Raw genomic sequence first — 57,671 nt, 5'->3', positions numbered from 1 at the left:
TGTTCAGTGATGGTGGGCAGTCGATAAAAATAAATTCATATTGATCAGATATTTTTTCAAGGGCATTGCGTAGTCGTACTTCTCGAGCATAAAGCTCCATCAGTTTAACTTCGGCGGCGGTAACATCACCATTGGCAGCAATTAAATGATATTCACCAGAGGTTTCTTTAGTAACAACTTCTTCAATTGGTTTATCTTCGATTAATAAATCATAAATTGTTGCCACATCGCCGTATTTGTCTACGCCGCTACCCATGGTTGCATTGCCTTGCGGATCGAGATCAATAAGCAACACTTTACGTTTAGTTGCAGCCATTGATGCCGCGAGATTAACTGCTGTGGTGGTTTTACCCACACCACCTTTTTGGTTTGCTATTGCGATGACTTTTGCCACAGTATCTCTGATCCCTAGTCTTTAGAAAGAATAATTAAATGTCTTTGCGCATCTAATTTTGGTACTTCCAAGGTGATTTTTTGCTCGAACTTAACACCTGCTGGTAAAGATTCTAGCTCTTCACTTGGAAATACGCCTTTTAAGGCAATAAACTTACCTGAATGATCAATCAAGTGCGAACACCAGTCAACCATATCTTGTAAAGATGCAAAAGCACGACTCAATACACCATCTAATTTAACACTTGGTTGATAATCTTCAACTCTAGACTGCACCGGGGTTACATTTTTCAGACCTAGCTCATGTTTTACCTGCATTAAAAAACGCACGCGTTTACCTAAACTATCTAATAAAATAAATTGTGTCTCAGGTAATGCAATAGCTAATACGATACCCGGAAGACCAGGACCCGTACCAACATCAATATAATGATGACCGGGTAGGTGAGGTGCAACAACTAAGCTATCCATAATATGCTTAATCATCATATCCTCAGGTAAACGCACTGAGGTTAAATTATAAGCTTTGTTCCATTTATTGAGTAACTCAACATACTGAACCAATTGTTGCTGTTGTTTTTCAGTCAGCGCAATATCAGTTTGCGCTAACAAAGTAGTTAATTGTTGCTGTAACACAGTATTCCTTAATGACTACGCAATTTTACGTAGTAAGCCTTGCTTCTTCAGATAAACTAATAATAGCGAAATAGCAGCAGGCGTGATACCTGAAATACGTGATGCTTGACCGATTGTATCAGGACGCGCCTCAGTTAATTTAGCAACCACTTCATTTGATAGACCCGATACGATCGAGTAATCATAATCTTTAGGCAAAATAGTTAACTCATGACGAAGTTGCTTATTGATCTCTTCTTGCTGACGAGCAATATAACCTGCGTACTTAGTGTGGATCTCAACTTGCTCTAACGCTGTTGCATGATCAAACTCAGATCCTAATCCTTCGATCGCCATTAGATCGTTATAACGGATCTCAGGGCGACGTAATAATTCTTCTAAACTTGCTTCTCGGGTTAATGGTGTTTTAAGTAAGCCATTAACTTGATCAATTACAGCGTGATCTTTATGGATCCAAGTTTCTTTGATCCGTTGAGATTCTTTTGCAATGATATCCATTTTTTCATTAAATGCTTGCCAGCGTTCATCGTTAACTAAACCAAGTTCACGACCTTTTGCTGTTAAACGAATATCAGCGTTGTCTTCACGTAGTAACAAACGGTATTCAGCACGACTAGTAAACATACGGTACGGTTCTTTGGTACCTAGTGTAGTTAAATCGTCGATTAATACACCGACATAAGCTTCATCACGGCGTGGTGTCCAAGGCTCTTTACCTTGCACTTGCAATGCTGCATTCATACCTGCAATTAAGCCTTGTGCACCTGCTTCTTCATAGCCTGTAGTGCCATTGATCTGTCCAGCAAAGAACAAACCATCAATAAATTTGGTCTCTAATGATTTCTTTAAATCGCGTGGATCAAAAAAGTCGTACTCGATAGCATAGCCTGGACGGCAAATATGTGCATTTTCAAAGCCAGTGATTGATTGCACAATCTCTAATTGCACATCAAATGGCAAACTAGTTGAAATACCATTTGGATAAAGCTCATAAGATGTTAGGCCTTCAGGCTCAACAAAAATTTGATGTTTGTCTTTATCTGCAAAGCGAACAATTTTATCTTCAATAGAAGGACAGTAACGTGGACCAATCCCTTCAATAACACCTGAGTACATAGGTGAACGATGTAAATTATTGCGGATCACATCATGAGTTTTTTCATTGGTGTATGTGATGAAGCAAGAAATTTGTTGTGGATGATCTAACTGCTTACCCATAAATGAAAACACCGGTGTTATAGCATCACCAGGTTGTTGTTCCATTTTACTAAAATCAACTGTACGGGCATCAATACGTGGTGGCGTTCCAGTTTTTAAGCGATCAACACGAAATGGTAATTCACGTAAACGATTTGCTAATGCGATTGAAGGTGGATCACCAGCGCGACCACCTTTGAAGTTTTCTAAGCCAATGTGAATTTGGCCACCAAGGAAAGTGCCTACGGTTAATACCACAGAAGGTGCGCTAAAACGCAGTCCCATTTGAGTAACAACACCTGTTACTTTATTATTTTCAACAATCAGATCATCACATGATTGCTGAAAGATCTTCAGGTTATCTTGGTGTTGTAAAATATCTTGAATAGCAGCTTTATATAAAGCGCGATCTGCTTGTGCACGAGTAGCTCTTACTGCAGGTCCCTTTGAAGAATTTAAAGTACGGAATTGAATACCGCCTTTATCAATTGCTTGGGCCATTGCACCACCTAGTGCATCAATTTCTTTAACCAAATGACCTTTGCCAATACCACCAATTGCTGGGTTACATGACATCTGACCAAGGGTATCCATATTGTGAGTCAGCAGTAGGGTATTCATACCCATACGTGCAGCAGCTAACGCAGCTTCTGTACCTGCATGTCCACCACCAACAACAATAACATCAAAATTTTCGTGAAAAATCATTTCGGGATCCTACTTAATCAACCAGCAAACTTTCAAGGGGGAGCGTATTCTACCTATAAATTTACAGAAGATAAATGATTAAACTGTGGCCAAGATCTAAGTAAATGATCTCTAATAATATAAAGGATCTTTTAAAGAGATCTTTTATTACTGTTACTACTACTGAGCATGATTTCTGTTGATAAGGTTTAGTTTACTTATTAAAACATAAAGTTAGATCGGATCTAAAGGTGTTAATATGATCGGATCTAACTGATTATAAGCTCTGATCAAAAAGGCTCTTTATGCACAGGGGGTATTGGATCAGATCTTATCCAATGGATAACATAGTCTTAAAACGCAGTTAGATCATAGCTTATCCACAATCTGATCTAAATACTCAGTAAATTGTGGGTAACTTTAAATTTGGATCTAAACTGTGATCTTAATTAAATACGCTTTATTTGCTCGATCCAGCTTGGTAACCAAGCTAATGCGGTGTCTTCTGGTAGTTCTTCATCAAGAATATTCAACTCTAAGCGCTCTGCTATACAGCGCGCGCCTTTACTTACTAAAAGTTGTTCTAGATTACGGCCAGCGAGGTTATAGGTATCATAACTGGTGTCACCTAAACCAATAACACTAAAGTTTAATCCTTTTAAATCATTAACTTGATTAATATCTTCAACAAAGGATAAAAGGTTCTCAGGGTAATCACCAGCACCATAAGTAGAAGTACACAATAACCAGATAGTATTTTCTTGGTTTATCTGTGAAAAGTTAGGTTGATCATGAACTTCTGTAGTGATCCCTTGAGTAACTAACTGCTCTGCTAGTTGCTCACCTACATACTCAGCAGATCCCATTTGGCTGCCTATAATGATATTAACGGAGTTCATAATTCTATTTGATCACACAACTGCTTAGTTATAGGCTTATGATAACTGAGTTTACTCAGCAGTAAAGCCTTGAATGGAAGTTTGTATAAGTATTTAAGGTACGATTTTTGATGTTTTTTATTTTTAATTCGTAATTTCTTGATATATATGAATAAAATAAAGTATTCCAATATGTAATCTTCTGATCAAGCTGTTGATAAAAAGTGGGAAAGCTGGGTAGTAAAAACATAAGATCTTATTTTTATTTTACTAAGCTATTGATTTTATGTTTTATGAGTGGTGAATTTTCGTTTTATTAAGAGTTTTAAAACGAGTGATCATAATGTGGATAGATCGCCTGTTGATAACGATCGTTTTGGCTATAAATTAATTTATGAAATGCCAAAAAATATTTCAAGTAGGGTGCTAAATTAGTAATTAATGGCAATTAAAGTTGATTTAGTGGGTTTATTGCTCGATTTATACTGTTTGAGCTAATAAATTGAGTACTTTTTATATGCCTCTCAGTTAAAAATGATCAAAAAAGCCCAAATTGTGGATAACAATTTGAGCTTGTGCTGATCAATTTCTAAATTAGTTGCTATTTTTATCACTAATTATGATTTTAATTTTGTATAAATAGCTTTTAAAACTCCGATTAGAATAAATGATCGCTACTTTTTGTGCTATTAAAAGTACTGCTAGCGGTAAAAATATAGGCTTTTGTGGCATCAAATAGTGCATTACCAAGCGTATATCTTTGCACGCCATGTGCAAATAATGAGCTGCTATTACTACTATTATCGCAAAGGAAATCACTTTTTAATGGCTGTGCCATCACGTTAAGTGGCACCTTAAGTGTCGTTGTTATTTGCTTTATTGCTGTTAAATCGGATAATCCAGGGATAAAAATACCATCAACGCCAGCGTCTTGATAAGCCAAAGATCGAGTTATTACATGTTCAAGAGAAGCCATATTTTGGCTGTAGCAATCAGTTCTAGCATTGATAAATAGCTGTGAAAAACCATACTTTTTAAGTGTATTTTTAATCGATTTAAGGATCTCTACTTGGTGTTCTAGGGAGCGTAACTGAGCTGTTTTTTTATCTGAATCCTCAATATTAATACCGACAGCACCTAATTTGGCTACGGCCAAAACATGCTGACAAATAGTGCTTACGTCATTACTGTAACCTGATTCAATATCCACAGAAACAGCAATATTAACAGCATCGATTATTGGTTTTAGCTGACTTATAAACTCCTCAAATGAGCATTGTTCGCCATCTTCTTGACCTCGAGATTGGGCCATCCCCCAACTTGTTGTGGCGATAGCAGCAAAACCAGCATCAGCTAATATACGAGCGCTTAATGGATCCCACGCATTTGGTAATAAAAATAATTGGTCTTGTTTATGTAATTGATGAAAGGTTTGGTATTTATTCATAATGATCTCAAAAGTGAATTTCATTATGACTATAAAAAGATTACGGTGACTACGCTGGCCAAATTCGGCACTGAACGTAAATTTTAGTGTGAGTTATGTTGAAATACAGCGCGAACTACTGTTATTTATAGGGGGTGGTCGTGTGACCCATAATGCTGCGAATGCAGCTCCTCAGGAACGTGTTACGGGCATTTAATACGCCCTTTTTCTTTATGCTCATTACGAGCGAGTTCAACATTAAAATTATCACAGTGATCAGAGATTGCAACACCTTTTGGTGAGCTCAAATCTCTATCCCTCTTCTGGCCCTGCAATTATTCAAGGCGGATCGGATGTCGAGGCATCATGAGCAGTGGCCTCGACGGACGACTCGTCGCCAATCCGCCTTAAAAGTTTATTTTTTTGTGGGGCTAATTATTTATATGTTCATCTCTATGTTTCTTTAAAAGATTTATCTTTTTATGTGATAATCCTGCTTTACCGTAGCGGTATATCAAATAATTAGCTATGTCTTGTTCATGGGTTGACATTATTACTTGTCGATCTCGAAATTCTACTCTTAATAAATCACTGAGAGATGCGATATTGATTTCATCCATACACTGCGTAGGATCATCAATGAAAACAAAAGCTGTTTCTGCATATTTTTTGTTAAGAGCAAGAAATAAGGCCAGTGCTAAGGCGCTGATTTGCCCGCTGCTCATAGAGAGAACAGCATCGTGTTCATTTCCCTTTGCTGTTTTAAACTGCAAAGGAGTATCTTTTTGAGTTCCCTCAGTTCGCTCTAAAAAAATTCCTAATCCAGTCTGCATATTTTGTAATAAGCGTCCACTGTATATGTGGAACAGTAATTCAATCTCACCAAGTGTTTTGTTTATATACGTATTACGAGCTAAATTGAGCTGCTTTTCAGTTTCTTTTAACTTATTCTCTACCTTGCTAATAGCCTCTAACCTTGCTTGGGATTGGTTGAAAGCTATTAGCTTTATTTCATGTGTTTTGCTGATAAGGTTGTTGTACTCGTTATGTAGATAAGCGAGTTTCTTTTTAATTAAATCTTGAGTAATGACCTTAAGCTCTTCAGAGTTACTAAAAGTACTATGATAGAAAGCGAAAGCCTGCTCTGAAAGTAAGTCGCTTTCAGCTTCAAATGACGATTGTATTTGTTGACGCACAATCTCAACTTGTTCTGCTTTTTGCTCTGGAGTTTCTAAGTATTCAGTTGGTAGTGTAATATTTATGTTTTGAACACGCTCTGCGATTTTGATTAGACGCAGTGATTGATGCTCATTCAACTCCAATTCACGAAGTAGCACAGGGTTGAACTCTGTATCTATTTTTACTAGTTGTTGTTCAAGTTTTGGAATTAGTGTTTGTAGGGTTATACTAATTTTTTGCGTATAGCTAGCAACTTTTTGTCCATTTTCATCAAGCTCTCTTTCAATTGTTTTTGTTCGAGTATCTATCGCATCAATGAGCAATTTTTGCTCATTGTAATCAAAACCACACAGAGGACAGTGAGCCTCATCCTGATTAATAGCCGCTTTTAATCGACTTCTTAACTCTAGAGTTTTGTTTTTTGTTTCCTCTATTTTGCCTTGGTAAGCTTGGAATTTTTCTTTAGCCTTAACTAGCTCACAAAAGTCATCGAACTGATCTGTCAATGATTGTTTGAGTGGTGGTAAGTCAATTTCTTTTAGTGCAGTTGCGTTCTTTTTGGCAATGTTTATTGCTTGATTCAATGGTTTTCTTTGTTCACGTAAGTTTTTTAACTTTTGTAGTTTATGAAAATGCGGAGCAAGGTTTATGGCTAAAGCAAACTCTTTTGTCTGTAAGAAAGCTCTTTTCTTCCTGTTTCTTTCTCGCAACTCGATCTCGCTAGAGTGCTCGAGAAGTGTTTTAATAAGATTCACCTGTGCAAGTTGATTCGGGTAATCAGCCACGCGCTCAATTGTTAGAGGTGCCTCTGAATCCCAGATTGGAGTTGGCTCCATAGTAGTCAGTCGGCAATACTCTGCTGCTTCTCCAGGTGCAGATAACTGCTGCTTTAGTTGATTAATTTCTTTATCTAATAAGTCTTTGTTTTTTACTTCTAGGTCGTAAGCTGATTTTCGAGCTTCTTTTAGGTTATTAATATTTTCCCTTCTAGCCTCAAGTTCATCTAAATTGATAAGATGTTCAATTTGCTTGGTTCGAGTTGTATCTCCGCAGCAACCATCTGGAATGACCAATGCTTTGCTATCTTGCTGAAGGTAGTTTAATACGTCGAAGTTTTTTTGAAAGTTACTCCCTAAGTGTTGCTGCCAGAACGCATTCTCATCGTTAATTGCTTTTGCAGATGTCCAGTCATTGAAGCTTACTAGCTGATATAACTTAAAAATAGAGAACTCACTAGGCTTGTTCTTTTTGGACTTCATTTCATTAGCTTCAGCCTTACGCATAATGCTTATTGATTCGCTGCCATTAGTTAGCTCAGCCACAATACAGATATCACCAGTATAACCATTATGCCTATAAAGATTACTTTTAAAGCTATGTTTATTAGGGGTAACTGGTTTTAATCGAGCTGTAATTCTAGGTAGCTTCCCACGGAAAAGTAGCTGTTTAGCATCAAATAGAGATGTTTTACCAAATCCATTTGGTCCATCATAGATGATTAGGTCACTTTCATAATGCTCTTCGAAGGAAGAGAATACTTTGAAGCCATTTATTTTTAGTCGATTAATTCGCCATTTGTTCATCTATTAGTGTCTCCATGACTTTTTTATATTCACTACCTTTATCAAGTTGTAGCTCTATTGATTGGAAGAAGGTTAAAAGTTGCTTCTCGCTTAGCAGCTGATCCGCAATTTTATTTGCGTCTTCTAAAGTTGACTCTTGTATTGGAGCAGCTAAAAAAGGAAGTTTGACAAAAAGACGGCAGGTCAAGCTAAAAGCAGTTTCCTCGCTTGGATTTTCTTTATAGCGTGTAAAAGCTTCAGAGCTGGATATTAATGAGTCTATGTCTTCACCTCTATCAAGGTATTGTTTTAGCTGGTCTAGTTCCTTTGTTGTATAATATAAAACATGTTTTTTGAGGCTATAGGCATTTTCTTCAATATCAAAAATACTATGCTCCTGCTGCGGAAGCTCTGTAAGCTCGTCCAACTTGAATAAGATAACCAAGTCAGTATTCTTAGCAAAAGATGGTTTTGTTAGAAGGCTTTCAGGGGTTTTATCTTGCACTTGAGCATTTAGCTTAGATGGAGAGCATAGCTGATTGACTTCTAGAACAACAAGGAAGCGCTGGAAGCGAGAATCTTTTGCTTCATAAAAATCTAATTCTTCAAATGGAGATTCCAACTGTTGAAATTGACAAGGTGACTTTTCCGCTACTTGTTGAATAATCTGTTTAATCATTTAGTTCCCCTTGAGCATCTTCCGTTGAGATGAATCTTACGTTATGAATTTTTGTGAGTCGGTTCTTGTCTTCATCATCTTCTGAAACATCTATAAACTTTCCCGTTATTTTTGAAGCTTCACTGAGTGGGAAAGGGGGATGCTTCATTTCAACAATTAAATTGTTATATTCGTACAAAATATCCTGAATTATTGAGTTTTCTCGTAATGCTTCAACATTGTTTTGTATTTCTGATAAAGATAGCTTCTCATTGATTTTTTTTAATTGAATAGCTGTTGGTAGATATGTGCCAAATATTTGTTGGTGATAATGAGGAAGATCAGAGGCAACTACTAATTTCCTAATAAGTGCAATTATATCCATATAGTTTTCTACACTGTCATGACTAAATCCTTCAACGGTAACAGAGGCTATATTTGGCTTTTTAGCATAATAGAGCCTCTTCAGCTTTGACAGATCCATATGGGCAATAGCGTTTCGGCAAGCTAATATATCTATAAGTGATATTTGTGATGAAGTTTCATTACTTTCGATAAGAAGATCCGTTCTTTCGAGTAAGTTGCGCTTAAATCTGTTCAAAACCATGCGTTCATCGGTATCATCTAGGACTTCTGATTTTAAACATTCCTCAATCTCAGTAAATAAAATTGGAGTTTTATTAGCTGCGTTAAACTTTATTTCACCCTCATTGTGAATTTTGGAATGAGCTGATATAACTTTTGTATCAAGTAACGTATAGAGCAAGGCAAGCTTATACTGTATTAGTAGTGGAGAGCTGTTTAGTTTAGCTTTTGCTAAATAGTCCGAGGTTACTTTCTCAAGTTTGGCGTTAACTTGGTCCAGCTGAAGGTATTGGTTGCCATCATTATAGCGATAAAACTCAACTTTGTTTTGCGTAGTGTTGGTTGGATTAAATGGAGAAAAGTCATCTAGTTCACGAGCAACATGAAACCAGCGTTTAGTATTTTTATCAATTCCATATGCTGCAATCTCTGCTGCCTGTTGAACTGCTGAATTATATGCAGAGCGTTTACTATCTACTCTAGCTTTTACTTGATGAAGACTTAAAGCCTTATCTTCCTGACTATAAATAACAAAATCATCAAGAGACTCTACCTTTAAGTTGCATGGTCTATAACTTTCATCGTTGAGTAAGTGAATACAATGATAGAGAGCAACTTTTCCTTGATATATAAAACCACTCCATGAAGCTATCGCACTGCTATCTCTTATTTTTTTTGGAACATCCATATATATTATCTTCTTCAAAGAGCAAAATTTAAGTATGTCAATAACATAGCAAACTCACTCAGTCGCTTCTATTATTATTAAACAATTTCCTCTCATTTATTGAACTAAACCACTCTTGAATTCAAGTCCCGTAAAGCTATAAATCGGAACCCCGCAAGCGGGGCCCCCTTGCTTCGCAACCCTGCGGGCGATTTCTAGTTTGACTGGCTTTTCTCTGCGTAGTGAAGGTTATCCAAGAGGTATGCGGTGCTCTGAGTGGCAAGCACTCGACGCTTTTACACCTCCTAGATACAACTGGCTTTTCAAATAAAGCGGGAAGGTAAATAAATTTATATTTATCTGTTTTTATTATATTTTCCCCGTTTCCCAATCTAATCTCCTTTATTGAAATAGACTTGGTAGGGTGGTCATAGCCTCTTTTCGTTTACGATCTATAATAACTTCCTCTTTGGTGGACCAATAGTGGCCCATAACAAAGAGAGTGGTGGGCCATTCAAGACCCATATTATGTAACTAAAGGAAACTATTGAAAGATTAAAAATCTATTAGATTTATGAATAAATTAGATATTTTAACTTTCGTTGGATGTTTGTTTCCTTTAGTTTACCTTGTTATTTACCGATACAAAACGAGCTGAAAATTTTGCCAAGTAGATCGTCAGAGGTAAATTCACCGGTGATCTCGTTTAAGTAGTTTTGTGTTAAACGTAGTTCTTCAGCTAGGATCTCACCGGCAATATGCATCTCTAATTGGTCTTTGCCAGTTTGTAAATGATGAGCTGCGCTATCGAGTGCATCCAAGTGACGACGGCGGGCCATAAAACCGCCTTCGGTAGCTCCCTGAAAACCTATACATGCTTTTAAGTGAGTACGAACTAACTCTATACCATCAGCATTTTTAGCACTTAAGCTGATCACTGGATATTGCTGGTTTTCGCTCATACCTACTTCGTCACCCGATAAATCGGCTTTATTTCTGATCACGGTTACGCCCATACCGGCAGGTAGTTTGGCCATAAACTCTGGCCAAATAGCATGTGGGTCAGTGTCTTTGGTATCAGTGCCATCAAGCATAAACAACACGCGGTCGGCTTGTTTTATTTCATCCCATGCGCGTTCAATGCCTATTTGCTCAACGCGGTCTGGGCTTTCCCGCAGGCCTGCAGTATCTATAATATGTAGCGGCATGCCATCAATGTGAATGTGTTCTCGTAGTACGTCACGGGTGGTGCCGGCAATTTCAGTAACAATAGCGGCTTCACGCCCTGCAAGTGCATTTAGTAAACTAGATTTGCCTGCGTTAGGGCGCCCAGCAATCACCACGCGCATACCTTCACGCATAATGCTGCCTTGTTTTGCTTGATTGGTCACATTGCTTAGCTGGGTGATAATAGCATTTAGATCACCAGAGACTTTACCGTCAGATAAAAAGTCTATTTCCTCATCGGGAAAATCAATGGCCGCTTCAACGTACATACGCAAGTGAATGACTTTTTCAACTAAGGTATCAATGTGCTTAGAGAACTCGCCCTGGAGTGATTGTAAGGCGCTTTTGGCTGCTTGTTCTGAAGTGGCATTAATTAAGTCAGCAATTGCTTCTGCTTGGGTTAAGTCCATTTTGTCGTTCATAAAGGCGCGCTCAGAAAACTCGCCTGGCTTTGCTAATCGCACACCTTCAATTTGGCTAATTTCTTTAAGTAGCATATCCAGTACTACAGGACCGCCATGGCCTTGTAGTTCAAGTACATCTTCGCCAGTGAAGGAGTTTGGCCCGGCAAAATAAATAGCAATACCTTGATCAAGTTGCTCGCCAGCAAGACTGTTAAATGGCACGTAATCGGCGTAACGCACCTTAGGGCAACGACCAATAATCTGTTCGGCGACGATTTTTACTAAACTGCCAGAAACGCGAATAATACCAACGCCACCACGACCAGGTGCGGTTGCTTGTGCTGCAATTGTGTCTTGATTGATCATGCTAATAATTTGCCAACTTAAAGAGTAATGGTATGGGCGTATTGTAACCTATGCAGTTATGACTGGCGAATAGCGGGCAATAAAAAAGGCGACCAATGGTCGCCTTAATTTAAGTAACTGAGCAAATTAGCCCCTGACTTTTATTCCTTGCTTTTCCATACCGCGATAGATGATCAGCATCTGTGCGATAGAGATAAGGTTTGATACTAACCAGTAAAGTACTAGACCAGATGGGAACCAAAGGAAGAACACTGAGAAGATAACCGGCATAAAGGTCATCATCTTTTGTTGCATCGGATCAGTTACCGTCATTGGTTGTAGCTTTTGCGTTATAAACATACTTGCACCAAATAAAATTGGTAATACGTAGTATGGGTCTTTCGCAGATAAGTCAGTTAACCAAAAAATAAATTCAGCATGACGCAGTTCTGTTGATTCTAAGAATACATAAAATAGCGCTAAGAAAATTGGCATTTGCAGCAAAATAGGGAAACAGCCACCCATAGGGTTTACTTTCTCTTTGCGGTACATTTCCATGGTTGCTTGGCCGAATTTTTGACGGTCATCACCAAACTTTTCTTTTAATGCAGCCATTTTAGGCTGTAGGGCACGCATCTTCGCCATTGACGTATATTGCGCTTTGGTAAGTGGGTACATTGCTGATTTAACAATCACAGTAATGGCGATAATTGCCACACCCCAGTTACCTAGTATGCTATGTAGCCATTTTAATAGTATAAATAACGGCTGTGAGATAAACCATAACCAACCGTAATCGACAGTTAAATCTAAGTTCGGATGAATAGCTTCAAGTATATCCGACTCTTTAGGGCCCATATAGTAAGTTGCACCAAGAGTTGCTTGTTGGTTCGCTTGTACATTTATCGGCTCACCTTTAGCACCAATAATTGCTGCGTTGCCTTTAGCAATTAAGCTGTAAAGGGTATTTTGCTGTTCTTGCGAAGGAACCCACGCACTTACAAAGTAGTGCTGAATAAAAGCAATATAACCACCTTGGGTATTAATGCTAAGGTTTTTGTCGGCCATATCAGAAAAGCTATATTTCTCGTACTTTTCCTCAGCAGAACCATAGGCAGCACCTAAGTAGTTTTGGTCAACTAAGCTGCCTTTATCTTGTACTGTGCGTTTTACTTGCGTATACAGCTGTACTTGAATTGGCTCTGCGGTGGTGTTATTTACTGAGTATTCTAAAGCAACATCGTATTGACCTTTTTTGAATACATACGTTTTAGTAAAACTAACACCTTTGCTATCAGTAAATGTAAGTGGTACGCGAAGTTCGTCACCTGTTAAAGCAAATGTTTTTTGCTCAGAGTGATAAACCGGGCGACCTTCTGCAGATGCATCTGGGCCATTTAAGCCTATTAAACCACTCTGAGAGAAGTATTGTTTACCATCAAACTCACCAAGTAACATATAAGGCGTTTCGCTGCCTTTTGTTTCTTCGTATTGCAGTAAGTCAGCTTCAACAATATCACCACCACGGGTGTCAATTTTAACTTTGAATACGTCAGTAGTAATTTCAATAACTGAACGTTTCGCGGTTGTTGCTGCAGTTGGTAATTCACCATCGGTTGATGATGGAACATAATCATCAGAGTCAGGGGAATTAGTTTGTAGTGTTTGTGTGTTGGCACTAGGATCGACTTTTGGTGCGTTGTAGTCTTTATTCCACTCTTGGAACAATAAAAACGATACAAGCATCAGGCCGATGAATAAAAACGTGCGTTGCGATTCCATAACAGCTCTTATTTCTCGTGTTGGTGGTTAATATGGGTTAATTTTTCAGGTACGGGATCATCCCCACCTGAATGTAAAGGATGACATTTTAATATGCGTTTAACCGCTAACCAACTCCCTTTTACAGATCCATGCAAATTAATTGCTTGAATAGCATAACTAGAGCAGGTTGGATTAAAGCGACAATGCGGACCTAACAGCGGACTAATCCACTTTTGATAACCACGAATTAATAACACTAAACAGCGCTTAGGAAAAGCAACAAGTGGTTTTAGTAACCTCATGATGTTCAAGCCTCTGCGTAATATTTAGTGAATGGATACCATGAATTTAAACGCCCAAAATGGAATTTTAAATGCATGATTAAAAGGTGAGCTAAAGATACCTTAATTAACCATGTAATTCTATTGCTATTGGCTCTGTTTATTGGATTTAGCCGATTTGTTGGGGCGTTTTTTAAACGGCGGTGGTTTTGGTGCACCAGGTTTACAGCGTTCGTTAATCTTGCGCCATAATTTAGTGAGTTGTTTAGTTAGCTCTTCATTTGACTGTTCATCAATACCACTTTTAACCATCAGCACAATATCGACATTATCAATAGTGTGTTGGTTTAAACGAAAACTTTCGCGAGCAAGACGTTTAATACGGTTTCGTTGGCAAGCTTTTTTAACCCGTTTTTTAGCGACAGTGAGTCCTAAGCGAGGTTTTGCTTGGTCATTGGGTTTTGCTAATAAGGTAAAAAAAGGAGTTGCGGCCCGAGCGGGTTCATTAAAGATGCGAGAGTAATGCGAGGGAGTTAACAGACGTAACTCCCTGCCAAAGTTAAAGTCTTCCACTTATATATTAAGCAGAAAGAACTTTGCGGCCTTTAGCGCGGCGACGAGCTAATACTTTACGGCCATTTACAGTTGCCATGCGAGCACGGAAACCGTGTGCACGTTTGCGTTTTAAAACGCTAGGTTGAAAAGTTCTTTTCATAACAATTCCATCCGATCGGTTAAAGGTTAAAACATCCTATGCAGGTCGCGATCCTGGCACAGGTGCCATTGCGAGCGCGAGATATTATCGATGAAGTGCCTTAAAGTCAACCATAATCGCATTTATAATAGAGGGGTGATAATAGATCTGTTGGCAGGATCTGCTAGGATCCTTATATTAAAGAAGTTTTCCACAGGCTCTGTATAAAAAGTGCATAAAAGCTTGGGGTAAGTAAAATAGATCACATAATTTGATCGCGATCCAAGCCCTTTTTTGCTATGATCATACTTTGAAGTTAAAAATAATTGCTATTAAAAATCAATGTCTTGCTTGTTTTTTTTAGCCAGATCATATTTTTCAAAAAAATCAATCTTGTACTTGTGGATAAAGTGCATTCATAATACTCGGTCTTGGGTTAATAAATTGCCTAAATAATAGTAATAAATGTATGATTTCCGGCCACTAAAGATGACCGGGAATAAATACTAAGTCTTTGGGAGTTTAACTGTGTATCTGTCGGTTTGGCAAAGTTGTTTATATGTATTGCAAGATGAACTGCCTTCGCAGCAGTTCAGTATGTGGGTAAGACCACTACAAGCAGAAAGTACCGAAGATACCCTGACGATTTATGCACCTAATCGCTTTGTGCTTGATTGGGTAAGAGAAAAGTACTTAAACCGAATTAATGAATTACTTGTTGAGATTTGTAAGGATGAAGCGCCAGAGTTACGCTTTGATGTAGGTAGCAAGCCAATCCACAATGCGCAAGTGATCGCGCCTGCAACAACTGGCTCTGCGACCCCGATGAATCAGCCGGCAGCAAAGCAGCAACCAAAAGCAGCTAAAGCTGTGGTTGAGCCTGCTCCTAAGTCTGGTTACAAATCAAACATTAAAGAAAACTACACCTTTGATAGTTTTGTTGAAGGTAAATCTAACCAGTTAGCAAAAGCTGCTGCGACGCAAGTTGCGGATAATCCTGGTGCAGCTTTTAACCCAGTATTTATATATGGTGGAACGGGTTTAGGTAAAACGCATTTATTACATGCGGTTGGCAATGGCATTATGGCAAATAAGCCAGATGCAAAAATTGTTTATATGCACTCAGAACGCTTTGTGCAAGATATGGTTAAAGCCCTGCAAAATAATGCTATTGAAGAATTTAAGCGTTATTACCGCAGTGTTGATGCTTTAATGATCGATGATATTCAGTTTTTTGCTAACAAAGAACGCTCTCAAGAAGAATTCTTTCATACTTTCAATGCATTACTTGAAGGTAACCAACAAATTATTTTAACCTCAGATCGTTATCCAAAAGAGATTGAAGGAGTTGAAGATCGCCTTAAATCACGTTTTGGTTGGGGTTTAACCATCGCGATTGAGCCGCCAGAGCTTGAAACGCGAGTGGCTATTTTGATGAAAAAAGCCCAGCAGAGTAAAATTAATTTACCTCACGAAGTGGCCTTTTTTATCGCTAAAAAATTACGTTCAAATGTGCGTGAGTTAGAGGGCGCGCTTAATCGTGTGATTGCTAATGCAAACTTTACTGGTCGACCAATTTCGATCGACTTTGTAAAAGAAGCATTACGTGACTTACTCGCTTTGCAGGACAAACTGGTCACGATAGACAATATTCAACGTACGGTTGCTGAATATTATCGTATTCGTGTCTCAGACCTGCTATCTAAGCGCCGCAGCCGCTCTATCGCAAGACCTCGTCAAGTTGCTATGGCACTGTCTAAAGAACTTACCAATCACAGCTTACCTGAGATTGGTGATGCCTTTGGTGGCCGCGACCACACTACAGTATTGCATGCTTGCAGAAAGATTAAATCACTACGTGATGAAAGCCACGAAGTGAAAGAAGATTACCAAAACCTAATAAGAACATTGTCATCTTAGGGCTGACTTTATTATGCAAATAACTATATCAAGAGAACAATTTTTAAAACCTTTGGTGCAAGTATCCGGCGCAATTGAACGCAAGCATACCTTGCCAATTTTATCTAACGTTTTGTTAGAGGTTGAAAATGGCGAGCTTTCAATGACAGGTACAGACCTTGAGATTGAACTTGTTGCAAAGGTTTTTGTTGGCGATGATACCGCTGATACTAAATTGACTTTGCCAGCTAAAAAATTACTCGATATTTGTAAAAGTCTGCCAGACGGTTCAGATTTAACGTTGAGCAGTCAAGATCACCAACTATTACTGACTAGTGGAAAAAGTCGCTTTTCATTAACTACACTCGCTGCGGAAGACTTTCCTAATCTTGAGCAGTGGGACGGTGAAGTTGAATTTCAACTAACGCGCTTAGAACTGCGAAAGTTACTTGAAAGCACTCACTTTTCGATGGCCAATCAAGACGTACGCTATTACTTAAATGGTATGTCGTTTGAAGTAGATAATACTGATATAAAAACAGTGGCTACTGATGGTCACCGTTTAGCAATTGCGCAAAAACAATTAACGCAATCGTTAAACACTCAACGTCAGCTAATAATTCCGCGTAAAGGCGTACAAGAAATTATGCGGCTAATGGTTGCTGATGATGAGTTGGTGACAATTCAATTTGGTGCAAATCATATTCGTATTTTAGATACAGAGTTTACTTTTACTAGTAAATTAGTTGATGGGCGTTTTCCTGATTACCGCCGAGTATTGCCACGTGGTGGTGATAAAGTGATTACCGCAAATCGTGAATGGTTACGCAGTGCGTTTCAACGGGTATCTATTTTATCGAACGAGAAGTTTAGAGGTGTACGGTTAAACTTATCGAACGGACTATTAAAAATTACCGCCAACAACCCAGAGCAAGAGCAAGCTGAGGAAGTGGTTGAAGTGAGCTATCAAGGTGATGACTTAGAAATTGGCTTTAACGTATCGTATGTTTTAGATGTATTAAATACATTAAAAACAGAAGACGTTTTATTTACGCTTGCTGATTCAAATAGTAGTGCATTGATAGAAGGTGCTGGCGATGAAGAAGCCATGTACGTTGTTATGCCAATGCGCTTATAAGGCACTATGAGTTTAAGTCATTTGAGCCTCAATAATTTTCGGAATATTGAGGCACTCACTGTAGAGCCAGTGAATGGTATTAACATAATTTATGGTGAAAATGGCAGTGGCAAAACCAGCCTTCTTGAGGCTATTTATTACCTTTCTCATGGCAAGTCTTTCCGCACCCCAAAACACAAAAGTATCATTACGCACCATAAAGAAAAATTCACCATTCATGGTCGTAAATCACTTTATAACTTATCAATTCCAATCGGTATTAGTAAGACTTTAAGTGGTGAGACCGAATTAAAAATACAGGGTAAGTCTAGTCGTCGAGTGTCTGAACTTGCCCAGTTAATGCCAGTACAAGTGATCACCCCTGAAAGCTATTCGTTGTTTTTTGGAGGTCCAAAAGAACGCCGAAAATTTTTAGATTTAGGATTGTTCCACGTGGAACAAGACTTTTTTTATTTGTGGCAATCTTTCAATAAAGTATTAAAGCAACGTAATGCATTATTGAAAAGTAAGCCTAAGAATTATTTTGATCAAATCAAGTTTTGGGATAAAGAATTTGTTAGACTGGCAGACCAAATAAATAATTTACGAATTGCGTATATAAGTAGGTTTAAGCAGCAATTTTTTGATAAAATGTGTGCAGAATTAACGCTTATACGCGATTTAGAAATAAGTTTTTATGCTGGTTGGAAAGAAAATGAATCTCTAGCCGACGCTCTCGAACAAAGCTTTGAGCGTGATAGTCGCCAAGGTTTTACAAATAAAGGGCCGCATAAAGCTGATTTCAGTTTTAGTGTCGCTGGCAATAGTGTGGAAAACACCTTTTCACGCGGTCAATTGAAACTATTGCTTTATGCGTTAAAAGTAACGCAAAATAGTTTGATTGAGTCAGAGACAGAAAAGCAATCAATATTGCTAATAGATGATCTACCTTCAGAGTTAGGGGAAGATACGAAAGAGAAAGTAGGACAGTTATTGTCGCACTGTAGCTCTCAAATATTTATCTCTACAATTCAATCTGAAAGTATTTCTGCTGTGGTGGAACCCATGCAACGAGAACTACAAATGTTCCACGTGAAACATGGCAACCTAATAACAAGATAAGTGGGATTAACCATGTCTGAGAATTACGATTCGTCGAGTATTAAAGTACTAAAAGGATTAGACGCAGTAAGAAAGCGTCCTGGAATGTATATAGGGGACACCGATGATGGCACAGGCTTACACCACATGGTGTTTGAAGTCGTTGATAACTCTATCGATGAAGCCTTAGCAGGTCATTGTGATGACATCTTTGTCTCAATTCATTTAGATGGTTCAGTCTCTGTTCGAGATAACGGCCGTGGTATTCCAACTTCAATTCATGAAGAAGAAGGCGTGTCAGCTGCTGAAGTAATTATGACAGTACTACATGCTGGTGGTAAGTTTGATGATAACTCATATAAAGTATCAGGCGGCTTACACGGTGTTGGTGTTTCAGTAGTAAATGCGCTTTCAGAAAAATTAAAGCTAACAGTTCGTCGTGAAGGCAAGTTACATGAGCAATTTTACACTATGGGTGTTCCTGATGCGCCACTAGCTGTAATTGGCGAATCAGAAACCACAGGTACTGAACTTCGTTTTTGGCCAAGTGGTGAGACTTTCACAAATTTAGATTTCCATTACGATATTTTAGCTAAGCGCTTACGCGAGTTATCATTCCTGAATTCAGGTGTGAGTATTATTTTAAATGATGAACGCGAAGAAAATAAAACAGACCACTTTAAATATGAAGGGGGTATTCGTGCCTTCGTTGAGTATTTAAACCGTAACAAGACACCTATTCATAAAGGTGTATTCCACTTTACTCATGAACGTGAAGAAGATGGTATTAGCGTTGAAGTATCAATGCAGTGGAATGATGCTTACCAAGAAAACATTTACTGTTTTACAAACAACATTCCACAACGTGATGGTGGTACTCACTTAGCCGGTTTTAGATCTGCGCTAACTCGTACACTTAACAACTATATGGAAAAAGAAGGCTTTAACAAAAAAGCTAAAACAACCAGTAATGCAACAGGCGATGATGCCCGTGAAGGCTTAACTGCAGTTGTTAGTGTTAAAGTTCCTGATCCTAAGTTCTCATCACAAACCAAAGATAAGCTAGTTTCAAGCGAAGTTAAATCAGCTGTAGAACAGGCAATGGCTGAGAAATTCACTGAATTCTTATTAGAAAATCCAGTAGACGCAAAAATAGTTGTTGGTAAAATCATTGATGCTTCTCGTGCTCGTGAAGCGGCGCGTAAAGCCCGTGAAATGACTCGTCGTAAAGGCGCAATGGACTTAGCAGGTTTACCTGGTAAGTTAGCGGATTGCCAAGAAAAAGATCCAGCCCTGTCTGAACTATATATAGTGGAAGGGGACTCTGCTGGCGGATCAGCCAAGCAGGGTCGTAACCGTAAGAATCAAGCGATTCTTCCGCTTAAAGGTAAAATACTAAACGTAGAGAAAGCGCGTTTTGATAAGATGTTATCTTCACAAGAAGTTGCCACGTTAATTACAGCCCTTGGTTGTGGTATTGGCCGCGATGAGTATAACCCTGAAAAATTACGCTATCACCGCATCATTATCATGACCGATGCTGACGTCGATGGTTCGCACATTCGTACGTTACTGTTGACCTTTTTCTACCGTCAAATGCCAGAAATCGTTGAACGTGGTTATATCTATATTGCTCAACCACCACTTTATAAAGTGAAAAAAGGTAAACAAGAGCGCTATATTAAAGATGATCCAGCACTTGTCGAATACCTAACTTCATTAGCATTAAATGGTGCCTCACTTTATACCGGTGCTGATGCATCTGCACTTGAAGGTGAAGCTTTAGAGGCTATCGTTCATGATTATCAAAACACCGTTAAAGTTATTGAGCGCTTAAAACGTAAATACCCGAATACGGTTATGGAACGTTTGATCTATCAAACAGAGCTAAACGAAACTGATTTAGCCGATGAAGCTAAAGTAATCGAGTGGACCAAAACGTTAGTCGATGACTTAGTCGCACGTGATGAAGATGCAACTATCTTCGCTGCTGCAACAGAGCATGATACTGAGCGTAACTTATATTACCCAGTTATCAATATTCGCCAACACGGTGTTGATAAGGCACACGTACTGAGCCATGATTTTATCTCTTCACGTGATTATAAACGCATCGCAGTAACTGGTACTAACATTGCCAATATCTTAAGTGAAGGTGCTTATATTCAACGTGGAGAGAAAACACTAGCTGTTGATAACTTTGTGGATGCATTGGAATGGTTGATCGCAGAATCTAAGCGTGGGCTATATATCCAGCGCTATAAAGGACTAGGTGAGATGAATCCAAGTCAGCTGTGGGAAACTACCATGGATCCTTCAGCGCGTCGCATGTTACAAGTAACCATTGAAGATGCTGTTGGTGCCGACCAATTATTCGCAACCTTGATGGGTGACCAAGTTGAGCCGCGTCGTGAGTTCATAGAAACGAATGCACTACGTGTAGTTAACTTAGACGTATAATTAAATTATAGTAATTACAAAAAAGGAGCCTTAGGCTCCTTTTTTATTTTCTCAATTGCACAAACTGCTTAAAACATGACTACGCACAAGGTATACTGAAGGTAATTTTCACGCTACATCACAGCAGATACTAAAAGCCAAATATGCAAAAATATGACGTTAAAACCTTTCAAGGTTTGATCCTGGCTTTACAGGATTACTGGGCACAGCAAGGCTGTGTCATTATTCAGCCACTTGATATGGAAGTTGGTGCAGGCACATTTCATCCGCAAACATTTTTAAAGTCTATTGGTCCTGAACCAATGTCGAGCGCGTATGTGCAACCATGTCGTCGTCCTACCGATGGCCGTTATGGTGAGAATCCAAATCGCCTGCAACATTACTACCAGTTCCAAGTCGTATTAAAACCATCACCAGATAACATCCAGGAGCTATATTTAGGCTCATTAGCGGCTGTTGGCATTGATACCCTTACTGACGAAGTACGCTTCGTTGAAGACAACTGGGAATCACCTACGCTAGGCGCATGGGGTCTTGGTTGGGAGATCTGGTTAAACGGTATGGAAGTAACCCAGTTTACCTACTTCCAACAAGTAGGGGGCTTAGAGTGCTCTCCTGTTACTGGTGAGATCACTTATGGTCTTGAGCGTTTAGCTATGTACATTCAAGGCGTAGATAGCATCTACGATCTAGTATGGGCTGATGGCCCAATGGGCCGTGTTACTTACGGTGATGTATTCCATCAGAACGAAGTTGAGCAATCAACTTATAACTTTGAGCATGCAAATGTTGACGATTTATTTGCCCAGTTTGATAAATGCGAAGCTGAGAGCCAAAAGCTAATTGAAGCAAGCTTACCATTACCTGCTTATGAGCAAGTAATGAAAGCATCACACGCATTTAACTTATTGGATGCACGTCACGCTATTTCGGTAACAGAGCGCCAGCGTTATATCTTGCGCGTTCGTGCATTATCTAAAGCGTGTGCACAAAGTTATTATGACAAACGCGAAGCGCTTGGTTTCCCGTTGTGTAAGGATAAGTAAGCATGTCAGTACAAAATTTATTAGTAGAAATTGGCACCGAAGAGTTGCCACCAAAATCATTGCGTAAACTTGCCGAAGCATTTGCTGCAAATCTGACTGCAGAGCTTGAGAGTCTAGAGCTTAATCACCAAGGCGTAAGCTGGTATGCATCTCCTCGTCGCTTAGGTTTACAAGTAACAGCACTTGAAGCTCAGCAACAAGACAAAGAAGTAGAAAAACGTGGTCCAGCAACGAAGGCTGCATTTGATGCCGATGGCAAGCCGACCAAAGCTGCAATGGGTTGGGCTCGTGGTTGTGGTATTGAAGTAAGTGAAGCGCAAACACTCGAGACCGATAAAGGTGCATGGTTGTTACACATTGCTAAAGTAGCAGGCAAAGAAACCACAGCCTTGATGGCTGATGCGGTAAATAAAGCGTTAGCTAAACTTCCTATTCCTAAACCAATGCGTTGGGGGGCGAATAAAACACAATTTATTCGTCCTGTTCATACCGCAACTATTTTGTTTGGCGATCAGCTAATTGAAGGCGAAGTCCTTGGTAAAGCAGTGGGTAACCAACTGCAAGGCCATCGTTTTCATCATCCAGAAAAAATCACAATCAAACACGCTGATGATGTTTTTGAGGTGCTTAAGTCTGCACATGTTGTTGCTGATTACCAGCAGCGTAAAGCACAAATTCGTAGCCAAATCGAAGCTGCAGCAACAGCCGTTAATGCAGTAGTAGCTATGGATGAAGATTTACTTGAAGAAGTAACTTCATTGGTTGAATGGCCAGTAACTCTTACTGCAACATTTGAAGAAGCGTTTTTAGATGTACCAGCCGAAGCGCTGATCTACACTATGAAAGACGATCAAAAATACTTCCCATTACTTGATCAAGACGGCAAGCTACTTAATAAGTTTTTGTTTGTTTCAAACATCGAAAGTAAAAACCCAAGCGTAGTTATTGCTGGTAACGAGAAAGTAGTGCGCCCGCGTTTAGCTGATGCGCAGTTCTTCTTTGAAACAGATAAAAAGAAAACTCTTGAAAGCCGTTTAGAATCACTTAATAGCGTATTGTTCCAACAGCAATTGGGTACGCTTAAAGATAAGTCAGAGCGTATTAGTGAACTTGCTGGTTACATTGCTGAGCAATTAGGTGCCGATAAAACACTTGCTAAGCGTGCTGGTTTATTAAGTAAAACCGATCTAATGACCGAAATGGTGATGGAGTTTACTGACGTACAAGGTGTGATGGGGATGCACTATGCACGCCATGACGGTGAAGCCGAAGATGTTGCCATTGCCCAAAACGAGCAATACATGCCGCGTTTTGCCGGTGATAATTTACCTACAAACTTAATTAGCTGCGCGGTAGCGATTGCCGATAAGTTCGATACACTGGTAGGTATTTTTGGTATTGGCCAAGCACCAAAAGGTGATAAAGATCCGTTTGCGCTTCGTCGTGCAGCCATTGGTGCGCTGCGTATCATGGTAGAAAAAGAACTACCACTTGATATTTTAGATCTAGTCGCAAAATCACAAACCCTGTTTGGCGACAAGCTAACTAACTTAAATGTATCAGCCGATGTGTTTGAATTTATGCTAGGGCGTTTTCGTGCATGGTATCAAGATGAAGGTATTGAAGTAGACGTTATTCAAGCTGTACTAGTACGTCGCCCAACTAAGCCTGTTGATTTTGACCGTCGTGTTAAAGCGGTAAGTCACTTCCGTACATTAGACGCCGCAGAAGCGCTTGCAGCAGCTAATAAACGGGTAAGTAATATTCTGGCTAAAAATGACATTACAACGCAAGGCACTGTTGATGAGAGCTTATTAAGCGATGATGCCGAAAAGACATTAGCGGCACAAGTTGCTAAGTTTGCCACTGAATTAGCGCCGTTATACGCGGCTGGCGACTATCAAGAAGCGCTTGCCCAACTTGCGGGTATTCGTGAAAGTGTTGATAACTTCTTCGACAACGTGATGGTAATGGCAGACGATGAAGCCGTTAAGCAAAACCGTTTAGCATTACTAAGTCAACTGAGTGGTCTATTTTTAGATATTGCTGATATTTCTGTATTACAGAAATAAATTCAGCTTCGCTTAAAAAGCCAGCAGCTATGCTGGCTTTTTAGTATTAGAGGGAATACCTATGAAACGTATATTAACAGTGGCTCTAGTTGCTTTACTGAGTGCTTGTTCGAGCCAAATACAAATGCCAGATCTTAGCGATGTACTGCCAGGCCAAGAACTTGACCGTACAATGTACCTACGCGGCGACTTCAATTTATGGGATGCAGAAACGCAATATGAATTTACTCAAGTCGCGCCTGCGCTTTATCAAGCACAAGTAAAGTTTTCAACACCGGGTAAAGTGTATGAGTTTAAAATCGCTGATATGGAGTGGAGCGCAGGTTATAACTGTGGGTTCAGTGAACAAGATCCAACCGGTCAATCTCTGACGTTAGGGCAAAGCGTTGTTGCCGATTGTGACACTACTTATAATTATTTTAGCTTCACTCCTGCAATTAAAGGCAGCTACATCGTTAGCATCGATTATCATAATAACGATCAGCCAAAAGTAACAATAACTAAAAAATAGAGCTACAGGGTAAATATTGCCATTATAATGTCTGATTATATTTACAGAAGTAATAACACCCTGTTAAAATTGGTACAGATTTTTTGTAATAATCGAAGTCAATTATTTTTGAGTACTATATCAAAAATAATTTAAAACCTCTAAAGCGCCAAATATAATCATAATATACTTGGATCGTTAATATGAATAAAAAAAATTAAAATAGGATTACAGATGTTAAAAACTACAGTAACAGCAGTTGTTTTAGCGGGGGCTTTTATAGCCGCTCCATTACAGGCTAAAGAGGGTCTTAACCCTTGGCAGGATTGTGGTATCGGCGCAATGGTATTTCCAGAGAATGGAACCGCAGCAGCAATTTCAAATATTATTTGGGATTTAGGTACTACAGCAGTATCTTCAAATATATCATCTGTTGGTAGCTGTGAAGGCGCAGGTGCAAAAACAGCTCTATTTATTCAACAAACATTCCCTGTACTTGAGCAAGAAATTGCTGAAGGTGAAGGTGAGTATGTTACTGCAATGCTAAATGTACGTGGTTGTGACGCTAGTTCTCATGGTCAAATTGTAAATGCTATCCGTAACGATTTTGCGACTAAACCTGCTCAAAATCCTCAAGCATTATATGCAATTGTTGAAAGCAAAGTGACTACACAGTTTGCAGCTACTTGCCCAGTTATTTAACTGTTAATAGAGTAGGTGTCAGCACCTACTCATACTTATGACTACAATCAAATACTTACCAGCACTAGCACTGTTTGCTACGTTTTCATCTTATTCATCTAGCTCACTTTCCGAGCATCCAACCTGGTTGAAATTAGGGCATTATAAAAACGCATCATCTCCTCAAAGTTATATTGAGAGTGATTCATTTTTTATCTCAAAAAATGGCAAAAATAACCCTTCATCCGAGTTAAAAGCAACGATTGATGCATTTAATAAAGACGCACAAATGCAATGCAAGTATCCTGCTAGATATCAGTGGTTACTATCACAAGGGCTTGAATTCTCAGAGCCAAAGGTTGAATGCACCGAACTTATAGAGTGGAGAGATAAACAACCGATTCACTCTGTAAGTTTAGTCTTTGCTTCAGGGTATATGAGTAATCCGGCTTCGCTTTATGGTCATATGCTTTTAAAGCTAAATAGATCAACGCCAGAGCACAATAAGTTACTAGATTACAGCTTAAATTATGGGGCACTAGTTCCTGATAATGAAAACGGTTTGGTCTATATTACGAAAGGGTTATTTGGCGGTTACGAGGCTGGTTTTTCTGATCAACTATTTTACCGTCATCAACATAACTATGGTGAAATAGAGCTGAGAGATATATGGGAATATAAGCTTAACTTTAGCCAAGAAGACGTCCTCTTTTTAACTAATCATTTATGGGAAATTATGGGGGCTAAGTATTCTTACTATTTTGCGGATGAAAACTGTGCATTTCATATCGCAAGGGTTGTTGAATTAATTATAGGTGAGCAGTTAACGAATGAGCTTTCGCCTTGGGTTATTCCTGCGACTATTTTTTCTCGCTTAAATAGTGCTCAATATAATAACGAAAAGCTAGTAAAGCAGATTGAGTTTACTCCTTCAAGAAGTAGTGTTTTTCATCAATATGAAAACAATCTTTCAGTAAAAGACTCTAAGCTGGCTTTAGCTATTTATCATTCGCAAAATATACTTTTTGAGCCGACATTTACAAATCTAGATGTGGTAACTAAAAAACGAATTATTGAAACTCTTTTTGAGTTTGTTCAGTTGCAGCAAATAAAAAAATATGATGTTGAACACATTGAAAAGTTAAAAAAAGCTCTTATTAAAGCTCGTTTAGTCCTACCTCCAGGTAAAGAAACCTCTTTTATTAATTATGATAAATATGCACCGCATTCAGCTCAGAAACCCTCAAATATATCTATTTCTTCGACTGTGTATAAAAATGAACAAAGCCTAAATTTAGGTTTCAGATTGAGTTATTTTGATTCATTAGCTTCTGATATTGCCAGAGTTCCTTACTCTAATTTAGAGATGTTGGATGTTGAGGTTGCTTTATTTGATTCGCAGTTATATCTAGAAAAATTACATCTTTTAGATCTAGAATCATTTAACCCAGCCTATAGTCAGTGGCCAAATGAAGGCGGTTGGGCATGGCAGATAAATGTAGGTTATGAAAGAAATCGCAGTCAGTGCTTTAGTTGCTCAAGTACATTTGCCATGGCAGGAGTTGGAAAGTCATGGTTATTAAATGCTAATCAGTCGCTAGTGTACGGTATGATTAATGGTTATGCTGGTGAATTACAAAGCACCCAACAATGGCTGGATACTTCAATAGAGCTAGGATTTTTAACGACTGTAACTTCTAATTTAAAACTAAGAACATCAATTGAGAAGTTTTATCACCAACAGTTAAGCGGTATTGCAACGAACATCGAGCTATCAGTGCCTATCAATCAAGATTTCGACATACGATTTGGTTATAAACATGCAACAGAGTTTCAGTGGCAGTTGAAATTAAACTTTTACTGGGATTAATGAATGTTTTAATTAGGGTTAATTATTGATTTATAGCCCTTTTTTAACTAAATATCGATACGGTATGGCATCTACTTCTTTTTTTAACAGTGTATGATCCATAAACATACAAAAGCTGGGGATATCACGGGTGGTTGATGGATCGTCGGCAATAATTAATAAAGTTTCGCCATTTTCCATTTTACGTACCGCGCTTCTGATCATCATTACAGGCTCCGGACAGCGTAGGCCAATGGCATCTAATTGGTGATCGGGATTCTCAAAACTCATTGCATAACCTTTACTGTTTATTTAGCGCTTAACGATTAATTTAAGGCTGCTAGTTTAACGACCTCAGCCTGATAAATAAAGTCACTTCACTTGTGCTTATAAAGCGACATAACTTAGCTGCAAAAATTAATTATAAAAAAGCCGCGTTGATTTAATCAACGCGGCTTTTTATCACCAAGGTATTACTTAATACATTTTATTAATCTTGCACACGTTCAAATACAGTTGCGATGCCTTGGCCTAAACCAATACACATAGTTGCTAAACCATATTTTGCGTTTTTATCTTCCATTAAGTGAATAAGTGAGGTGCTGATACGTGAACCAGAACAACCCAAAGGATGACCCAGAGCAATAGCACCGCCGTTTAAATTCACTTTTTCATCAACTACATCAGCAAGACCTAGGTCTTTTAATACTGGTAGTGACTGTGCTGCGAATGCTTCGTTAAGTTCTGCAACATCGATATCATCAATAGTGATACCGGCTTGTGCTAATGCTTTTTTACTTGCTGGTACTGGGCCGTAACCCATGATTGATGGATCGCAACCTGCAACCGCCATGGCTTTAACACGTGCACGAATTGGTAAGCCTAAAGCTTTGGCTTTTTCTTCGCTCATTACTAACATAGCAGATGCGCCGTCAGAAAGAGCTGAAGACGTACCGGCAGTGACTGAGCCTGATGCAGGGTTAAATACTGGGCGAAGCTGTGATAAGCCTTCTACCGTTGTTTCTGGACGAATTACTTCGTCATCTTCAACTAAAATCAGTGAACCATCTGCGTCATGACCTTCCATTGCGAGGATTTCGCGGCGGAAACGTCCTTCAACCGTTGCTGCATGAGCTCGTTGATGTGAGCGGTATGCAAATTGGTCTTGCTGCTCACGGGTAATACCGTGAATAGTTGCAAGGTACTCTGCGGTTAAGCCCATTGAGCCAGATGCTTGTGCAATTGAAGTTGCTAAGCCTGGGTGAAAGTCGTTACCGTGGGTCATTGGCACATGACCCATGTGCTCAACACCACCAATGATGTAGGTATCACCAGCGCCAGTCATGATTGCGCGAGCAGCATCGTGTAATGCTTGCATTGATGATCCACATAAGCGGTTTACTGTTACCGCTGGCACTGTGTGAGGAATGCCGGCAAGTAATGCGGCATTACGAGCAACGTTAAAACCTTGCTCTAAAGTTTGTTGTACACAACCCCAATAGATATCGTCAATCGATGCTGGATCAACGGCTGGGTTGCGATCAAGTAAGCCCTTCATTAGGTGGGCGCTTAAATCTTCGGCACGCTTATGTTTAAATACACCGTTTTTTGAACGGCCCATTGGCGTGCGGATACAATCTACAATTACTGGAGTATTCATGGTCTTATCCTTCCACCTTATAGAAAATACGGCCTTCTTCAGCCCATTTGCGAGTTTGTTCAGATACTTGGTAAATCGCACCTAGATGAGCGTATTTGTCAGCTGTTGCAACAAAGTTAGCTAGTCCAGTTTGATCTAAGTAACGGAACGCGCCGCCTCTAAATGGAGGGAAACCAATACCGTAAATAAGTGCCATATCAGCTTCTTGTGGAGAAGCAACAATGTTTTCTTGTAAACACAGTAGCACTTCGTTGATCATAGGTATCATACAACGGTCGATAATTTCTTGTTTATCAAACTCTTTCGGTACATCAGTGATTGCACTAAGTAGCTCAACTGCTTGTGGATCTTGAGCTTTTTTCAAGCGACCGCGACGATCCGGAGCATACTGGTAGAAACCCGCTTTGTTCTTTTGACCAAAACGCTTTTCGTTAGCGAATATTGTTACCGGATCTTTTTCGGCACGTGACATGCGCTCAGGGAAACCATCTGCCATCACGCCAGTACAGTGGTAAGCCGTATCAATACCGACAACATCAAGTAAGTATGCAGGACCCATAGGCCAGCCAAATACGTTTTCCATTACTTTATCTACTTTGGCAAAATCAGCGCCTTCAACAACTAACTTACTAAAGCCGGCAAAGTATGGGAATAATACACGGTTTACAAAGAATCCTGGGCAATCGTTAACAACGATAGGTGATTTACCTAACTTTAAGGCGTAATCAACAACGGCGTTAATCGTTTGCTCTGAAGTTTTCTCACCGCGAATAATTTCTACCAGTGGCATTTTTGGCACTGGGTTAAAGAAGTGCATACCACAGAAATTTTCAGGTTTTTCAAGAGCTGTGGCTAATTCATCAATACGAATAGTTGATGTGTTAGACGTTAAGATAGTGCCTGCAGGCATGTCTTTTTCAAGACCTGCTAAAACGGCTTGTTTAACTTTAGGGTTTTCAACAACTGCTTCAACAATGATATCAGCGCTTTGTAAATCGCTATCATTAAGAGTTGGTTTGATTTTACCTAACGTTGCTACCATTTTGTCCATCGCCATATGGCCGCGTTGAACTTTTTGACCTAATAGCTTAGATGCTTCACCCATACCTAAATCAAGCGCATCCTGTTGGATGTCTTTCATTATAATAGGTGTTCCTTTATAAGCTGACTGGTAAGCGATACCGCCACCCATAATACCAGCACCAAGTACTGCAGCTTGTTTAATTACTACATCACTGGTTTTAGCTTGTTTGCGCGCTTTCCCCTTGATGTATTGATCTGCTAAGAAAATACCCGTTTGGGCTGCGGCTTCTGGAGTGCGTGCTAATTTAGCAAAGTTGGCATTTTCAATCGCCATTGCTTCATCACGAGTACAGTTTGCTGCTGCTTTAATAGTACGAACTGCCATAATAGGAGCAGGATAGTGGCCTTTGGTTTTACCCATTACCATACCTTCTGCCATTGCAAAGCTCATACCTTGCTCAACACGGTTCAATTTAAGTGGTTGTAATTTTACTTGTCGCTTAGCTTGCCAATCTAGTTTTCCAGAGATTGCTAATTCAAGCGTTGAAATTCCTGACTCTATAAGTTTGTCAGTACTAACTACCGCATCAACTGCACCTACTTTTAAAGCATCAGCTGCGCGGTTTTCGGCACCAGAGGTGATCCAAAGCATCGCATTATCAGCACCAACAATGCGTGGTAAGCGAACTGTGCCGCCAAATCCAGGCATGATGCCAAGTTTTACTTCTGGTAGGCCAATTTTAGCATCAGTGCTAGCAACACGATAATCGGTAGCAAGTACCCACTCACAACCACCACCAAGTGCTAAGCCATTGATAGCGCTTAAAGTTGGGAATGGTAAATCTTCTAGCGCGTCAAAAACATCAGTGGCATCTTTGATCCACGTTACTAATTCAGCTTCTGGTTTAGTAAAGGTAGGTAAAAATTCGAAAATATCGGCGCCAATAATAAAGTGTTCTTTATCACTGGTAAAAATCATGCCTTTGATATCACTGTTTGCGGCTAATTCTTTTAATGCAGAGGCGCAATCTTTCAAGGTTTGCTGAGACAAAGTGTTTACAGAACCTGCAACACAAAATTTGAACTCGGCGATATTATCCTTGATGAAAGCAACTTCAAAGGAATCGCTTTTATATAACATTATTATTCTCCCTAGTTAGTGAACTAAGACTGGTACGATGAGTTTGCATTTCAATCAGTGTGCTTGCTTTAAATTAAAAATGCAACGAAAAATTTACTGTGGTGCCTTACTACTGGTTAAAATATAGCTTGTTTGGTGCTAAGGTGTAGGCGAAGTGTTTGTCTTTTATTTACCTTTGAATATTTAAGGTCATCATGAAAAAACAATTTTTAAGTGTAACGGCAGCAGCATTATTATTTCCTTTATTTTCTGCCTACGCTAATACTGAACATGACGCATTTTTAGATGCTGAAAGAAAAGTTAAATATGCTAGTTATCAGGAGTTTAAAGAAATAACAGCACAGCTAGACCATCCATTAAAGCCTTATGTGGAACAAGTCTATTGGCAGCGCCATCCCGATATTGAGCACCAATCTGAAATAGAGCGTTATTTAACTATTTACCAAAGTACGCCTTTAGAGTGGCCAGTGCGCAAAGCATGGCTGCAGAATTTGCAAAAGCAAAACCGCAAAGCCGCTTTTATTAATAATTATCGTGAGACTACAAATACTGAACTGACTTGCACTTACCTGCAGTATCAGCTTGATTTAGGGGCACCAGAACAAGCGATAATGAGACAAGTAACAAATTTATGGACTGTTGGGAAATCACAGCCTGAAGAATGTGACCTATTATTTAGTACTTGGCGTAAAAAAGGTTATATGAGCCAAGAGCAAATATGGCAACGTATTACGTTATCAGCACAAGGTGGTTCGCAAAGTTTATTGCCATACTTAAAAACTTTATTACCAAAAAATGAGCAATACTTGGCTGACTTTTATCGAAAAGTTCGCAGCGATCCCAGTGCAGTTGCAGGAATGTATCGTTACAAGCATAAAACAGTTAAGGAAAGCGAAATTGCACACTATGGAATTAAACGCTTAATTTGGCGAGATAAAACCTTAGCGCTCAAGGCGTGGGAAAAGTTAGACAAAATGTTTAACTATTCTGACGAGCAAAAGGCTGATGTGTATTATAGTTTTGCTTTAGCGTTGGCATCAAGAGGTCATCCTGAGGCACGTTTCTGGTTGAGTAAAGTGCCCAAAGATCGTCAAGATCGTAAATTAATGCAATGGCAGTTAGGCAATATGCTGAAAACTCAGGATTGGTCGGGCATCGTTGCGTTTTTTACAGGTAAAGAAAATCTCAGTCTGGGTCAGCAATATTGGTTAGCCTACAGTTTAGCTCAACGAGGTGATACACAGCGTGCTAAAGCTATTTGGCAAATAGTCGCAAAAGAGCGTGACTATTATGGCTTTTTGGCTGCCGCGCGGTTGGGGTTACCTATTGAACTCAATAATCAACCATTGTTAGTGAGCGATAAATTAATGCATGAGGTCGCTAATGCCCCAGGTTTTAAACGTGCTAAAGCGATGTATGAACTTGAGCGGTTTACTTCGGCTCGTCGCGAATGGAATTATTTAACAAGCACTTCTAGCGATGGAGAAAAGCTCGCGGCTTCAAAACTCGCAGCAGAATTAGATTGGTACGACAGTACTATTTATACTTTAGCGCAAATTAAGGCATGGGATTATGTAGAGTTACGTTTCCCATTTGCTTTTCAAGATTTATTTGAGCGTTATAGTAAACGTAATCATATAGATGTTACTTGGAGCATTGCTATTTCGCGCCGTGAAAGCTCTTTTGCACCTGATGCGCGTTCTCACGCCAATGCGCGTGGTTTAATGCAGTTATTACCAAGTACAGCGAAGTATGTCAATAAAAGTACTGTTTCAGGAAGTCGCTTAAATCAGCCGAAAACAAATATACGTTTAGGCACAGAGTATTTAGAATATTTAAAAAACAAAAACCATGGCAACGAAATACTAGCAACTGCCTCGTATAACGCTGGTTACCATAGAATCAAAAAGTGGTTACCAAATGAAGCTATGCCTGCTGAATTATGGATTGAGCTTATCCCGTACCGTGAAACTCGGGAGTACGTAAAAAATGTGTTTGCTTATCGTCAGGTTTATCACACGCGTTTAGGGCGCGAAGGAAACATACTGGCACCAATATTGGATATGAAGATGGGTGGCTAAGGCACAAGTGCTTTAGCGCATCTGCATTGGGGTTAAACAGGGTCTATGTTAGACTTAAAATAAGTTAAATTTAACAGATGGGTTTTCTATGGATAAATTAGCCGTTTTATACGCCGAACATATTGCAACACTGCAGCAGCGTACTCGTACTATTATTGAGCGTGAAGGATTAGAAGGTTTAGTGATCCATTCAGGACAAGCTAAACGTCAGTTTTTAGACGATATGTATTATCCGTTTAAAGTCAACCCGCATTTCAAAGCTTGGTTACCGGTCATCGATAATCCACACTGTTGGATTGTGGTGAATGGCAGTGATAAACCAAAACTGATTTTTTATCGCCCTGTCGATTTTTGGCACAAAGTACCAGATGAGCCACGAGATTTTTGGGCTGATTACTTTGATATCGAGCTATTATTACAGCCTGATCAAGTTGAAAAACTATTACCATACGATAAGGCGAAGTACGCTTATATCGGTGAATACCTAGAAGTAGCTCAAGCGCTAGGCTTTAGCATTATGAACCCAGAGCCGGTGCTCAATTACTTTAATTACCACCGTGCTTATAAAACTCAATACGAACTTGAATGCTTACGCCAAGCTAATCGTATTGCGGTTGATGGCCACAAAGCTGCGCGTGATACCTTTTTTAACGGTGGCTCTGAATTTGATATTCAGCAAGCGTATTTAATGGCCACTCGCCAAAGCGAAAACGAAATGCCGTATGGCAATATTGTTGCGCTTAACGAAAATTGCGCTATTTTGCACTACACTCATTTTGAGCCTCAAGCCCCAAAAGCACATCATTCGTTCTTAATTGATGCTGGCGCTAATTTTAATGGCTATGCTGCAGATATAACTCGTACTTATGATTTTAAAAAGTCGGGCGAGTTTGCCGAATTAATTGCCGCAATGACACAGCATCAAATTGCATTGGGTAAAGCACTGAAACCAGGTTTGTTATACGGTGAACTGCACTTAGATTGCCATCAACGTATTGCTCAGGTGCTTAGTGATTTTAATATTGTTAAGTTACCAGCCACTGAGATCGTTGAGCGCGGTATTACGTCGACTTTCTTTCCGCATGGGCTTGGCCATCATCTTGGTTTACAAGTGCACGATATGGGTGGTTTTATGGCTGATGAAAAGGGTACACATCAAGCGCCACCAGAAGGTCATCCATTCTTGCGTTGTACGCGCTTGATTGAGAAAAACCAAGTATTCACGATTGAACCTGGTTTGTACTTTATCGATTCATTACTTGGTGATTTAACGCAAACAGACAACAAGCAGTTTATTAACTGGGAAAAGGTTGAAGCGTTTAAACCATTTGGCGGTATTCGCATCGAGGACAACATTATTGTTCATGAAGATAGCTTAGAAAATATGACCCGTGATTTAGCATTAGATTAATCATCCGGTGTTAAAAGTTGGGGCCATATGGCCCCATTTTTTGCTTCATTATTTGGGTTTATCAAAGAATGTCAGAATATAAGTACCCAGCAGCAACCGTTTTTCATCAAGAAGAAATAAAAAAAAGCACCTTTATTGTGCATATTGCTCATACGCCAGATTTAGCCTCGGCAAAAGCGTTTATCCGTGAGATTGAAAGTAAATATAGCGATGCTCGTCATAACTGTTGGGCGCATGTTGCAGGTAATCCTGGTGGTAGTCATGTTTATGGTTTCTCTGATGATGGTGAACCAAATGGTACTGCAGGCAAACCTATGCTTAATGTATTAATGGGATCTGGGCTTGGAGAAGTCACCGCGGTAGTTACTCGTTATTTTGGCGGTATAAAGCTGGGTACTGGCGGGTTAGTCAGAGCATATGGCGGCTCGCTAAATAATGCCTTGGCACATTTAACAACTACATTAAAAGTTCCTAGTGTTGAGCTGGTGGGCTGTAGTGATTACAGCGCGCAAGGAGCGATAGAGCAGTTACTAAAAACGCAATTTCAAGTACTTAACATAGAAAAGCAATTTACTGCTAATATAGAATGGGTTATTACTATAGATAGCCGCCAAGCCACACAAGCCATAAAAGATATTTATGATTTGAGCCATGGCGCGGTTGAGTTAAGTATTAAAGAGTAAGACAATAGCATTCACGCACTAATCATTACTTAATAAAAAAGCGATAGCTCAATGCAATTTCGTACCATCATAAAAATTCTCGGCCAACTGGTTGTACTGTTCAGTATCACTATGGTGCCGCCGGCAATTGTATCGCTCATTTATAAAGATGGTGGTGGCGTGCCATTTGTTCTCGCATTTATATTCAGTGTCATTATTGGTTTACTTGCATACTATCCAAATAGACGCGAGCAGGGAGATTTAAAAGCTCGCGAAGGTTTTTTAATTGTGGTGCTATTTTGGTTAGTTCTAGGGGCATTCGCATCTTTACCGCTGATTTTTTTACAAGAACCTAATTTATCATTAGCGGATGCGGTATTCGAAGCGTTTTCAGGGCTAACTACAACCGGTGCTACAGTGTTAACAGGCATTGAATATCTCCCTAAATCGGTATTGTTTTATCGCCAACAACTGCAATGGTTAGGCGGTATGGGGATAATCGTATTAGCGGTTGCAGTGCTACCCATGCTTGGCGTTGGTGGTATGCAGTTGTATCGAGCTGAAACTCCAGGGCCTGTAAAAGATTCCAAAATGACGCCACGTATTGCCGATACCGCAAAACATCTTTGGTATATTTATGTGTCGTTAACTATCGCGTGTACTTTAGCGTACTGGGCTGCCGGAATGAATTGGTTTGATGCTATTTGTCATTCATTTTCTACTGTTGCAATAGGCGGATTCTCTACTTACGATGCTTCTATGGGACATTTTGACAGTCCATTAATCAACTTTATTTGCGTGATATTTCTAATCATCGCTGCCGTTAATTTCACCTTGCATTACGCAGCTGTTTCGAGTCGAAATCTCAGAGTGTATATCCGCGACCCTGAGTTTAAAGTGTTTTTGTTTATTCAACTAGCGCTGGTGATAGTGTGTTTTACGGTACTGTCGTCCAATAACATATATGCAAACGGTGACGAAACGCTCGATCAGGCATTATTTCAAGCGGTATCAATTAGTACTACTGCGGGTTTTGCCACCGATAATTTTTCAGCATGGCCCTTATTCTTGCCTATTTTACTGATATTTTCGAGCTTTATTGGTGGTTGTGCAGGTTCCACTGGCGGCGGTATGAAAGTAGTCCGAGTGTTTTTACTTTATCTGCAAGGAATACGTGAGCTTAATCGGTTAGTGCATCCTCGTGCTATTTACTCTATTAAACTTGGTCGTAAGGCATTACCAGATAAAGTAGTTGAAGCCGTATGGGGATTTTTCTCTGCTTATGCGTTGGTATTTGTCATTATTATGTTAGCGTTAATGGGGACCGGTATGGATAACATAACGGCGTTCTCAGCCACCGCAGCTTGCTTAAATAACCTCGGCCCTGGTTTGGGGGATGTTGCGTCGCATTATGGCGCTATTAGTGATGGCGCTAAATGGCTATTAACCATTGCGATGGTGTTCGGGCGATTAGAGATATTCACCTTATTAGTGTTGTTTACACCGACCTTCTGGCGTGGTTAGTTTGTATAAAAGCGAGCACTTGTACAAGGTTATTTATAGTTGGAAAGGAAATGGCAAAAACAAGACAACAATTAAACTTAGAAAACCTTGCCTACATTAGTGCTGGTAGCATTGTTGATGTCGAAATATTAACACCCACAGCCAGTAAGCGAATTAAAACTGAATTTGTTGGTTTATTGCATGAGCGTTTTGTGATTTTAAATTATCCATCAGCCAAGCGCTTAAGTAACGCGGGTGAATATTTAAAAGATGGTGTTGTGGTGATCGTCAGAGCGGTGCTTGAAACCGGTGGCGGGCAAGTTATAGCATTTCGTCAGCAGGTTATGTCAGTGTCGTCGCACCCGGCACGGCTTATTTATTTAAATTTCCCAACTGAAGTGCAATTATTTAGTTTGCGATCACAAACTCGTATTCCCACATTATTAGCTGCAAAAATAAAGTTTAATGACGAACGCGAGATGCAAGGAGTTATTAAAGATATCTCAGTAACTGGGGTAATGTTTGATGTAAAAAGTAAAGCTGATCTCAGTGAATTAAAGAATACTCAGTGTCATATTATGCTCGATAAAAACAATAAAGGTGTTACTGAGTTTAGCGGACAAATATGCAGTGTTAAAAGCCATGCCACTAGCGCCCAGTTTGGTATTCAACTAACGGCAAGTGAAGACGAGATGAAAACTTTCATGAAAGACCACTTTATCGACCTTTCAGTGCTTGAGCCACTGGTGTAAATTTGTGCATATTCGCTGTTTTGCGACAAAATAGCGGATATACCGTAACCCACCTTAAAGAACTCTAAATTTATTTTTATTGTTATTAATTATCAGCAACATAGATTTTTTATTTATTTCAGTTGCTAATTTTCAGCTGGTTAATTTCAGCGCCTGTCACTCTTCTTGCCTATAAAAATATAAATACGAACACTGTAAGTACGGATCTGTGTCTTTTCTATTAAACCTAATCAATTGATTTTTATAAACTATATTTTATAGGTGGTTTACGTGTTGCTAAAAAGCAACAAAAAACACCGTAAATAGCCAGTCAAAAGTAAATTTTATTTTTAATAATTTGATTTTAAACGTTTTTTTAAATGTGGCACCGAAGTTGTAATAGTCTAGTTGTACAGAACGAAAATGTGATTAGCACATCGTTCGAAACCATAAACATTGAAGGAATATTTATTATGAACACATTAAATAAAACGTTGGCACTTATTGCTCTAGCATCTTCTTCAGCCGCATTTGCTGCAACAGACTTTGACACATTAGATGTTGATGGTAATGGCGCAATTAGCCAAAGTGAAGCTTCAGTTGATGCTGAGCTTATGAGCCAATTTGCAGAGCTTGATACCGACGGTAACGGCGAACTTTCAAAAGCAGAGTTTTCAAAAGCTTAATGTCGCTTTTTGACAGGGAAAAATGAAAAGGACTTCGTAACACACTATTCATCATCTCAGGTGAAAGGAGATAACCAATGAACATACTAAATAAAGCGATAGTACTTATTGCATTAACCTCTTCATCAGCAGCATTTGCTTTTGAGGCGTTAGACTTCGATACCCTTGATGTTGATGAAAATGGTGTGATCAGTCAAGTTGAAGCCGCAGAAGATGCTGAGCTTTTAAATAGATTTGCAGAGCGTGATACTGACCAAAACGGTGAGTTATCAAAAGAAGAGTTTTCAAAAGCTTAATAATTTAATACTGAGTTTATCCTGAGCTGCCAAAGACAACCTAAGTGGGCAGGGAACCCATGATAAAGGATAACAAGGAAGACTTTACTCGCATTGAAAACCAGTATTGAGACAAATTTTTTGATAGTACATTGAAGGAATATTAATTATGAACACATTAAATAAAACATTAGCACTTATTGCACTGGCATCTTCATCAGCGGCGTTTGCTGCTACCGATTTTGATACGCTAGATGTTGATGGGAATGGAGCTCTGAGCCAGCAAGAAGCATCAATGGGTGGTATTACATCTACAACATTTGCAGAGCTTGATACTGACCAAAACGGTGAGTTATCAAAAGAAGAGTTTTCAAAAGCTTAATAATTTAATACTGAGTTTATCCTGAGTTGCCAAAGACAACCTAAGTGGGCAGGGAACCCATGATAAAGGATAACAAGGAAGACTTTACTCGCATTGAAAACCAGTATTGAGACAAATTCTTTGATAGTACATTGAAGGAATATTAATTATGAACACATTAAATAAAACATTAGCACTTATTGCACTGGCATCTTCATCAGCGGCGTTTGCTGCTACCGATTTTGATACGCTAGATGTTGATGGCAACGGCGCAATCAGCCAAAGTGAAGCATCGGTTGATGCTGAGCTTATGAGTAAATTTGCAGAGCTTGATACAGACGGTAACGGTGAGCTCTCAAAAACTGAGTTCGCAAAGGCCTAATTATAGCTTCCGCCTACAAGGAATTTTAAAAGGACTTTTACATTGATTACGTTCAAAAGCAGCCAATACCCCCGGGCTGCTTTTTTTATGCCTGTGTGCTTCCTGTGCGGTTAAGTGCATTATTTACAACATAAATACATCAGCTTATTATCGTGGTATTAATTTATACATGGAAGTTGCTAATGTTAGAGATTATCAGTTTATATTCAGCACTAAGCGCGAGTATATGGATTGTTGTTGGGGTGTATATCGCTGGTAGGTGTTATCCAAACTATAGTCATGCAAAGCAATTTTGCAGCGAGCTCGGTGCTGCTGGCAGTCCCACGGAAAAACTATCCCCGCTTATTAATAACTATCCTCTTGGCTTACTATTTTGTTTATTTGGTTGGTATGTCGTACAGCTGGAAAATACCGCTATATTAATTATGTTGGTCGGTTGGCTTGTCATGATTCATGGTGTGGGTACCTGGATTGCCGGTTACTTCCCCATGGATGCGGATCCTAATACTAAAAACCCTACTTTGAGTTGCCAAATACATTCTTGGGCTGGCTTGGTAATGCTGCTGTCTTTGCTGATTGCGCCAATTTTTGTTGCTGTAAGTTCATATACCAGTATTTCATTTCGGCTTTTTTCAATTTTGTGTGCGTGTATTGCCTGTTACTTTTTAGTTTTGTTGACGCAAGCATTTAAGCAAAAAGGCAGTGTAGGCACTTATCAACGATTAGCTTATGGTGTGCAGTTGTTGTGGTTGAGTGCATTTTCGTTGGTGCTTTAACCGTAAAATAATTTTTAATGGGAGTTTCAATGTCTGAATATGTAGCAAGTGTTGTCTGGTCTCGCCAAGCAGAAGAGTTGTTTATTGATAATAAATATAGCCGAGCTCACCAGTGGCAATTTGATGGTGGGGCAACTATTGCTGCATCCTCCTCACCGCATATCGTGCCACTGCCATATTCTATGGCAGAAAGTGTCGACCCCGAAGAGGCATTTATTGCGTCATTGTCGAGCTGTCATATGTTATTTTTCTTATCTATTGCGGCAAAAAATAAGTTTATGGTTGATAGCTATCAAGATGATGCCGTTGGTTTGATGCAGCGCGCTAGTGATGGGCGTATGTCGATGACTCAAGTAACTTTAAAACCATGTGTGAAGTTTGCCGAAAATGAGCAACCGAGTGCAGAGCAATTAGAAGAAATGCATCACCAGGCTCATGAGTTATGTTTTATCGCCAATTCGGTGAAAACACATATTGTGATTGAAATTGTTGGTGCTTAATTAAATTGTAAGAATACCCAGAGCGTTAAAACTGCAATATCGTTGCTATTGTTTCGCATAATGGCAACAAAACACGAATTTTCATAAACTAACTGCGTTTTTATTTTTTACTTACCAAAATAAATTTAATTTCCCCTTACAATTCAGATTGTTAATTTATGAAAAAAATTTAATTTTTATCAGTTAAAGTTGCTGTTCAGTTGCGGTTAGGGTACTCATCTTTGAAAAAAACACTATTATCAGCATAGTTTATCGAGTTGTGTCATTTTTATAACTATTAACCATTTGATTTATATGGTTTTATAGGTTAACGCATAAATCTTGTTGCTAAACTGCAACAGAATAGTCCTTCTAAATTCCACGGAAACATCAAAATACAATGTAACTTCATGATTTTTAATGATAATAAATTGTTGGCACCGAAGTTGTAATACTCTAGTTGTCTTGAACGAAACGGTGATTATCACTTAAGTTCACAACCATAAACTTTGAAGGAATATTTATTATGAACACATTAAATAAAACATTAGCACTTATCGCATTAGCTTCTTCATCAGCAGCATTTGCAGGTACTGACTTTGACACCTTAGATGTTGATGGTAGCGGCACGATCAGCCAAAGCGAAGCGGCAGTTGATGCAAAATTAATGAGCCAGTTTGCTGAGTTAGATACTGATGGTAATGGTGAGCTTTCAAAAGCTGAGTTTTCTGAAGCGTAATCGCTTATTTTCATACAAGGATCTTTGCAAAGGACCTGCGCATTTGATTAAGCAAGCACACTAAATTTTGGAAGGAAGATAATTATGAACACATTAAATAAAACCTTAGCACTTATCGCGTTGGCATCATCATCAGCTGCTTTTGCAGCAACTGACTTCGATACTCTTGATGTTGATGGCAATGGTGTAATCAGCCAACAAGAAGCATCTGCTGATGCGACTATTTCAGCTAAGTTTGCTGAGCTTGATACTGACCAAAACGGTGAGTTATCAAAAGAAGAATTTTCAAAAGCGTAATTTCAGTTTCCACAAACAGGGATCTCTGAAAAGGATTTCTTTCTTTTAAATTATTAGGAATAACACTATGAAACATATTAATACAGCACTTGCTATTTTTGCCTTAGCGGCTTCATCAACTGCGTTTGCAGCAGTTAGTTTTGACACATTTGATACTGATGGAGACGGCGTGATTAGCCAAAAAGAAGCCTCTGTGAATGCACAGTTAGTTGAAATTTTTGCTGACTTAGATACAGATCAAAACGGTGAGCTATCGAAAGAAGAGTTTGCCAAAGTACAATAAACTGATAGAAATAACACTCCTACAAAAAAAAGCAGCTTAGTTAAGCTGCTTTTTTTGGTTAACTTGAATGGTTATAAGCTGTAGTCAAACTGCAGGGAGAATTTTCGCGGGCTGCCGTAGCGATATTGGTTATAAAAACCAATTTGGTTGTAATAAGTTTTATCAAATAAGTTATCAATATTTACGCTAACAGACATTTGTGAGTTAATTTGATAACTACTCATAAGGCTTGCGATGCCATAACTTGATTGCTCTACTTCAACTTGACCGTGAACTGGGTTTTTTACTTCATCATAGCTGCGACTTTGCCAGCGATAACCGCCACCGACTTTCAACCCTGTTAACAGTTGATCTAATTTATAAGTGGTAAATAACTTAAATTGATTTTTTGGGTTTGTGGTATTGAGGATGTCACCTTCGGGCGTTTCACCTTCGCTATAAGTGTAGCCAAAATAGCCATTCCAACTATCAGTAAATGCACCATTAAGTTCAAACTCAAGCCCTTGGGTGACCGTACCATCAATTGGTTGATAAATTGCCTGAAGAGTGTCTGGAATTGTTTCGCCAGTGTATTCGCCCACATTGTCTTGCTGAATTTCAAAACCCGATAGTGCAATGTCTAAACGCTCGTCCAATAATGAGGCCTTGATACCTAGCTCATAATTTTGACCTTGAATTGGGTCAAGGTAATTACCATTTTTATCGACGCGGCTTTGCGGGGTAAATATATCGGTGTAGTTAGCATAAAGTGCCCAATTATCTGCCAAGCTATAAGTAGCACCTAAATAATTGGTCAGCTCGTTATCTAATTTATAATCATGTTGGCTGCCAAAGTTATCTTGATTTGTTTGCCATTGATTTAATCGGCTTCCTAAAACCAATGAGAGTGAATTTGTTAGATTAAGTTGTGAAGCAAAGTACAAAGCATTTTGCTCTGTTGTGCCATAAGAGCCAAAGGCGGGTGTAGCTTGCCAAGTTGGTTTTGGGTAGTCATAGTTTGGGGCTGTAAAATCGCCGATGATTTCTGCCTCTTCTTGCCCCGGGAAGTAGGGGGTTGTAAAGTCTTGCTCTTGGCTATTGTAACCAAACATGACTTGGTGGCTTTGATCTAACCAGTTAAATCTACCGGTAAGCTCTATCTCGTAGGTGCGCTGAATCCGCTTGGCATCAATATAATTTACTGAACCGGGCATCATGCCTATATTCGTTTGTGAGTCAGGGTTACCTGTCGCCCAAAAAACATCGTAATGTAGGTCATTATTACCATATATATAGCTCGCACTTAGCTGCCAATTAGCATTGAAGTAATGATCAATACTCATAAAGCTATTCAATGCTTTAGTTTTTGAAGATGACCAATTTGGCGCTGTGGATGTTTCTCTATCATAGTTTGTTCGGGTGCCATCGCTATAAAAAATAGGTAGTCCACCCGACATCGTGCCTTTTGGGTCTGTGGTTTGCGTATCAACAGCAAAAGTTAACAGGGTACTATCAGTTAGGTCAGCTTCGATAATACCGTATAACGTGGTTTTTTCTTGGCTGAACCTGTCTTGATATGATTGCTGATCTTGGTAAGCAATGACTGTACGACCTCGTACACTTGCGCTGCCATTTAAGCTGCCTGACACATCAACCACACCACGATAGTTTTGCCAAGAACCAACCGTTGCAGAAATATTTACTTGGTTATGCACAGTAGGGCGCTTACGTATTAAGTTAATTGCTGCTGATGGATTACCTGCACCGAGCATTAACCCTGTGGCACCACGGACAACTTCAATCCGCTCATAAATAGCAGTATCTGTTAAGTTATCGCCGTAATTAAATCGGGTATCATAAGTAGTTGCTATACCATCATATAAAATACTGGTAACACTGATACCGCGCGCTGAAATTGAATATTTACCATTATCGGCCTCTCTTGCATTGATGCCGGTTACGCTGGTGATGGCTTCAATAGCACTATTTAATTGTTGATCGACCATAAATTCACTGGTGATAGCGATAGCTGATTGCGGAGTTTGCAAGTGGCTGAGATCAAGCCCTGTTGCTGAGTTCATTGCACTTACTTTGTAGCCGCTATCTTGCTGGCCCACGATGGTTAGTTTTTCAATGTCGTTTTTAGCTTCGGCATTTGCATTCGTTGACAGTCCACACACAAGAATACCAATAACACTGCAATATGTAACACAAAGAGGGGTGTTTAAAGTTGGGTGTATCATTTGAAGAAATCCATTTATATTAAAAAATGTGAAATTAACTTCTCACAGAAAGAGAAAACGCTTGATTATCAAACAGCGTGAGAGTAATGGATTTGGGTACATAAGTAAACGATTTTGAGATTGATTTTCATTTGCATTTATTGGGGGTGGAAATTCACCTTTCGATACAGTTGCTTTGTGTCGAAAGGTGAGGAGTAATTTAGAGAAAGATAGCGCTAACTTGGAACAGTTTTTCAACTACGTTGATATGCTTTTTATCGATCAAGAACATAATGACGTGATCGCCTGAGTGAATTATCGTGTCGTCGTGGGCTATCAGTACATCATCATTACGGACAATCGCGCCAATCGTGGTACCTGCAGGCAGCTTAATATCAGCAATTGCACGGCCGACAACTTTAGAGGTATGTTCGTCGCCATGGGCCACCGCCTCAATGGCTTCTGCTGCGCCTTTACGTAATGAATACACATTAACAATATCACCGCGGCGAACATGGGTAAGCAGGGCGGAAATCGTGGCTTGCTGTGGTGAAATGGCAATATCAATTTCGCCACCTTGCACTAAATCAACATATGCGCCGCGCTGAATAAGCACCATGGTTTTTTGCGCACCCATGCGTTTAGCGAGCATGGCTGACATAATATTAGCTTCATCATCATTGGTTACCGCGATGAATACATCAACTTGTTCGATGTGTTCTTCTGATAACAACTCCTGATCTGACGCATCACCACAAAACACCACTGTATTATCAAGCATTTCTGATAACTGCTCAGCACGTTCTTTATTTCGTTCAAGCAATTTTACGCTATGATTCTTTTCCAGAGAGCGAGCAAGCCCAGCACCAATATTACCGCCACCAGCAATCATAATTTTTTTGTATGAACGCTCTAGTTTCTGTAGTTCATTCATTACTGCACGAATATGTTTGGTGGCAGCGAGGAAGAACACTTCATCATCCGCTTCAATTACTGTAGTACCCAGTGGTTTGATTGCTTTACCTTGGCGGTAAATCGCGGCAACACGAGTTTCAACATTAGGAATATGCTCTTTTAATGCTGACAATGCATAACCGACTAACAATCCGCCGTAGTAAGCCTTTACCGCAACCAGCGAGAGCATGCCATCGCCAAACTCTAAAACTTGTAACGCACCAGGATAATCAATCAAGCGACGAATATACTTAGTCACTAGTTGCTCTGGAGCAATATAGTGGTCAACAGGTAAATCATCGTTTTGAAAGAGCTTTTCGCGGTACTTTAAGTATTGCTCAGAACGGATCCGAGCAATTTTAGTCGGCGTATTAAAAATACTATACGCGACTTGGCAAGCGACCATGTTCACTTCATCTGAACTGGTTACTGCGATGATCATATCGGCGTCTTCCGCACCGGCGCGGCGTAATACATCAGGGTGGGCACTATGACCTGTAACACCCTGTAGATCGTATTTATCTTGTAACTCACGTAATCGGTTGCCATCAATATCAACAACCGTGATTTCGTTTTGTTCACCTACCAGGTTTTCAGCGAGTGTACCGCCTACTTGTCCTGCACCGAGTATGATTATTTTCATGGTTTACTAAAAGCTTCTTATGAGTGTGTTTTTATAAGCTTGGCATAATAAAATCCGTCACTCTCACCAGGCAGTAACTGCAGCCCAGGGTTGCTTGGGGTATCGTTATCATGTAGCGGGATATGTTCAACATCGTTATTATTTGCTAAAAATTTAGCGACTTGCTGTTGGTTCTCTTGTGGTAATACTGAGCAGGTTGCATAAATTAGCGTGCCACCTGGTTTCAATAATGGCCAAATGCTATTGAGAATATCGCCTTGGAGTGTCGCCAGATCATTGATATCTGATGCACGACGTAGCCATTTGATATCTGGGTGACGACGAATTACACCCGTTGCAGAGCAAGGAACGTCTAATAGAATACGGTCAAACTGTTGCTCATCCCACCATTTGTGTGGCTGCGAAGCATCGGCACATTGTAAATCAGCGCCTAAGCCAATTCTTTCAAGGTTTTGCTTTACACGTTCAAGGCGGGTGGCATCGCTATCAAGTGCCAGTACATCAGCATCTGCGAGTTCTAGAATGTGACAGGTTTTACCACCGGGTGCTGCGCAGGCATCTAAAATATGCTCGTCAGCTTTTGGATCTAACAAGCGTGCCGCAAGCTGTGCTGCTGCATCTTGTACTGAACATGCGCCGGTGTCGAATTCAGGCAACGAAAACACATCGCGCGGTTTATCCAGCTTAATACCATCAGGGAAATCAGGATTGAGTGTATGTTCAATGTCATTAGCAGTGAGCATTTCGCTATATTCAGCGGTGCTATATTGCGCTTGGTTAACACGCAACCACATTGGTGCTTGCTGCTGGTTCGCTTCTAGTAGAGCTTGCCAAGAGTCAGGGTAAGCTTCAGTTACTTGTTTGATAAACCAGTTTGGGTGGTTGTATAAACACACTGGTATTTGCTTGGCTTTTTCTTCCAGCTCTACTTGCTGGCGCTGAAAGCTGCGTAAAATAGCGTTGATCAAGCCTTTTAAACCCAATGCGCGCAGTTGTTCTAATGCATTAACCGTTTCGCTAATGGCTGCATGCGGTGGAACCCGCATATGTTGTAGTTGGTAAATGCCCACATACAGTAAAAACTGGAATATACGGCGCTTACCTTTAAGTGGCTGCTCAACTAAATGTTGACAATAATTTTCTAAACTTGGTAAATAACGCAGTACGCCGTAACAAATTTGCTGTAATAACGCTTTATCTTTAGGTGGTAAACCTTGGCTGGCAAAAGGCAGCTCTTGATTTAATGAGGCGCCTTTATCAACCACGTTATATAAAGTTTCGGCGGCAAGCGCCCTGACATTACTCATTGTGTTCGCCTATTCGTGTGCCAGGAGTTACCCAGTCTGCTCGACCATTTAAAAAGTCAGTAATGGCCATTGGCTTTTTACCTTGTGGTTGTACTTGAGTGATATTAAGTGCGTTAGTACCACAGGCAATCACAATGCCGTGTTTATCGCTTTGTAATACCGTGCCTGCCGTGCCTTGCTGGTCAACAACATTAGCTTGATAAACTTTTACAGTGTGTTCACCCATTTGGGTAAAACAGACCGGCCATGGATTGAATGAGCGGATATTACGCTCTATTTGCGCTGCGTCCATCGACCAATCAATATTTGCTTCGTCTTTAGATAGCTTTTTAGCGTAATTGGCAAGCTCGTCATTTTGTACTTGTGGGGTAATTTCGCCATTAGCTAACTTAGTAATGGTGTCTATTAGTGCGCTTGGGCCTAAATCGGCAAGCTTAGCGTATAAACTTGCACTTGTTTCAGTGGCGGTAATAGGGCAGCGGCTAATATGCAGCATGTCGCCGGTATCTAGGCCTTCATCCATTTGCATTATGGTGACGCCAGTCTCTTCATCGCCCGCCCAGATAGCGCGTTGAATCGGCGCGGCACCACGCCAGCGCGGTAAAATTGAGCCGTGTACATTTAAACAACCAAGCCGTGGCGCCTCTAAAATTGCTTTTGGTAACAGTAATCCATAAGCGACCACGATCATAAGGTCAGCATTTAAGCTGCTTAGTTCAGCCAGAGCGTCGTCACTTTTTAATGAGGCAGGTTGAAACACTGCTAACTCATTTGCCAGTGCGAGTTCTTTCACTTCACTGGCTTTGAGTTTTTTACCGCGCCCTGCTGGACGGTCGGGTTGGCTATACACGCCAACAATTTGATGCTCTGAGTCGATAAGAGCTTGTAAATGGCGCGCAGCAAAGTCTGGCGTACCGGCAAAAATAATGCGTAATGGTTGTGTCACTGAACTTCCTAATTATTACTAAGGTATTATTGCGCTGCTAACTTAGCTTCTTTTTCAAGTTTTTTACGAATACGTTGGCGCTTTAACGGTGATAAGTAATCGATAAATAGTTTACCCTGTAAATGGTCAAGCTCATGCTGGATGCAAATTGCTAATAGCTCATCAGCATCTAAACTAAACTCTTCGCCATTTTCGTTTAATGCGGTCACTGTTACAGTTTCTGCGCGGTCAACTTTTGCATAAGAGTGTGGCACAGATAAACAGCCTTCTTCACTTACCGTGGTGCCATCTTGTTTAGTGATTGTCGGGTTGATCAATACTAACGGTTTATCACGTTCTTCTGATACGTCAATGACCACAATACGTTGATGAATATCGACTTGAGTCGCAGCTAATCCAATGCCGTTTTCATCATACATAGTTTCCAGCATGTCTTTTACAATTTGGCGAATTTGGTCGTCAACTTGCACCACTTCTTTTGCTATTGTACGTAAACGCTCATCTGGAAATCTTAAAACTTCTAACCTAGCCATAGTAACCTTTTTCACTTGTGCTTAATTTAGGGTATTGTATGCTCTTATTTTAGCCATTCGCGTTCACCTTTAACAGGTTTTGGTTGATAATAATGAAAAAACACCACAAGGAAGCTCAATGAAATACCCATTACTCGCGGCAATGTTGGCATTAAGTGCTACTTTCCCATCGTTAGCAGATGTATTAACTATAAAAAAAGATGCGCCTAAACAATACGTTGTGAAAAAGGGCGATACACTTTGGGATATTTCAGGGGTTTATTTGCAAGAGCCTTGGCAGTGGCCGGAACTTTGGCAAATGAATCCACAAATTAATAATCCACACCTAATTTACCCAGGGGATGCACTGTCTTTAATCTATGATGAGCACGGTAATCCACGTTTGGTGATTAATCAGGGTTATAAAAAGCTTTCTCCACATGGTCGAATTGTACAAAAAGGTAAAAATGCGATCCCTACTTTACCTCTTGAGCTGCTGCGTCCTTACCTAATCTATGAGCAAGCACTAAATGCTGATGACATTGCCGATAAACCTTATATTTTAGGAGCCAATGTCAACACTAAAATGAATACCGAAGGCCATATAGTTTATGTTAAAGGTGAGCTGAAATTACACGAGTCATACGCTATTTACCGCAAGGGCGAAGCATATGTTGATCCGCAAACAAACGAAGTGTTGGCTAATAAAGCACAATTAGTGGCGGTGGGTCGTGTATTTAGAAAAGGTGATATTGCCAATGGTGTACCTGCTTCAGTTAAAATTGAACAGGTAAAGAGAGAGATCAAAGCGGGTGATTTTTTAATGCCTGCGATAGAAGGTCAGCTATTACCTGCGTATTTTAATATTCACCGTCCTGAGCAGCCAGTGCAAGGTGAAATCATCGCATCAGTGAGTGGATTACGAGAATTCAGCACAATGGATATTGTAGTGCTAAACTTAGGGTCAGAGCAGCAAATTAAAGAAGGCCACATTTTAGATATTGAGCGTCAATCACCGACTGTTTTTGATGGTCGTAATGGCCCACGCTACAAAGAAGATTCAAATAGCCTTGAAAAGTTAGTAACAAACGCCAACGAATTTTTTGGCGTTGAGGCAGATGCCGACACGACTGTGTGGCATATGCCAAAAGAACAGGTCGGTCAGCTAATGGTGTTTAAAGTTTATAAAAACGTTAGTTATGCCTTAATCGTAAAAAACCAGCACCCAATCCGAGTCGGTGATTTTGCAGTTATAAATTAATTCAGGTTTGAGTGTTCTAAGGAGGGAGCATGAAAGATTCATCAGGCAAGCTAACCCATTGGCTTGCCTTTTATTTATGTAAAGGCTTAGGTGTTAAAACCTTATTGGCATTGGCACAAAAACTGCCATTAGATGATTTGTTTGAGCTGACTCATGAGCAGCTTACCGGTCATGGTTTAAGCCCGCAGGTCGCCACTAATTTACTGGCAACCGATTGGCAGCAAGTTGACTATTATCAACAGATAATTGTTAACTCACAGATAACCGCAATTGATTACTTCGATCCTCACTATCCACCATTATTAAAAGAAATTGCTAGCGCGCCTTTATTGCTATTTTGCCGAGGCAATTTAGAGTTATTGACCAGTCCGCAAATCGCTATTGTTGGAAGCCGCAATGCCACGCCAATCGGTTTAGAGATCGCCGCTGAATTTGCTCATCAACTCACTTTGGCAGGATTAACGGTAACTTCCGGAATGGCGCTTGGTATTGATGGTGCTGCCCACAAAGGAGCGCTGGCGGGCAATGGTAAAACCATTGCAGTGCTTGGTACTGGAGTGGATGTTTATTATCCTAAACGGCATAAGTTACTCACCGATCAAGTATCCGAACGGGGGATGTTGGTGAGCGAGTTTTTACCCGGTACAGCCGCTAATGCTAATAACTTCCCAAGACGTAATCGTATAATATCTGGTTTGTCATTAGGTGTGTTGATTGTCGAGGCTGAAATAAAAAGCGGTTCGCTTATCACCGTGCGGTATGCGCTGGAGCAAAACAAAGAAGTTTTTGCAGTGCCTGGTTCAATTAAAAATCCACTCTCTGAAGCCAGTCACTTTTTAATTAAACAAGGTGCAAAGCTGGTGGAAAATGTCAGTGATATTCTAGACGAAGTGAGCTTTTTCTGCGAAAACAGTCTATATACTATAGAAGAAGCAACGGTTGATGAACCTGCCTGCGAAATACTAAACAGTGTTGGTTTTGAAGTAACAGCTGTTGATTTAATTGCTCAGCGTAGCCAGTGGCCAATAGATAAAGTGCAAGCACGTTTACTTGATCTTGAATTGGAAGATAGAGTAGAGCGTGTATTAGATGGCTATATTAGAGTTCGATAAGCTTAGTGTGGAGGAAAGTAACATGTTCGATATCCTCATGTATCTGTTTGAAAACTACATTCACAGCGAAGCCGAAGTCTTTGTTGAGCATAATGAACTCACTGACGAATTATTACGTGCCGGCTTTAATAAGCCCGAAATATACAAAGCACTTGATTGGCTTGAGCAGCTTGCTGACTTGCAGCACAGTGATGAATTCCCTTATTTAAACCGCCTCCCACAACATGCGATACGTATTTTCACCGATAGTGAATGCCACATGCTGAGCGTAGAGTGTCGGGGCTTTTTAATGTTTGTAGAACAAGTCGGAGTGATCAACAGCGCAACGCGTGAAATGGTTATGGATCGTTTGTTCGCATTAGATAAATCTTATATATCACTTGATGATTTAAAATGGGTGGTACTTATGGTGTTGTTTAATGTGCCAGGCTCAGAGCAAGCTTATGCACAAATGGAAGAACTTATTTTTGATGAGCCGGCAGAGGTACTACATTAAGCAAGTGCTGCGCTTGTATCTTTAATTAGTTTGGGTATATTAGGCGAAAATTAGTCAGCTGCTTAGGGAACACATGAGTAAAATCGACCAATCGCTTTTTTCTGCAAATCAACATGCCTTAGAAAAAGAATACGAAGTGTGCCCTAAATGCGGTTCAGAGCTTGTGATCCGCAACAGTAAATCAGGTCCTTTCCTTGGCTGTGCGAGTTATCCCGAATGTGATTTTATTCGCTCGCTTGCTCAACATGATACTCAACAAATCAAAGTACTTGATGATAGCCCTTGTCCAGAGTGTGGTAATCCGCTAGTAGTGAAGAATGGCCGCTATGGTATGTTTATTGGCTGTACGGGTTATCCTGAGTGTCACTATATTGCTCATGATGAGCCTGAGCCAAATGAAGAAGTTTTACCTGCTTGCCCTAAGTGTAAAAAAGGCCAGTTAGTGGCGCGTAGTAATAAATTTGGTAAAACATTTTATTCATGTAATAGCTATCCAAGTTGTAAATACACACTCAATCACAAACCAGTTAGCCATATCTGCCCCGCGTGCCAATGGCCAGTAATGATGCAAAAGCAAATGACCAATAGTGTTGTGCTACAATGCCCTCAGAAAAGTTGCTCGCATAAATTCACGGTGAGCGAATAATTACCGGCTTTAATTTTATTGTATTTGGAGATTTTCAGTGACTGATACTACCTCAGTTCCTTTAACTGCCCTTGCTGCTGTGTCGCAAGGCGGGGTTATTGTTTACCCAACCGAAGCTGTTTATGGCTTAGGCTGTGACCCCGATAATCAGCAAGCTGTGGAGCGCTTACTTGCAATAAAGCAGCGGCCATTTGAAAAAGGCTTAATTTTAATTGCCGATAATTATGGGCAATTATTAAAGTATGTTGATGATGCAAAAATTCCGATGGATAAACGCGCTGATATTTTTTCCAGCTGGCCCGGCGCAATTACTTGGGTTATGCCAGCGGCTAAAGGTACGCCTAAATGGTTAACAGGACAATTTGATAGTATTGCTGTGCGTGTAACTAATCACCCAACAGTAAAGCGCTTATGCCAAGAATTAGGCAAACCTCTTGTGTCTACTAGTGCTAACTTATCAGGACATGATACGGTCACTAGTATTGCAATGGCTAAAAGTGAGTTTGGCGAGCTGGTGGCATTTTATGTAGATGAACCACTTGGTGGTAACACGCAGCCTAGCACTATTAAAGATGTAATGACCGGCAAAGTATTTAGAGGATAACCATGCACAGCAATTTACTCGAACAAGTAAAAACCTACCTGATGGCCTTGCAAGACACAATTTGCCAAGGTTTAGAGCAAGCTGATGGCCAAGCCAAGTTTGTAGAAGACAGTTGGCAGCGCGAAGAAGGCGGTGGTGGCCGAACTCGTGTTATTCGTGGTGGCAATGTGATCGAGCAAGGTGGGGTGAACTACTCGCATGTGTTTGGTGCTTCGATGCCGGCATCGGCAACTGCGCATCGTCCAGAACTTGCTGGTCGTAGCTTCCATGCCTGTGGTGTCTCGCTAGTGATCCACCCAAACAATCCACATATTCCAACGAGCCACGCTAACGTACGCTTTTTCATTGCAGAAAAGCAAGGTGAGGAGCCTATTTGGTGGTTTGGTGGTGGTTTTGACTTAACGCCATTTTATCCTGAGCTTGAAGATGTTCAACATTGGCATCAAGTCGCGCATGATTTATGTGCGCCGTTTGGAGATGAGGTTTACCCTAAATATAAAAAATGGTGTGACGAGTATTTTTACCTAAAACATCGCGATGAAACGCGCGGTGTCGGCGGTTTATTCTTTGATGATTTGAATGAAGCCGGGTTTGAGCAAAGCTTTGCCTTTATGCAAGCAGTAGGCAATGGCTTTTTAGGGGCTTATTTACCTATTATTGAACGTAGAAAAGCAACCCCATTTACTGAGCAGCAACGAGACTTCCAACTTTATCGTCGTGGCCGTTATGTTGAGTTTAACTTAGTGTGGGATCGTGGCACTTTATTTGGCTTGCAAAGTGGCGGACGTACAGAATCAATATTAATGTCGATGCCGCCGCTAGCGCGTTGGGAATATAACTATACACCCGAAGAAGGCAGTGCTGAAAATAAGCTATACGCTGACTTTTTAAAACCAAGAGACTGGTTAGGGCTAGCATAGTAAGCAGGCTGCCAGTCAATATCTGGTTTATTGACTGGCAACTTTAAGTATTACATCAATTTAAAGCTTCTTACTTGCTCATCCAGTGAACGCGCTAGATTTAACAGCTCCTCACTTACTTTTTGGTTATCGTTAGCATCCACTAATGACCGCTCAGCGTTATCACTAATACCAATAACACTCCTATTTATTTCCTCTGCGGCTAAGTTTTGTTGTTCTGTCGCGTCGGCTATTTGAATATTAAGTTGATTTATTTCATTCATCTGCATAGAAATATCTTTTAAAGCTTGAGCAACATTTTTTACTTGTTGCGCTCTAGCATCAGCCTCCTCACACGATTCACCCATGGTTTTAACCGTTTGCGCCGCTTCGGATTGTAGTTTGTCGATTGTGCGACGAATTTCATCGGTGGATGCATGAGTACGAGTTGCCAATGTACGTACTTCATCAGCCACCACAGCAAAGCCCCGCCCAGCTTCACCTGCACGTGCGGCTTCAATCGCAGCATTAAGAGCTAACAAATTGGTCTGTTCAGCAATACTGCTAATCACTTCGAGTACTTTTCCTACCTCAAGTGTTTGTACTTGTAGTTGACTTACTTGCGCTGCAGCTTGGCGAACATCGTCTGCCAATTGATTAATACTGAGTTCTGTTTGTTCAGCAACATGCATACTTTGTTGTGCAAGTTCATTACTGTTTTCTGATTTTTCAGAGGCAAAGTGAGTGGTGTTTTTTACTTCATTAGAGGAGCTCTCTAGTTCGTTTATAGCAGCTGCCACGGAGTCTGTATTTTTCTTTTGCTCTAAAATAGCGCGCTCAGTAGTATCCGCTGAGGTATAAATTTTTTCTGCTGAGTGGATCAATACTTTTGATGAATGAGATACTTGAGCAATATTATCTTTAAAGGTAGCGATCATCTTATTAAAGCTGGTGGCGAGCCAACCCAGTTCATCTTCAGCGCTATCGTCAATTCGCAGGCTTAAATCTTTGTTGGTTGTAGCTAAATGCATAGCATGACCTAGCTTTTTAAGGCGTACAATAAAAATTTGTCTAAACATAATGCCCAGTAATACAAAGGCAATAATAAAAATAATAGAGAGTAATGCGGTATTTACTAGGGTGTTGTAAGTCACCGCATTATCAATATCAGCTAATGAGTAACTAATTTTAACTACGCCGAGTACATCACCTTCTTGTGCTTGATGACAGCCAAGGCAATTAGTGCCTTTATAATCGCTACTGGCAAACATAGGGCGCAGAAAAGTTATACTGCGGCTATTATTTTGCTGATCAATTAGCAATGTTTCCTTGCCTTTTAAAGCCTCGCGTTCGATATCGTTGCTCGGCGCTTGATTTTTATTGCCCGGCCCATAAAGTTTATTAACAATTGGGGAGCGAATAATATGCGCATCTTCAATATTTGGGTGCTTGCGTAGTTTTTGGCTTAATAGCTCTCTATTTGCCATGGTGCCTGTGATCATCAAAGTATTGATAGAGTCAAAGTAGTTATCAGCAAGAAGCTTAATATTTTCTGCAACAGTGTCTTGCGCAAGCGTTCGTTGTTGGCTTGAGCTACTAAGAATACTGGCAATTAACACAATAATGCCTGTTAGGGCCAATAGGGCATAAATTTTATGTTGGATTGATTTCACACGCACGACGCTTTTTCTAAATATTTGATCACGTATTATCTATATTTAAAAAAAGGCCGTTTTGACTTAGCGCAAATAACGTGCAGTTAAAGAGAAGTGCTAGTGCTGATTAATCATATGACTGGCAAGTTGTGCCAAAGATTTACGTAACCCTTCTCGTAATAAGGGATTATCAATTTCCGCGTCTAACGCTTTATTCATGCAATACATCCATTGATCTCGTAAATCTTGATCAATTGGAAAAGGCATATGGCGTTTACGCAGCATAGGGTGACCATGCTTTTCAACAAACAAGTCTGGGCCGCCTAACCACCCTGATAAAAACTCAAAAAACACTTGGCGAATACGGTCCAATGGTTGAGGATGCATATCATATAACGGTTTAGCGTATTCATCGCTGGCCATAATGTCGTAGAATCGATTCGCAAGTGCTAAAGCACCAGCTTCTCCACCCATCAGTTGATAAGGTGTTTTTTCTGGCGTTGGTGCTTGCTGTTGTTCTGGTGGTTTCGATTTTGAAAAGAATCGTTTAATCATAGTTTTATCATCATTAATTAGCAGTAAGTTACGAGGTAATGTTACTGCACAAAGAGGTTGCTCAAATATGGACAAATATGCAGTTTTTGGAAATCCTATTAAACACTCAAAATCCCCTGCGATACATCAGCAATTTGCAACCTCATTGGGCGAACAAATCGAATACAGCGCAATATTAGCACCGATTGATGGTTTTAAAAAAGCCGTGGCCGATTTTTTTGCCACAGGCGGTAAAGGAGCTAATGTTACAGTGCCATTTAAAGAGCAAGCATTTGCGCTAGTTGATGAGCGAACTGAATTGGCAACCATTGTCGGAGCAGTAAATACTATTAAGTTATTAGATGATGGGCGCTTGCTAGGTGACAACACCGATGGCATTGGTTTTGTGAACGATCTGCTTGCGAATCAGGTTACCATTAAAGATAAACGGGTCTTACTTATAGGTGCCGGAGGCGCTGCACGTGGCGTGGTTTTACCGTTATTGGCACAACAGCCGAGTGAAATCATTATAGTCAATCGTACGGCAGCAAAAGCTAAGGAACTAGCTGAATTATTTGCCCAATACGGTAATGTAACTGGCTATGGTTTTGATGATTTGCCAGTAAGTGATTACTCGCTAATTGTAAACTCTACATCTAGCAGTATGCTTGGTGAATTGCCTGCGCTTGATAAAAAACACCTTGATGGCTGTGAACATGTTTATGATATGTTTTATTCACAGCAAAATACGCTGTTTATGCAATGGGCCCAGGGCTATAAGGCTAATATTAACGTACTTGATGGAAGTGGCATGCTAGTAGGGCAAGCTGCACAAGCCTATTTTGTGTGGCGCAATAATATGCCTGAAATACTCCCTGTTGTTCGGGCATTAAAAACCGGAGAGCTTGCATGAATCAAGCAATCCAATTTATCGACCGATTTGAATTTAACGTACAATCCCAGCTGTTAACGTTTTTTGCTCAAGTAAGTGGCTTAATGGTTGAATGTGTCATTGACACACACACGCTAGCATTGGCAGACCAACAAGCTGCAAAGTTACATTTTGAACAGGCGCGTTTTGACTATGAAGATATAGCCGAGCAACTAATCGAGAATGAAGAATATAACTCGGCAGGACAAATCATTGTTTCAGTGCTGAGTTAATCCTCAGCTAGATACTCATCTTTAAGCTCAACATAATTAGTTGCTGATATTTTTAAAAAACTCAGCTCTTGCTCGGTTAAAGGGCGCGCCTGCTTTACTGGACTACCCACATAGAGAAAGCCCGATTCCAAGCGCTTGTTTGGTGGGACTAATGAACCGCCACCAATTATCACATCATCTTCAACAATGGCATTATCCATTACAATCGCGCCCATGCCGACTAAAATACGATTCCCCAAACAACAGCCGTGCAACATAACCTTGTGACCAACGGTAACATCATCACCAATAATTAATGGATAACCATCTGGGTTACTTTTACTGGCACGCGTTAGATGTAACACGCTGCCGTCTTGCACGTTAGTACGTTCACCAATGCGTATATAGTTAACGTCCCCTCGTGCTGCTACTAATGGCCATACACTACTATCTTCACCTAATGTGATATCACCAACTAAAACAGCCGACTCATCTATATAAACAGACTGGTTAAAACGAGGAGTAATTCCTTTATAAGAACGGATTGCCATAAAACACCTAATAAATTAAGAATAAGTTCAATAGTAAGAGGTAAATAGTGTAGCAGTAGAGCCTATAAAATGGCCAGCTAGGATCTGTGCTGTATACTAAACTAGCACTTTTGAGCTGTTTAGCGCGTAAATTGAACGAACAGCACTTTATTTCAAGTTTTCTTTAAAAAACGCTTGCGTAAAATTCGCCGCGCCCTATAATGCGACCCCACTGAGACGGCAGACAGCAACGCTTAGCGAAGCAAGAGTTAATCAGTTAGTCGAGTAAAACTTGAGTTTAGATTTTTAATAAACTTTAAAATTAAGTGTTGACAAAAAAATAGGAAAGCGTAATATGCGCAGCCCTAGCGAGATAAAGTTTAACTTTAACCGCAACGTTCTTTAACAATATAAAGCAATCATCTGTGTGGGCACTCGTA

At 40.0% G+C, this 57,671-nt stretch carries 55 protein-coding genes (1 of these 55 running past the window's edge); 31 read left to right on the top strand and 24 right to left on the bottom strand.

The genetic code is table 11. The features are described from left to right. The 13 genes from H5163_RS13890 to rpmH form a co-directional block, all read right to left on the bottom strand. A protein-coding gene (locus H5163_RS13890) for a ParA family protein (RefSeq protein WP_145241697.1) crosses the window boundary here: on the bottom strand, nt 1–394 show its 5' portion. It extends 392 nt beyond the left edge of the window; only the first 394 of its 786 coding nucleotides appear in the window; it begins with the start codon at nt 392–394; its stop codon lies beyond the left edge, outside the window. Nucleotides 395–408: 14 nt separating this feature from the next. After that, nucleotides 409–1,029, bottom strand: a complete 621-nt coding sequence (gene rsmG / locus H5163_RS13885; protein WP_149983167.1) for a 16S rRNA (guanine(527)-N(7))-methyltransferase RsmG — start codon at nt 1,027–1,029, stop codon at nt 409–411. A gap of 15 nt (nt 1,030–1,044) precedes the next feature. Next, the gene (gene mnmG / locus H5163_RS13880; protein WP_145241701.1) at nt 1,045–2,934 is read right to left on the bottom strand and encodes a tRNA uridine-5-carboxymethylaminomethyl(34) synthesis enzyme MnmG; all 1,890 of its coding nucleotides are present in this window, start codon (nt 2,932–2,934) and stop codon (nt 1,045–1,047) included. Nucleotides 2,935–3,362: 428 nt separating this feature from the next. Continuing rightward, nucleotides 3,363–3,812, bottom strand: coding sequence for a flavodoxin domain-containing protein (locus tag H5163_RS13875; protein ID WP_182735389.1), 450 nt, complete (start codon nt 3,810–3,812; stop codon nt 3,363–3,365). A 637-nt stretch (nt 3,813–4,449) separates the two neighbouring features. Beyond that, on the bottom strand, nt 4,450–5,238 hold the full coding sequence (locus H5163_RS13870) for an isocitrate lyase/phosphoenolpyruvate mutase family protein (protein ID WP_182735388.1): 789 nt from the start codon (nt 5,236–5,238) through the stop codon (nt 4,450–4,452). Between the two features lie 410 nt (nt 5,239–5,648). Beyond that, on the bottom strand, nt 5,649–7,979 hold the full coding sequence (locus H5163_RS13865; RefSeq protein WP_182735387.1) for an AAA family ATPase: 2,331 nt from the start codon (nt 7,977–7,979) through the stop codon (nt 5,649–5,651). Further along, complete coding sequence (locus H5163_RS13860) at nt 7,960–8,637, bottom strand: ABC-three component system middle component 1 (RefSeq protein WP_182735386.1); 678 nt, start codon at nt 8,635–8,637, stop codon at nt 7,960–7,962. The genes H5163_RS13865 and H5163_RS13860 overlap by 20 nt, the downstream gene beginning before the upstream one ends. After that, entirely contained in the window at nt 8,630–9,889 is a 1,260-nt protein-coding gene (locus H5163_RS13855; RefSeq protein ID WP_182735385.1) for an ABC-three component system protein, read from the bottom strand. Before H5163_RS13855 ends, H5163_RS13860 begins: the two co-directional genes overlap by 8 nt. Before the next feature lie 611 nt (nt 9,890–10,500). Further along, nucleotides 10,501–11,865, bottom strand: coding sequence for a tRNA uridine-5-carboxymethylaminomethyl(34) synthesis GTPase MnmE (gene mnmE, locus H5163_RS13850; RefSeq protein WP_182735384.1), 1,365 nt, complete (start codon nt 11,863–11,865; stop codon nt 10,501–10,503). A gap of 126 nt (nt 11,866–11,991) precedes the next feature. Further along, nucleotides 11,992–13,626, bottom strand: coding sequence for a membrane protein insertase YidC (yidC, locus tag H5163_RS13845; protein ID WP_145241709.1), 1,635 nt, complete (start codon nt 13,624–13,626; stop codon nt 11,992–11,994). Between the two features lie 8 nt (nt 13,627–13,634). Next, nucleotides 13,635–13,910 carry a membrane protein insertion efficiency factor YidD gene (gene yidD, locus H5163_RS13840; RefSeq protein ID WP_064668255.1) on the bottom strand — a complete coding sequence of 92 codons (276 nt, stop codon included), beginning with the start codon at nt 13,908–13,910 and terminating at the stop codon, nt 13,635–13,637. A gap of 126 nt (nt 13,911–14,036) precedes the next feature. After that, a complete protein-coding gene (gene rnpA, locus H5163_RS13835; protein WP_145241711.1) occupies nt 14,037–14,462 on the bottom strand; it encodes a ribonuclease P protein component in 426 nt (141 codons plus the stop codon). Between the two features lie 7 nt (nt 14,463–14,469). Then, nucleotides 14,470–14,604, bottom strand: coding sequence for a 50S ribosomal protein L34 (gene rpmH / locus H5163_RS13830; RefSeq protein ID WP_004335215.1), 135 nt, complete (start codon nt 14,602–14,604; stop codon nt 14,470–14,472). 507 nt (nt 14,605–15,111) lie between these two features. Here rpmH and dnaA point away from each other — a divergent pair. From dnaA to H5163_RS13785, 9 genes are all read left to right on the top strand, one after another. Beyond that, a complete protein-coding gene (gene dnaA, locus H5163_RS13825; RefSeq protein ID WP_145241713.1) occupies nt 15,112–16,503 on the top strand; it encodes a chromosomal replication initiator protein DnaA in 1,392 nt (463 codons plus the stop codon). 13 nt (nt 16,504–16,516) lie between these two features. Beyond that, nucleotides 16,517–17,620: a DNA polymerase III subunit beta gene (gene dnaN / locus H5163_RS13820; protein WP_145241715.1), complete on the top strand. Its 1,104-nt coding sequence runs from the start codon at nt 16,517–16,519 to the stop codon at nt 17,618–17,620. A gap of 6 nt (nt 17,621–17,626) precedes the next feature. Further along, a complete protein-coding gene (gene recF / locus H5163_RS13815) occupies nt 17,627–18,721 on the top strand; it encodes a DNA replication/repair protein RecF (RefSeq protein ID WP_145241717.1) in 1,095 nt (364 codons plus the stop codon). 12 nt (nt 18,722–18,733) lie between these two features. Continuing rightward, nucleotides 18,734–21,160, top strand: coding sequence for a DNA topoisomerase (ATP-hydrolyzing) subunit B (gyrB, locus tag H5163_RS13810; protein WP_182735383.1), 2,427 nt, complete (start codon nt 18,734–18,736; stop codon nt 21,158–21,160). Nucleotides 21,161–21,303: 143 nt separating this feature from the next. Then, nucleotides 21,304–22,206 carry a glycine--tRNA ligase subunit alpha gene (gene glyQ / locus H5163_RS13805; protein WP_145241722.1) on the top strand — a complete coding sequence of 301 codons (903 nt, stop codon included), beginning with the start codon at nt 21,304–21,306 and terminating at the stop codon, nt 22,204–22,206. 2 nt (nt 22,207–22,208) lie between these two features. Continuing rightward, entirely contained in the window at nt 22,209–24,278 is a 2,070-nt protein-coding gene (gene glyS / locus H5163_RS13800; protein WP_182735382.1) for a glycine--tRNA ligase subunit beta, read from the top strand. 61 nt (nt 24,279–24,339) lie between these two features. Then, nucleotides 24,340–24,789, top strand: coding sequence for a hypothetical protein (locus tag H5163_RS13795; protein ID WP_182735381.1), 450 nt, complete (start codon nt 24,340–24,342; stop codon nt 24,787–24,789). A 213-nt stretch (nt 24,790–25,002) separates the two neighbouring features. Then, nucleotides 25,003–25,470, top strand: coding sequence for a DUF3015 family protein (locus tag H5163_RS13790; RefSeq protein WP_182731929.1), 468 nt, complete (start codon nt 25,003–25,005; stop codon nt 25,468–25,470). Between the two features lie 37 nt (nt 25,471–25,507). Continuing rightward, nucleotides 25,508–27,319 (top strand): DUF4105 domain-containing protein, encoded by a 1,812-nt coding sequence (locus tag H5163_RS13785; protein WP_182731930.1) that lies wholly within the window; start codon nt 25,508–25,510, stop codon nt 27,317–27,319. Nucleotides 27,320–27,349: 30 nt separating this feature from the next. Here H5163_RS13785 and tusA read toward each other — a convergent pair whose 3' ends face one another. From tusA to fadB, 3 genes are all read right to left on the bottom strand, one after another. Continuing rightward, complete coding sequence (gene tusA / locus H5163_RS13780) at nt 27,350–27,589, bottom strand: sulfurtransferase TusA (RefSeq protein WP_182735380.1); 240 nt, start codon at nt 27,587–27,589, stop codon at nt 27,350–27,352. Nucleotides 27,590–27,788: 199 nt separating this feature from the next. After that, nucleotides 27,789–28,958, bottom strand: a complete 1,170-nt coding sequence (gene fadA, locus H5163_RS13775; protein WP_145241734.1) for an acetyl-CoA C-acyltransferase FadA — start codon at nt 28,956–28,958, stop codon at nt 27,789–27,791. 4 nt (nt 28,959–28,962) lie between these two features. Then, the gene (fadB, locus tag H5163_RS13770) at nt 28,963–31,122 is read right to left on the bottom strand and encodes a fatty acid oxidation complex subunit alpha FadB (protein WP_182735379.1); all 2,160 of its coding nucleotides are present in this window, start codon (nt 31,120–31,122) and stop codon (nt 28,963–28,965) included. Nucleotides 31,123–31,316: 194 nt separating this feature from the next. Here fadB and H5163_RS13765 point away from each other — a divergent pair, with 194 nt between their 5' ends. The 14 genes from H5163_RS13765 (at nt 31,317) to H5163_RS13700 (ending at nt 41,788) form a co-directional block, all read left to right on the top strand. Continuing rightward, complete coding sequence (locus H5163_RS13765) at nt 31,317–33,203, top strand: transglycosylase SLT domain-containing protein (protein ID WP_182735378.1); 1,887 nt, start codon at nt 31,317–31,319, stop codon at nt 33,201–33,203. Nucleotides 33,204–33,291: 88 nt separating this feature from the next. Further along, a complete protein-coding gene (gene pepQ / locus H5163_RS13760; RefSeq protein ID WP_145241740.1) occupies nt 33,292–34,614 on the top strand; it encodes a Xaa-Pro dipeptidase in 1,323 nt (440 codons plus the stop codon). A 68-nt stretch (nt 34,615–34,682) separates the two neighbouring features. Then, nucleotides 34,683–35,297 carry a YigZ family protein gene (locus H5163_RS13755; RefSeq protein ID WP_149983180.1) on the top strand — a complete coding sequence of 205 codons (615 nt, stop codon included), beginning with the start codon at nt 34,683–34,685 and terminating at the stop codon, nt 35,295–35,297. A gap of 51 nt (nt 35,298–35,348) precedes the next feature. Continuing rightward, nucleotides 35,349–36,800: a TrkH family potassium uptake protein gene (locus tag H5163_RS13750; RefSeq protein ID WP_145241744.1), complete on the top strand. Its 1,452-nt coding sequence runs from the start codon at nt 35,349–35,351 to the stop codon at nt 36,798–36,800. Nucleotides 36,801–36,850: 50 nt separating this feature from the next. Beyond that, nucleotides 36,851–37,531: a flagellar brake protein gene (locus H5163_RS13745; protein ID WP_149983181.1), complete on the top strand. Its 681-nt coding sequence runs from the start codon at nt 36,851–36,853 to the stop codon at nt 37,529–37,531. Between the two features lie 452 nt (nt 37,532–37,983). Next, the gene (locus tag H5163_RS13740; protein WP_145241748.1) at nt 37,984–38,196 is read left to right on the top strand and encodes a calmodulin; all 213 of its coding nucleotides are present in this window, start codon (nt 37,984–37,986) and stop codon (nt 38,194–38,196) included. A gap of 77 nt (nt 38,197–38,273) precedes the next feature. Then, nucleotides 38,274–38,492, top strand: coding sequence for a calmodulin (locus H5163_RS13735; protein ID WP_145241750.1), 219 nt, complete (start codon nt 38,274–38,276; stop codon nt 38,490–38,492). 148 nt (nt 38,493–38,640) lie between these two features. After that, nucleotides 38,641–38,853, top strand: a complete 213-nt coding sequence (locus H5163_RS13730; RefSeq protein ID WP_145241752.1) for a calmodulin — start codon at nt 38,641–38,643, stop codon at nt 38,851–38,853. A 148-nt stretch (nt 38,854–39,001) separates the two neighbouring features. After that, the gene (locus H5163_RS13725; RefSeq protein ID WP_182735377.1) at nt 39,002–39,214 is read left to right on the top strand and encodes a calmodulin; all 213 of its coding nucleotides are present in this window, start codon (nt 39,002–39,004) and stop codon (nt 39,212–39,214) included. Nucleotides 39,215–39,396: 182 nt separating this feature from the next. Next, entirely contained in the window at nt 39,397–39,990 is a 594-nt protein-coding gene (locus tag H5163_RS13720; protein ID WP_182735376.1) for a DUF998 domain-containing protein, read from the top strand. 29 nt (nt 39,991–40,019) lie between these two features. Beyond that, entirely contained in the window at nt 40,020–40,490 is a 471-nt protein-coding gene (locus tag H5163_RS13715) for an OsmC family protein (RefSeq protein ID WP_182735375.1), read from the top strand. Nucleotides 40,491–40,995: 505 nt separating this feature from the next. Then, nucleotides 40,996–41,208 carry a calmodulin gene (locus H5163_RS13710; protein WP_145241758.1) on the top strand — a complete coding sequence of 71 codons (213 nt, stop codon included), beginning with the start codon at nt 40,996–40,998 and terminating at the stop codon, nt 41,206–41,208. 84 nt (nt 41,209–41,292) lie between these two features. Further along, on the top strand, nt 41,293–41,505 hold the full coding sequence (locus tag H5163_RS13705; RefSeq protein WP_145241760.1) for a calmodulin: 213 nt from the start codon (nt 41,293–41,295) through the stop codon (nt 41,503–41,505). Nucleotides 41,506–41,572: 67 nt separating this feature from the next. Continuing rightward, a complete protein-coding gene (locus tag H5163_RS13700; protein ID WP_145241762.1) occupies nt 41,573–41,788 on the top strand; it encodes an EF-hand domain-containing protein in 216 nt (71 codons plus the stop codon). Between the two features lie 71 nt (nt 41,789–41,859). Here H5163_RS13700 and H5163_RS13695 read toward each other — a convergent pair whose 3' ends face one another. From H5163_RS13695 to def, 5 genes are all read right to left on the bottom strand, one after another. After that, entirely contained in the window at nt 41,860–44,010 is a 2,151-nt protein-coding gene (locus tag H5163_RS13695; RefSeq protein WP_259399821.1) for a TonB-dependent siderophore receptor, read from the bottom strand. 199 nt (nt 44,011–44,209) lie between these two features. Further along, a complete protein-coding gene (trkA, locus tag H5163_RS13690; protein ID WP_064668279.1) occupies nt 44,210–45,586 on the bottom strand; it encodes a Trk system potassium transporter TrkA in 1,377 nt (458 codons plus the stop codon). A 17-nt stretch (nt 45,587–45,603) separates the two neighbouring features. Then, nucleotides 45,604–46,893 carry a 16S rRNA (cytosine(967)-C(5))-methyltransferase RsmB gene (gene rsmB, locus H5163_RS13685; RefSeq protein ID WP_145241763.1) on the bottom strand — a complete coding sequence of 430 codons (1,290 nt, stop codon included), beginning with the start codon at nt 46,891–46,893 and terminating at the stop codon, nt 45,604–45,606. Then, on the bottom strand, nt 46,886–47,839 hold the full coding sequence (gene fmt / locus H5163_RS13680; protein ID WP_145241764.1) for a methionyl-tRNA formyltransferase: 954 nt from the start codon (nt 47,837–47,839) through the stop codon (nt 46,886–46,888). Before fmt ends, rsmB begins: the two co-directional genes overlap by 8 nt. A 26-nt stretch (nt 47,840–47,865) precedes the next feature. Beyond that, the gene (gene def, locus H5163_RS13675; protein WP_182735374.1) at nt 47,866–48,372 is read right to left on the bottom strand and encodes a peptide deformylase; all 507 of its coding nucleotides are present in this window, start codon (nt 48,370–48,372) and stop codon (nt 47,866–47,868) included. A gap of 118 nt (nt 48,373–48,490) precedes the next feature. Here def and H5163_RS13670 point away from each other — a divergent pair, with 118 nt between their 5' ends. The 6 genes from H5163_RS13670 to hemF all read left to right on the top strand — a co-directional run bounded on the left by H5163_RS13670 (nt 48,491) and on the right by hemF (nt 53,390). Further along, entirely contained in the window at nt 48,491–49,612 is a 1,122-nt protein-coding gene (locus tag H5163_RS13670) for a LysM peptidoglycan-binding domain-containing protein (RefSeq protein ID WP_145241768.1), read from the top strand. 29 nt (nt 49,613–49,641) lie between these two features. Beyond that, a complete protein-coding gene (gene dprA, locus H5163_RS13665) occupies nt 49,642–50,724 on the top strand; it encodes a DNA-processing protein DprA (protein ID WP_145241770.1) in 1,083 nt (360 codons plus the stop codon). A 22-nt stretch (nt 50,725–50,746) separates the two neighbouring features. Next, nucleotides 50,747–51,220, top strand: coding sequence for a DUF494 family protein (locus H5163_RS13660; RefSeq protein ID WP_145241772.1), 474 nt, complete (start codon nt 50,747–50,749; stop codon nt 51,218–51,220). Nucleotides 51,221–51,293: 73 nt separating this feature from the next. Further along, nucleotides 51,294–51,866, top strand: coding sequence for a type I DNA topoisomerase (locus H5163_RS13655; protein ID WP_182718494.1), 573 nt, complete (start codon nt 51,294–51,296; stop codon nt 51,864–51,866). Between the two features lie 37 nt (nt 51,867–51,903). After that, on the top strand, nt 51,904–52,470 hold the full coding sequence (locus H5163_RS13650) for an L-threonylcarbamoyladenylate synthase (RefSeq protein WP_182731936.1): 567 nt from the start codon (nt 51,904–51,906) through the stop codon (nt 52,468–52,470). Between the two features lie 2 nt (nt 52,471–52,472). After that, nucleotides 52,473–53,390: an oxygen-dependent coproporphyrinogen oxidase gene (hemF, locus tag H5163_RS13645; RefSeq protein ID WP_149983190.1), complete on the top strand. Its 918-nt coding sequence runs from the start codon at nt 52,473–52,475 to the stop codon at nt 53,388–53,390. A gap of 50 nt (nt 53,391–53,440) precedes the next feature. Here hemF and H5163_RS13640 read toward each other — a convergent pair whose 3' ends face one another. Beyond that, nucleotides 53,441–55,042 carry a methyl-accepting chemotaxis protein gene (locus H5163_RS13640; protein WP_145241780.1) on the bottom strand — a complete coding sequence of 534 codons (1,602 nt, stop codon included), beginning with the start codon at nt 55,040–55,042 and terminating at the stop codon, nt 53,441–53,443. A gap of 99 nt (nt 55,043–55,141) precedes the next feature. Continuing rightward, nucleotides 55,142–55,579, bottom strand: coding sequence for a group II truncated hemoglobin (locus H5163_RS13635; RefSeq protein WP_145241782.1), 438 nt, complete (start codon nt 55,577–55,579; stop codon nt 55,142–55,144). A gap of 67 nt (nt 55,580–55,646) precedes the next feature. On the opposite strand from H5163_RS13635, the gene aroE reads away from it, so the two are divergent. Together aroE and H5163_RS13625 are read left to right on the top strand one after the other, a co-directional pair. After that, the gene (aroE, locus tag H5163_RS13630; RefSeq protein ID WP_145241784.1) at nt 55,647–56,471 is read left to right on the top strand and encodes a shikimate dehydrogenase; all 825 of its coding nucleotides are present in this window, start codon (nt 55,647–55,649) and stop codon (nt 56,469–56,471) included. Beyond that, the gene (locus H5163_RS13625) at nt 56,468–56,722 is read left to right on the top strand and encodes a DUF1488 domain-containing protein (RefSeq protein ID WP_145241786.1); all 255 of its coding nucleotides are present in this window, start codon (nt 56,468–56,470) and stop codon (nt 56,720–56,722) included. Before aroE ends, H5163_RS13625 begins: the two co-directional genes overlap by 4 nt. Here the strand turns inward: H5163_RS13625 and H5163_RS13620 are convergent. After that, the gene (locus H5163_RS13620) at nt 56,719–57,252 is read right to left on the bottom strand and encodes a gamma carbonic anhydrase family protein (protein ID WP_149983193.1); all 534 of its coding nucleotides are present in this window, start codon (nt 57,250–57,252) and stop codon (nt 56,719–56,721) included. The genes H5163_RS13625 and H5163_RS13620 overlap by 4 nt on opposite strands. Nucleotides 57,253–57,671 lie beyond the last annotated feature (419 nt).

The sequence above is a fragment of the Pseudoalteromonas sp. SG44-8 genome, assembly GCF_014164125.1.
GTDB lineage: Bacteria > Pseudomonadota > Gammaproteobacteria > Enterobacterales > Alteromonadaceae > Pseudoalteromonas > Pseudoalteromonas rhizosphaerae.
The sequence above is the reverse complement of the archived record's forward strand: the minus strand, read 5'-3'. Positions and strand labels throughout refer to the sequence as shown.

What these genes read in the sequence shown, in the direction of transcription:
- H5163_RS13875 (WP_182735389.1), bottom strand. Translation starts at nt 3,812, where the DNA reads ATGAACTCCGTTAATATCATTATAGGCAGCCAAATGGGATCTGCTGAG.
- recF (WP_145241717.1), top strand. Translation starts at nt 17,627, where the DNA reads ATGAGTTTAAGTCATTTGAGCCTCAATAATTTTCGGAATATTGAGGCA.
- fadA (WP_145241734.1), bottom strand. Translation starts at nt 28,958, where the DNA reads ATGAATACTCCAGTAATTGTAGATTGTATCCGCACGCCAATGGGCCGT.
- H5163_RS13860 (WP_182735386.1), bottom strand. Translation starts at nt 8,637, where the DNA reads ATGATTAAACAGATTATTCAACAAGTAGCGGAAAAGTCACCTTGTCAA.
- H5163_RS13725 (WP_182735377.1), top strand. Translation starts at nt 39,002, where the DNA reads ATGAACACATTAAATAAAACATTAGCACTTATTGCACTGGCATCTTCA.
- hemF (WP_149983190.1), top strand. Translation starts at nt 52,473, where the DNA reads ATGCACAGCAATTTACTCGAACAAGTAAAAACCTACCTGATGGCCTTG.
- H5163_RS13855 (WP_182735385.1), bottom strand. Translation starts at nt 9,889, where the DNA reads ATGGATGTTCCAAAAAAAATAAGAGATAGCAGTGCGATAGCTTCATGG.
- H5163_RS13700 (WP_145241762.1), top strand. Translation starts at nt 41,573, where the DNA reads ATGAAACATATTAATACAGCACTTGCTATTTTTGCCTTAGCGGCTTCA.
- H5163_RS13715 (WP_182735375.1), top strand. Translation starts at nt 40,020, where the DNA reads ATGTCTGAATATGTAGCAAGTGTTGTCTGGTCTCGCCAAGCAGAAGAG.
- rpmH (WP_004335215.1), bottom strand. Translation starts at nt 14,604, where the DNA reads ATGAAAAGAACTTTTCAACCTAGCGTTTTAAAACGCAAACGTGCACAC.
- H5163_RS13705 (WP_145241760.1), top strand. Translation starts at nt 41,293, where the DNA reads ATGAACACATTAAATAAAACCTTAGCACTTATCGCGTTGGCATCATCA.
- H5163_RS13735 (WP_145241750.1), top strand. Translation starts at nt 38,274, where the DNA reads ATGAACATACTAAATAAAGCGATAGTACTTATTGCATTAACCTCTTCA.
- mnmE (WP_182735384.1), bottom strand. Translation starts at nt 11,865, where the DNA reads ATGATCAATCAAGACACAATTGCAGCACAAGCAACCGCACCTGGTCGT.
- glyQ (WP_145241722.1), top strand. Translation starts at nt 21,304, where the DNA reads ATGCAAAAATATGACGTTAAAACCTTTCAAGGTTTGATCCTGGCTTTA.
- tusA (WP_182735380.1), bottom strand. Translation starts at nt 27,589, where the DNA reads ATGAGTTTTGAGAATCCCGATCACCAATTAGATGCCATTGGCCTACGC.
- H5163_RS13730 (WP_145241752.1), top strand. Translation starts at nt 38,641, where the DNA reads ATGAACACATTAAATAAAACATTAGCACTTATTGCACTGGCATCTTCA.
- H5163_RS13660 (WP_145241772.1), top strand. Translation starts at nt 50,747, where the DNA reads ATGTTCGATATCCTCATGTATCTGTTTGAAAACTACATTCACAGCGAA.
- yidD (WP_064668255.1), bottom strand. Translation starts at nt 13,910, where the DNA reads ATGAGGTTACTAAAACCACTTGTTGCTTTTCCTAAGCGCTGTTTAGTG.
- trkA (WP_064668279.1), bottom strand. Translation starts at nt 45,586, where the DNA reads ATGAAAATAATCATACTCGGTGCAGGACAAGTAGGCGGTACACTCGCT.
- H5163_RS13865 (WP_182735387.1), bottom strand. Translation starts at nt 7,979, where the DNA reads ATGAACAAATGGCGAATTAATCGACTAAAAATAAATGGCTTCAAAGTA.
- H5163_RS13785 (WP_182731930.1), top strand. Translation starts at nt 25,508, where the DNA reads ATGACTACAATCAAATACTTACCAGCACTAGCACTGTTTGCTACGTTT.
- fadB (WP_182735379.1), bottom strand. Translation starts at nt 31,122, where the DNA reads ATGTTATATAAAAGCGATTCCTTTGAAGTTGCTTTCATCAAGGATAAT.
- rsmB (WP_145241763.1), bottom strand. Translation starts at nt 46,893, where the DNA reads ATGAGTAATGTCAGGGCGCTTGCCGCCGAAACTTTATATAACGTGGTT.
- yidC (WP_145241709.1), bottom strand. Translation starts at nt 13,626, where the DNA reads ATGGAATCGCAACGCACGTTTTTATTCATCGGCCTGATGCTTGTATCG.
- def (WP_182735374.1), bottom strand. Translation starts at nt 48,372, where the DNA reads ATGGCTAGGTTAGAAGTTTTAAGATTTCCAGATGAGCGTTTACGTACA.
- H5163_RS13790 (WP_182731929.1), top strand. Translation starts at nt 25,003, where the DNA reads ATGTTAAAAACTACAGTAACAGCAGTTGTTTTAGCGGGGGCTTTTATA.
- H5163_RS13795 (WP_182735381.1), top strand. Translation starts at nt 24,340, where the DNA reads ATGAAACGTATATTAACAGTGGCTCTAGTTGCTTTACTGAGTGCTTGT.
- H5163_RS13670 (WP_145241768.1), top strand. Translation starts at nt 48,491, where the DNA reads ATGAAATACCCATTACTCGCGGCAATGTTGGCATTAAGTGCTACTTTC.
- H5163_RS13695 (WP_259399821.1), bottom strand. Translation starts at nt 44,010, where the DNA reads ATGATACACCCAACTTTAAACACCCCTCTTTGTGTTACATATTGCAGT.
- pepQ (WP_145241740.1), top strand. Translation starts at nt 33,292, where the DNA reads ATGGATAAATTAGCCGTTTTATACGCCGAACATATTGCAACACTGCAG.
- dnaN (WP_145241715.1), top strand. Translation starts at nt 16,517, where the DNA reads ATGCAAATAACTATATCAAGAGAACAATTTTTAAAACCTTTGGTGCAA.
- H5163_RS13755 (WP_149983180.1), top strand. Translation starts at nt 34,683, where the DNA reads ATGTCAGAATATAAGTACCCAGCAGCAACCGTTTTTCATCAAGAAGAA.
- H5163_RS13635 (WP_145241782.1), bottom strand. Translation starts at nt 55,579, where the DNA reads ATGATTAAACGATTCTTTTCAAAATCGAAACCACCAGAACAACAGCAA.
- H5163_RS13720 (WP_182735376.1), top strand. Translation starts at nt 39,397, where the DNA reads ATGTTAGAGATTATCAGTTTATATTCAGCACTAAGCGCGAGTATATGG.
- H5163_RS13750 (WP_145241744.1), top strand. Translation starts at nt 35,349, where the DNA reads ATGCAATTTCGTACCATCATAAAAATTCTCGGCCAACTGGTTGTACTG.
- gyrB (WP_182735383.1), top strand. Translation starts at nt 18,734, where the DNA reads ATGTCTGAGAATTACGATTCGTCGAGTATTAAAGTACTAAAAGGATTA.
- H5163_RS13620 (WP_149983193.1), bottom strand. Translation starts at nt 57,252, where the DNA reads ATGGCAATCCGTTCTTATAAAGGAATTACTCCTCGTTTTAACCAGTCT.
- H5163_RS13710 (WP_145241758.1), top strand. Translation starts at nt 40,996, where the DNA reads ATGAACACATTAAATAAAACATTAGCACTTATCGCATTAGCTTCTTCA.
- H5163_RS13740 (WP_145241748.1), top strand. Translation starts at nt 37,984, where the DNA reads ATGAACACATTAAATAAAACGTTGGCACTTATTGCTCTAGCATCTTCT.
- H5163_RS13745 (WP_149983181.1), top strand. Translation starts at nt 36,851, where the DNA reads ATGGCAAAAACAAGACAACAATTAAACTTAGAAAACCTTGCCTACATT.
- H5163_RS13655 (WP_182718494.1), top strand. Translation starts at nt 51,294, where the DNA reads ATGAGTAAAATCGACCAATCGCTTTTTTCTGCAAATCAACATGCCTTA.
- H5163_RS13870 (WP_182735388.1), bottom strand. Translation starts at nt 5,238, where the DNA reads ATGAATAAATACCAAACCTTTCATCAATTACATAAACAAGACCAATTA.
- dprA (WP_145241770.1), top strand. Translation starts at nt 49,642, where the DNA reads ATGAAAGATTCATCAGGCAAGCTAACCCATTGGCTTGCCTTTTATTTA.
- aroE (WP_145241784.1), top strand. Translation starts at nt 55,647, where the DNA reads ATGGACAAATATGCAGTTTTTGGAAATCCTATTAAACACTCAAAATCC.
- H5163_RS13625 (WP_145241786.1), top strand. Translation starts at nt 56,468, where the DNA reads ATGAATCAAGCAATCCAATTTATCGACCGATTTGAATTTAACGTACAA.
- mnmG (WP_145241701.1), bottom strand. Translation starts at nt 2,934, where the DNA reads ATGATTTTTCACGAAAATTTTGATGTTATTGTTGTTGGTGGTGGACAT.
- glyS (WP_182735382.1), top strand. Translation starts at nt 22,209, where the DNA reads ATGTCAGTACAAAATTTATTAGTAGAAATTGGCACCGAAGAGTTGCCA.
- H5163_RS13765 (WP_182735378.1), top strand. Translation starts at nt 31,317, where the DNA reads ATGAAAAAACAATTTTTAAGTGTAACGGCAGCAGCATTATTATTTCCT.